A 57,671-nucleotide genomic window follows, 5' to 3' on the forward strand; every position below is an offset into this window, starting at 1 on the left:
AGTACGCCTGACTATATCTGGGGACGCATGATGGCGGCATCGTTAGTCACCGCATTGCCGGTCGTCATTATGTATGCGCTTTCCGAACGTTTTATTAAAAGTGGTTTGACCGCAGGCGGCGTGAAAGGCTAAGCGGCCAGTTTAATTAAGGAGTTGTAAATGAAGAAGTTAGTTGCCACAGAACCGCGTGTTGCGGCGTTGGTGGAATATGAAGACAGAGCTGTATCCGCCAATGAAGTGAAAGTTCGCGTTCGCTTTGGTGCGCCGAAACATGGCACGGAAGTGGTCGATTTTCGCGCTGCCAGTCCGTTTATTGACGAAGATTTTAACGGCGAATGGCAAATGTTCATGCCGCGTCCGGAAGGGGCGCCGCGCGGGATTGAATTCGGCAAGTTCCAGCTTGGCAACATGGTGGTGGGCGATGTTATTGAGTGTGGCAGCGATGTGACCGAATACGCCGTTGGCGATTCAGTTTGCGGCTACGGCCCACTGGCAGAAACGGTTTTCTTTAATGCGGTAAACAACTACAAACTGCGCAAAATGCCGGAAGGTAGTTCGTGGAAAAATGCCGTGTGCTATGACCCGGCACAGTTCGCCATGAGTGGCGTGCGCGACGCCAATGTGCGTGTCGGCGACTTTGTTGTCATCGTCGGCTTAGGGGCGATTGGCCAGATTGCCGTCCAACTGGCTAAGAAAGCGGGAGCCTCGGTGGTCATTGGCGTGGATCCGATTGCCCATCGTTGCGATATCGCGCGTCGTCATGGCGCGGATTTCTGTCTGAATCCTATTGGCACCGATGTCGGCATGGAAATTAAGAAGCTGACCGGCAAGCAGGGCGCGGATGTGATTATCGAAACCAGCGGCTATGCGGATGCGTTGCAATCGGCGTTACGTGGTCTGGCCTATGGTGGAACCATCTCCTATGTCGCTTTCGCGAAACCTTTTGCTGAAGGCTTCAACCTGGGGCGTGAAGCGCACTTCAACAACGCCAAAATTGTCTTCTCCCGTGCCTGCAGTGAGCCAAATCCGGATTATCCGCGCTGGAGCCGCAAGCGTATTGAGGAGACCTGTTGGGAACTGTTGATGAACGGTTACCTGAACTGTGAAGAACTTATTGACCCGGTAGTGACATTTGCCAGCAGCCCGGAAAGCTATATGCAGTATGTCGATCGCCATCCGGAAAAGAGCATCAAAATGGGCGTGACGTTTTAATTAAGGAATGCAGAAGATGAAAATTGGAACACAGAACCAGGCTTTTTTTCCGGAAAATATTCTCGAGAAATTCCGTTACATCAAAGAGATGGGGTTTGACGGTTTTGAAATTGACGGCAAGCTGCTGGTTAACAACCTGGCAGAAGTGAAAGCGGCAATCAAAGAAACAGGCCTGCCCGTCACCACCGCCTGTGGAGGATATGACGGTTGGATCGGTGATTTTATCGAAGAGCGTCGTTTGAATGGCTTACAGCAGATTACCCGCATTCTCGAAGCGCTGGCCGAAGTCGGTGGGCAGGGCATTATTGTACCCGCTGCATGGGGCATGTTTACCTTCCGCTTACCGCCGATGACCTCTCCGCGCAGCCTGGCGGGTGATCGTAAAGCAGTAAGTGATTCATTGATTTATCTCGATAAAGTTGCCGAGCGTACGGGGACGGTGGTGTATCTGGAACCGCTCAATCGCTATCAGGATCATATGATCAACACCCTGGCGGATGCCCGTCGCTATATCGTGGAAAACAACCTGAAGCATGTGCAAATCATTGGTGATTTTTACCATATGAATATCGAAGAAGACGATATGGCTCAGGCGCTGCATGACAATCGCGATCTGCTGGGACACGTCCATATTGCGGATAACCATCGTTATCAGCCGGGGAGCGGTACGCTGGATTTCACTGCGCTGTTTGATCAGTTGCGTGAAGATAATTATCAGGGTTACGTCGTGTACGAAGGGCGTGTACGGGCAGAGAACCTGCCGGAAGCGTACCGTCAGTCACTGGCCTGGCTGCGTACCTGCTAAGAGGATTTCTGTGAAAAGTGCACTGACAAGCTCTCCGCTACGCATCGCCATTATCGGCGCCGGGCAGGTGGCGGATAAAGTTCATGCTTCGTACTACTGCACCCGCAACGATCTGGAACTGGTGGCTGTCTGTGACAGCCGCCTGTCACAGGCGCAGGCGTTGGCAGAGAAATACGGCAATCCGCAGGTTTGGGACGATCCTCAGACGATGCTACGCGAGGCTAAGCCAGATATCGTCAGCATCTGTTCACCCAATCGTTTTCATTATGAACACACCATGTTGGCGCTGAACGCCGGATGCCATGTGATGTGTGAGAAACCTCCGGCGATGACGCCAGCCGAGGCGCTGGAAATGTGTAACACGGCGCGTCGAATGGGGAAAGTTCTGGCTTATGATTTTCATCATCGTTTCGCACTGGATACGCAGCTGCTTCGTGAGCAGGTGATGGCCGGCGTGCTGGGTGAAATCTATGTCACCAATGTCCGCGCTTTGCGCCGCTGCGGCGTGCCCGGCTGGGGGGTATTTACCAACAAAGAACTGCAGGGCGGCGGGCCGCTGATTGATCTCGGCATCCATATGCTTGATGCCGCCATGTATGTGCTGGGGTTTCCGGCAGTAAAGCGCGTTAACGCACACAGTTATCAACGCATTGGCACGCGTAAAAACAGCGGCCAGTTTGGGAAATGGGATCCCGAGACGTATACCGTGGAGGATTCTCTGTTCGGGACGATTGAATTTCATAACGGCGGTATCCTGCGACTGGAAACCTCTTTTGCGCTGAATATCCCGGAACAATCGATTATGAACGTTAATTTCTGCGGCGATCTGGCAGGGGCGACGTTATTCCCGGCCCAGGTTTATACCGATCGTGAGGGTACGCTTGACGTACTGCTTCAGCGCGAAATGGCCGATGACAATCGTCATTATCGCAGCATGGAAGCTTTTGTGAATCATGTCCAGGGCGAGCCTGTCACTATTGCCGACGCAGAGCAAGGCGTCGTTATTCAACAACTGGTTGCCGCACTGTATCAATCGGCTGAAACAGGGACCTACGTAGACTTATGACGAGGCCAGTAATGCTAACTGAACCGGCTTTTTGCCCACACAACCTGAATAAATATGCGTCCCTCATGACGACCGGTAACGGTTATATGGGGATTCGCGCCAGCCACGAGGAAGCCTACACCTTACAAACTCGCGGCATGTACCTTGCTGGACTGTATCACCGGGCAGGGAAAGGCGAGATTAATGAACTGGTTAATCTGCCTGATGTGGTGGGGGTGGAGATTTCACTCAATGGTGAGATTTTCTCGCTCACCAGCGGCGTTATCGAAAGCTGGCAACGTGAACTGGATTTTGCCAGTGGGGAATTACGCCGTGCGCTTACCTGGCGTGCGTCTGGCGGAGCGCGTTTTGCCATTGAGAGCCGGCGATTTGTCTCGGCACAAAAACTGCCGCTGTTTGCGATGGAAGTTGTCGTCACGCCACTGGATGGCGATGCCAGCATTGGTATCTCGACCGGAATTGACGCCACGATGACCAATCATGGTCGTCAGCATTTGGATGAAACGCAGGTCCGGGTCTTTGGCCAGCATCTTATGCAAGGGATTTACACCACCCAGGACAACCGCAATGATATCGCTATCACCACGTATTGCGATGTAGACGGTGCAGCGCAGCGCTGCTTCACCGCGAAAGAACGTCGGCTGTTACAACACAACAGCGTGCAGGCGAAAGCCGGACAGCGCGTCACGCTGACAAAAATTAGCTGGGTAGACTGGGCGAGTGAACGCAGCCTGTCGCTTGAGACCTGGGGACGCCAGTCGCTGCGCAACCTGGAAGTATGCGCGCAGCAAGGCTATGACGTTCTGCTTGCTGAGTCGGCTGCTAACTGGCATGCCTGGTGGCAAAATCGTCGCGTTCAGGTCACCAGCACTGATGCCAGCGATCAGCGAGCGCTGGACTATGCGCTCTATCATCTGCGTGTGATGACTCCTGACCACGATGAGCGCAGCAGTATTGCGGCCAAAGGTCTGACGGGGGAAGGGTATAAAGGCCACATATTCTGGGATACCGAGGTCTTTCTGTTACCGTTTCATCTCTTTACCGAGCCGAAAACCGCGAGAAGTTTGTTGCGTTACCGCTGGCATAATCTGTCGGGGGCGCGTGAGAAAGCTCGCCGTAACGGTTGGCAGGGAGCGCTTTTCCCGTGGGAAAGCGCTCGCAGCGGTGATGAGGAAACGCCTGAATTTGCGGCGATCAACATCCGTACCGGACTGCGTCAGAAAGTGGCCTCTGCGCAGGCTGAACATCACCTCGTGGCGGATATTGCCTGGGCGGTAATCAATTACTGGCATGCCTCAGGGGATCTAAACTTCATGTCCCGTGAGGGAATGACGTTGCTGCTGGAAACGGCGAAGTTCTGGATCAGCAGGGCGGTCATGGTTAATGATCGTTTAGAGATCCACGATGTGATTGGCCCGGATGAATACACTGAGCATGTGAACAACAACGCGTTCACCAACTACATGGCCTGGTACAACGTGGAACAGGCGCTGGGTTTTGCCCGTCGGTTGGGCTGCGGTGATGAGACGTTTATTCACCGCGCAGAGTATTTTTTACAGCATCTCTGGCGACCGGAAGTTCAGCCCGATGGCGTGCTACCTCAGGACGATACCTTCCTGAGCAAACCGGCTATCGATCTGTCGCAGTACAAAGCCAAAGCGGGCAAGCAGACGATTTTGCTCGACTACTCCCGTGCAGAAGTCAATGAGATGCAAATTCTCAAACAGGCCGATGTGGTGATGCTGACCTACATGTTACCGGAGCAATTTTGCCCGCAAACCTGTCTGGCAAACCTGCGCTTTTACGAGCCGCGCACAATTCATGACTCCTCGTTGAGTAAAGCGATCCACGGGATTGTGGCAGCGCGTTGCGGTGATCCGGCTCAGGGCTATCGGTTCTGGCGTGAAGGATCGCTTATCGATCTCGGGGAGGACCCACATAGCTGCGATGACGGCATTCATGCTGCGGCAACGGGCGCCATCTGGCTGGGCGCAATCCAGGGATTTGCTGGCGTGAATATTCGCCGCGGAGAGTTACACCTTGCTCCTGCCTTACCGGCTCATTGGCAAACGCTGTCTTTCCCGCTGCGCTGGCAGGGCATCGATATGCAGGTAATCATTAATGCGGCTGAAATCCGTATTAACAGCACTGAGCAGATTGTCCTTTGGGTCAATGGTGAAAAGGTCTCCGTGCAGGGGGAAACCGTAATCCGCAATGACGCCATTATTTCGCCCACTTATGGGACCGCTACCACAGAAAGGGGCGATGAATGATACTCAAACCACAGGCCATCATTTTTGATTTGGATGGCGTGATTACCGATACCGCGCATCTACATTTTCTGGCCTGGCGGCAGGTAGCCGATGAAATAGAGATTGTGATCGACGAAGCATTTAATGACAGCCTGAAAGGGATTAGTCGCGGCGAATCACTACAGCGTATTTTGCACCATGGTGGGAAGGCGGGGGTGTTTTCTTCCGAGGCCTGCGCACAATTGGCCGAGAGAAAAAACAGACTGTATGTCCATTCTTTGCGCCAGCTGACGGTTAACTCGGTATTACCGGGAATACGTGAGCTGTTGATGACGTTGCGGGAAGAACGGATTCCGGTGGGGTTGGCCTCTGTGTCGCGCAATGCCCCGGCTATTTTACAAGCGCTTAATCTTAGCTCTTGCTTTGATTTTTGTGCGGATGCGGCATTGCTCACCCGCTCGAAACCGGATCCGGAAATTTTCCTGGCAGCCTGCGCGGGTCTTGGCGTTGACCCGCAACAATGTATTGGCATAGAAGATGCACAAGCGGGAATTGATGCAATCAACGCCTGCGGCATGCTTTCTGTCGGCATCGGTAAAGGGCTGAATGGGGCAGACTTGCTGCTTCCGGCAACCGAATTTCTGACGTGGCCGTGCTTATCGGCTTTCTGGCAACACGACAAGTAAAGGATTCAACATGGCACAGCTTTCGTTGCAACACATTCAAAAAATTTACGACAACCAAGTACACGTCGTTAAAGACTTCAATCTGGAAATTGAAGATAAAGAGTTTATTGTTTTTGTTGGACCTTCCGGCTGCGGGAAGTCAACTACGTTACGCATGATCGCCGGTCTGGAGGAGATCAGCGGCGGCGATTTGCTGATTGACGGTAAACGGATGAACGATGTGCCGGCGAAATCACGCAACATTGCGATGGTTTTTCAGAACTACGCGTTGTACCCACACATGACCGTCTATGACAACATGGCGTTTGGCCTGAAAATGCAGAAAATTGCGCCTGCTGTGATTGAGGAGCGCGTCAACTGGGCGGCGCAGATCCTTGGTCTGCGCGATTATCTGCAGCGTAAACCCGGCGCGTTATCCGGTGGTCAGCGTCAGCGTGTGGCGCTGGGGCGTGCGATTGTACGTGAAGCGGGGGTCTTCCTGATGGATGAACCCTTATCGAATCTCGATGCCAAACTTCGCGTTCAGATGCGGGCTGAAATTAGCAAACTGCATCAGAAACTCAATACCACCATGATCTATGTTACCCACGATCAAACCGAAGCCATGACTATGGCGACGCGTATTGTGATTATGAAGGATGGCATTGTTCAGCAGGTTGGTGCGCCGAAAACGGTTTATAACCACCCGGCTAATATGTTTGTCGCCGGATTTATTGGCTCACCGGCCATGAACTTTATTCGTGGCGCGATTGATGGTGATAAGTTTGTTACTGAAACACTGAAATTAACGATTCCACAAAATAAATTAGCACAATTAAAAGCGCAGGGTTATGAACATCAGGCGGTCACTCTGGGAATTCGTCCTGAAGATATACACCCGCAGCTTAATAATGAAAATAGTATATCGGCAAAAATTAGCGTTGCAGAATTAACCGGCGCTGAATTTATGCTTTATACCATTGTTGGGGGGCATGAGTTGGTGGTCCGTGCTGGGGCAGTGAATGATTATCATGCAGGAGAAAATATCACTATTCATTTTGATATGGCGAAATGCCATTTCTTTGATGCTGAAACCGAAGTGGCTATTCAATAAAATTCCGGGGGGATAAATCCCCCCCAAGCCTTGGGGCATTTTTGCGAGTATTTTAACAAGGAATAATAATGAAAACCCTACTGTCCGCTACTGCGCTGATTATGAGCGCAGGAATGGCCTGCGCGCAGGCTGCTGAAAATAATGACTGGCACTTTAATATTGGTGCTATGTACGAAATAGAAAACGTTGAAGGTCAGGGCGAAGATATGGATGGACTGGCTGAGCCGTCCGTCTATTTCAACGCATCTAATGGGCCATGGAAAATATCGCTGGCCTATTATCAGGAAGGACCGGTTGATTACAGCGAAGGTAAGCGTGGTACCTGGTTTGATCGTCCGGAACTGGAAATTCGCTATCAATTTCTGGAAAGTGAGGATGTTAATTTCGGTTTGACCGGTGGCTTCCGTAATTACGGTTATCACTATGTCAATGAACCAGGAAACGACACCGCTAATATGCAGCGCTGGAAAGTTCAGCCGGACTGGGATGTTAAACTGACCGACGACCTGCGCTTTAGCGGTTGGCTGTCGATGTATCAATTCGTTAATGATTTGAATACTACTGGCTACTCCGATAGTCGTGTCGAAAGCGAGACCGGTCTGAATTACAGGTTTAACGAAACGGTGGGCTTAACGGTCAACTATTACCTTGAGCGCGGCTTTAATCTGGCTGATTCGCGCAATAATGGTGAGTTCTCAACCCAGGAAATTCGTGCATATTTACCGTTGTCTTTAGGCAATACCACCCTGACGCCGTATACCCGTCTGGGGCTTGATCGCTGGTCAAACTGGGACTGGCGAGATGATCCGGAACGTGAAGGCCATAATTTCAATCGTCTCGGTTTACTGTATGCATATGATTTCCAGAATGGTTTATCAATGTCACTGGAGTATGCCTATGAGTGGGAAGATCACGACGAAGGCGAAAGCGACAGATTCCATTATGCTGGTATAGGCGTGAACTACGCATTCTAAAATATACTGGGGCATTTATGCCCCAGTTTTTACACCAGTGAGTCGGCCAGCGATATTTGTGTGCTCACCGTGATATTTTGTAATCCTTTCTCGCCCGCAATCAAGTTAAATAATAAATTACAGCTTTGTTCACCCAACTGCTGGGTAGGCACATCAATTCCCCCAGGAACGGGCGTGAGCATAAAAGACAACAGCTCATTACTGTAGCCCACAACGGCAAGTTGTTGTGGGATGGTTATATTTTTCTCAGCCGCCACGCGATATAAGCTCATTAATTTCAAGCTGTCGGTGGCAAATACGGCGTCGGGTAACGGCTGCTGACTCAGTAATTTTCGTGAAGCGAGCAGGGCTGTTTCATGGGTATAGCCCCCGTCAACAATCCATTCATCGCGCATTTTAATATTATGCGCCTGAAGGCTGGCTTTATATCCGTTAACGCGATCGATAGAAACATGAACATCAAGCGGCGCGTGCAAACAGGCTATATTACGGTGTCCACTCTCAATCAGCGCATCAGTTAGCGTAATGCTGTCGCGATAATTATCTGTGTCTACAGAATAGACATTGGCGTAGTCGCCTTCAACCTTTCCAATAACCACGACCGGTACGTTGTATTTATCCAGCCTTGCAAAAAAAGATTCATCGGCGGGAGAACTCAGCATAATGATACCTTTGATCAATTTCTGCTTAATTTTGCTCTCACATTTTTGTAAATCATCTTCAGTGCTTCGCGACGTCTGTAATATGACATCAAAACCGACCTCTTCAGCCTTGGCAGTAATAGCATGCAGCACTTCAGAGAAAAACGGATTACCGGCGGTTGTTTTTGCTGAACGGGTAGATATCACCATTATTGCATCAAACCCGGAAGAGGTGAGTGCGCGAGCAAGTTTATTGGGCTGGTACTGTAACTCATCAATAGCACGCAGCACCTTTTCAAGCGCTTCCGGCGAGATATTGGTTTGCTTATTAAGCACGCGCGATACCGTGGATTTTGATACGCCAGCGGCTCGTGCAATATCATAAATGGTAGGAGACATAGATCCCAAGCTCCGTCCGAGAGTCAATGGCGAACATATTATGGAGTTAATTGGCGAATGACAACAATATCGGAATGCGGGCAGAAAAATCAAAAAACTAACCGCAGTATGCGCAACCAGAGGAAGTCTCGTCCACGGGTGCAGAGGGTGATAATGCGGTCGCAATATTTTCTTAAGAACTGGCGTATAGTGTGTTGGTTAAATCCAACTATCAGTCAGGAAGATATTATGTTGAAAAAAGGCGTATTAGCGTTGGCACTGGTCATCGGCATGCCGGTTTTTGCAGCCGAGCACTGGATTGATGTTCGCGTTCCTGAACAGTATCAACAGCAGCATATTCAGGGGGCGGTCAACATTCCATTAAAAGAGATGAAGGCGCGTATCGCTGCTGAAGTTCCTGATAAGACCGACACTGTGAAGCTGTACTGCAACTCCGGGCGTCAATCGGGGCAGGCGAAGGATATGTTGACGGAAATGGGCTACACGCAGGTGACCAACGAAGGTGGCATCAATCAGATAGCGCTTCCTAAAGTAGAGAATCAATAAACCGCCCGCATTCCTTCTGCTCCAGGCGGTAAGAATAATGCCGCCTGTTACAGCTCAGGTAGTTGATAAGTAAGAATTGACCCCTATCTTTACTTCCTGTTTGTTATAATTTCTTCAGTTCCTTCAGCAAAACGGGATGGCGATGAAGCGACTTAAAAATGAACTCAATTCGCTGGTTAATCGCGGCGTAGACCGTCATTTGCGCCTGGCTGTCACCGGACTTAGCCGTAGCGGTAAGACGGCGTTTATCACCGCGATGGTAAACCAGTTACTCAATATTCATGCCGGTGCGCGTCTGCCGTTGCTCAGTTGCGTGCGCGAAGAGCGTCTGCTCGGCGTTAAACGGGTTCCACAACGCGATTTTGGTATTCCGCGCTTTACCTATGATGAGGGACTGGCGCAGCTGTATGGCTCACCGCCGACCTGGCCGACACCTACGCGCGGCGTGAGTGAAATACGCCTCGCGCTGCGCTACAAATCCAATGATTCATTGCTGCGCCACTTTAAAGACACCTCCACGCTGTACCTGGAAATCGTCGATTATCCGGGGGAGTGGCTGCTCGATTTACCGATGCTGGCCCAGGATTATCTCAGCTGGTCGCGGCAAATGACCGGATTATTACAGGGACAGCGGGGCGAATGGTCGGCAAGATGGCGGCAGTTATGCCAGGGGTTGGATCCGCTGGCGCCTGCTGATGAAAACCGTCTGGCGGAAATCGCTGCCGCCTGGACGGAGTATCTGCACCAGTGCAAGCAGCAGGGACTGCATTTTATTCAGCCGGGCCGTTTTGTTCTGCCCGGAGATATGGCGGGCGCTCCTGCGCTGCAGTTCTTCCCGTGGCCGGACGTTGATGCCTGGGGGGAATCGAAGCTGGCGCAGGCAGACAAACACACCAATGCAGGCATGCTGCGCGACAGGTTTAATTATTACTGTGAAAAAGTCGTGAAGGGATTTTATAAGAATCACTTCCTGCGCTTTGACCGTCAGATTGTGCTGGTCGATTGTCTGCAACCGCTCAACAGCGGGCCACAGGCGTTTAATGACATGCGTCTGGCGCTCACCCAACTGATGCAAAGTTTCCATTATGGACAGCGCACGCTGTTTCGTCGGCTGTTTTCCCCGGTGATCGACAAACTGCTGTTTGCCGCCACCAAAGCCGACCATGTGACGGTCGATCAGCACGCCAATATGGTGTCGTTATTGCAGCAGTTGATCCAGGACGCCTGGCAAAACGCTGCGTTCGAAGGTATCAGCATGGATTGTCTGGGACTGGCATCAGTACAGGCAACCACCAGCGGCCTGATCGATGTGAAAGGCGAAAAGATCCCGGCGCTGCGTGGTCATCGTCTGAGCGATGGTGAACCGCTAACCGTTTATCCGGGGGAAGTGCCCGCGCGTTTACCTGGACAAGCATTCTGGGACAGCCAGGGCTTTCAGTTTGAGGCGTTTCGCCCGCAGGTTATGGATGTTGATAAACCCTTACCGCATATTCGTCTTGATGCCGCGATGGAGTTTTTAATAGGAGATAAATTGCGATGAGCGAGCCGTTAAAACCGCGTATCGATTTCTCAGGTCCGCTGGACGTGGAACAAAACGCGGCGTTTAAAGCGCAGCAGATGTTCAACGAAACAGAGGCGCAGACTTTTTCTCCGGCGACAGTGGATGAACCTCTGCAAGACGAAGGTCAGGCTGAGGCCGTCATTGATGCGGCCCTACGCCCCAAACGCAGTTTGTGGCGCAAAATGGTAATGGGCGGGTTGGCGCTGTTTGGCGCGAGCGTTGTCGCTCAGGGCGTACAATGGACTATGAACGCCTGGCAGACTCAGGACTGGGTCGCGCTGGGAGGATGTGCCGCTGGCGCATTGATTATCGGCGCAGGTGTCGGATCGGTTGCGACCGAGTGGCGTCGGCTATGGCGTTTGCGCCAGCGTGCGCATGAGCGTGATGAAGCGCGAGATCTGCTCCACAGCCATGGAACCGGAAAAGGTCGTGCATTTTGTGAAAAGCTGGCGCAGCAGGCGGGTATCGATCAGTCCCACCCGGCACTACAGCGCTGGTATGCCTCAATTCATGAAACGCAGAACGATCGCGAAGTCGTCAGCCTGTATGCCCATCTTGTGCAGCCGGTGCTGGACGCGCAGGCCCGACGTGAGATTAGCCGTTCAGCGGCGGAGTCCACGCTGATGATTGCCGTCAGTCCGCTGGCATTGGTGGATATGGCGTTTATTGCCTGGCGAAACCTGCGGCTGATTAATCGCATCGCATCGCTGTATGGCATTGAACTCGGTTATTACAGCCGCCTGCGTTTGTTCCGCCTGGTGCTGCTAAATATCGCTTTTGCCGGGGCCAGTGAGCTGGTGCGGGAAGTGGGAATGGACTGGATGTCGCAGGATTTAGCCGCTCGCTTATCGACGCGTGCCGCGCAGGGTATTGGCGCGGGATTATTAACGGCGCGTCTGGGTATTAAAGCCATGGAACTTTGCCGACCGCTGCCGTGGATCGATGACGATAAGCCACGACTGGGCGATTTTCGCCGTCAACTGATTGGTCAGGTGAAAGAAACCTTACAAAAGAACAAATCGCCGCGCGAAAGTTAGCTAAAAATTGGGCGCCAGTCGTTTAACTTTACGTCCTGGCGCCTGATTTTCCAGCGAGCTGTCAATATTTGTTGACAGAGTTCTTCCTGCAAACCCAATACTGTCTTATCATTTAATACATAATCCCTTGTCCAGGTGAAGGTTCCTATGCGTTTGGAAGTCTTTTGTGAAGACCGACTTGGTCTGACCCGCGAATTGCTCGATTTACTGGTGCTGAGAAGCATTGATTTACGCGGTATCGAGATTGACCCCATCGGGCGGATTTACCTCAATTTTGCGGAACTGGAGTTCACCAACTTCAGTAGTCTGATGGCTGAAATCCGCCGTATTTCAGGGGTTACGGATGTGCGTACCGTGCCCTGGATGCCTTCCGAACGAGAACATCTTGCGCTGAGTGCGCTGCTTGAGGCGTTACCAGAACCGGTCCTTTCTCTGGATATGAAAAGCAAAATCGAGATGGCGAACCCTGCGAGCTGCCAGCTTTTCGCGCACACTCAGGATCGGATGCGCAATCATACCGCCGCCCAGTTAATCAATGGGTTTAACTTCCAGCGCTGGCTCGAAAGCAATCCGCAGGATTCTCATAGCGAGCATGTCGTAATTAACGGACAGAACTTCCTGATGGAGATTACGCCTGTCCATTTGCAGGGTGAAAATCAGGAGCAGATGCTGACCGGTGCTGTTGTCATGCTGCGCTCCACCATCCGGATGGGGCGTCAGCTGCAAAATATGACTACGCAGGATCTGAGCGCGTTTAGCCAGATTATTGCCGTCAGCGCCAAAATGAAACACGTAGTGGAACAGGCGCGTAAGCTGGCGACTCTGAGTGCGCCGCTGCTGATTACTGGTAATACCGGCACCGGCAAAGATCTCTTTGCCCATGCCTGCCACCTGGCAAGCCCGCGTGCGTCGAAGCCGTATCTGGCGCTGAACTGCGCGTCAATTCCTGAGGATGCGGTCGAAAGTGAGCTGTTTGGCCATGCTCCAGAAGGCAAAAAAGGCTTCTTTGAGCAGGCGAATGGCGGCTCGGTTCTGTTAGATGAAATTGGTGAAATGTCGCCGCGTATGCAGACCAAATTGCTGCGTTTTCTCAATGACGGCACGTTCCGCCGCGTGGGAGAAGATCACGAAGTTCATGTTGATGTCCGCGTGATTTGCGCGACGCAAAAGAACCTTGTGGAAATGGTGCAGAAAGGGCTTTTCCGTGAAGATCTCTATTATCGTCTGAATGTACTGACGCTAAATCTGCCGCCGCTACGCGATTGCCCGCAGGATATTATGCCGCTTACCGAACTGTTTGTGGCGCGCTTCGCCGACGAGCAGGGCGTGCCGCGTCCGAAGCTGTCTGCCGATCTCAGCACGGTGTTAACCCGCTACGGTTGGCCGGGCAACGTGCGTCAGCTTAAAAATGCCATCTACCGGGCGCTGACCCAGCTTGAAGGCTATGAGCTGCGGCCGCAGGATATTTTACTGCCGGATTACGATGCGGCAACGGTTGCGGTCGGAGAAGAGGTGATGGAAGGATCGCTGGATGAAATTACCAGCCGCTTTGAACGCTCTGTGCTGACGCAGCTTTATATGAATTATCCCAGCACGCGCAAACTGGCCAAGCGCCTTGGCGTTTCGCACACCGCGATTGCCAACAAATTGCGTGAATATGGCCTGAGCCAGCAGAAAAAAAGCGAAGAGTAACGCGGTAAATGAAAATGCCTCCCTGCGGAGGCATTTTTGTATGCAGACGTGGTTTAAGCTTTCAGTACGTCCAGCGCAGCAGTGTAGTCTGGCTCGTTGGTGATTTCATTGACCAGTTGGCTGAAAACGACGTTGTCATTTTCATCAATAACGACCACGGCACGTGCAGCCAGACCTTTCAGTGGGCCTTCAGCGATTTCTACGCCGTAGTTTTTCAGAAATTCTGCGTTGCGCAGGGTGGACAGCGTGATAACGTTGCTCAGACCTTCCGCGCCGCAAAAACGTGAATGGGCGAATGGCAGGTCGGCCGAAATGCACAGTACGACGGTATTGTCGATTTCTGTCGCCAGTTGGTTAAACTTACGTACCGATGCCGCACAAACGCCGGTATCGATGCTTGGGAAAATATTCAGCACTTTGCGCTTGCCTGCGAACTGGCCCAGCGTAACGTCAGACAGGTCTTTAGCCACAAGGGTAAAAGCCTGAGCTTTGCTTCCAGCCTGAGGAATTGAGCCGGCAACTGTAACCGGGTTGCCCTGGAAATGAACGGTTTGTGACATGGTTATCTTCCTGTTTACATATAGTTAACGTCGAGGCTAGTTTATGCCATCAGCAGTTAACACGGCAAACGCTATTTGCGGATATCCGCTTCAGGGACTGCATTAAGGAAAGCAAATGAGAACAGTTAAGGTGTATGAGGAAGCCTGGCCGCTGCGCACTCCCTTTGTTATTGCCCGTGGGAGCAGAACCGAAGCGCATGTGGTAGTGGTTGAAGTGGCAGAAAACGGCGTCACGGGTATCGGCGAGTGCACACCGTATCCGCGCTATGGTGAAAGCGATGCCTCAGTGCTGGCGCAAATTATGAGCATTGCCCCACAACTGGAAAATGGACTGACGCGTGAAGAGCTGCAAAAGCTGCTGCCAGCGGGAGCCGCGCGTAATGCTGTGGACTGCGCGTTGTGGGATCTGAGTGCGCGTCAACAGCAATTGTCACTGGCAGAGTTGGTGGGAAGTGAGCTGGCGGAAGTGGTGACGACGGCGCAAACCGTGGTGATTGGCACGCCGGAACAAATGGCGGTGAGTGCGGCTGCACTGTGGGAAAATGGCGCGAAACTGCTAAAAGTTAAACTGGATGCGCGCTTGATTAGCGAGCGGATGGTTGCTATTCGTGCCGCAGTCCCTGATGCAACGATTATTGTCGACGCCAATGAATCCTGGCGGGCAGAAGGTCTGGCGGCGCGCTGCCAGCTGCTGGCTGATTTAGGGGTGGCGATGCTGGAGCAGCCGCTGCCAGCGCAGGACGATGCCGCATTGGAAAATTTTGTGCATCCGCTGCCGATCTGCGCAGATGAAAGCTGCCACACCCGCAGCAGCCTGAAAGCGCTGCACGGGCGCTATGAAATGGTCAATATCAAACTGGATAAAACAGGCGGCCTGACGGAGGCGCTGGCGCTGGCAACCGAAGCCCGCGAGCAGGGATTTACGCTAATGCTGGGCTGCATGTTGTGTACTTCCCGGGCGATTGGCGCGGCGTTACCCCTTACGCCGCAGGTTAACTTTGCCGATCTTGATGGCCCGACCTGGCTTGCCAGCGACGCGGAGCCGGCCCTGCATTTTACGACCGGACAACTTCATCTCTAGGGTGCCAGCGCAGGAGATTGGACATGGCCAGCAGGTATTTCTCGCTCGCTTCATCTGAAGAGATGGGCGGAAATTCGGCGGTTATACAGTGTAAGTTCAGGTCTGCGCACCAGCTTCCAAATGAGCCGGGCGTTTCATAACCTACGCTGGTGACGAGGGGTAATTCAAACGACTGCGCCAGCCACGCGCCTAATTCGCTGCGTCTGGGATCTTCAATACAGGCCAGCGGATCGTGAAAAGAGACCACCCACGCAGGATGAATTCGGTGAATAAGCTGGCACAGCGCCTGGGTTTCTGGTTCTGAGCCCGGATTTTCGCCGGTCAACAACACCACATCGCGTTCTTCTGCGCTGCTGTTCCAGCGATACACCGTTTCACCCGCTTTCCAGTTGGCAGCGGGAAAGTTACGGTTTAGATCCACTCCGTTCGCATTTGCGCGCAGCCCGAGCTGGCAACCGTCAGGGTTAACCGCCAGCACCACATGGTGACGACGTAAGGAAGGATTAAGCGTACGCAATGCGCAGGAAAGGGTGACAACCGATGCGTTTTCGTCGCCGTGCGTTCCTGCCAGTATCAGACCGCTTTCACGATCGGCCGCCATTGCGGGAAACCAGATTAGCGGCGCGCCTAATAATGAACGTCCGTAATGTTCGGTTCCAGGTGGGAATGCGCCGCGCTCGGCACGGGGTCGGGTAACGGTCATAGTCATCTCTGAATGCGTGGATTGTTACTCGCAGTGTTGTGCAAAATGTATGGATAATCAAATCGTTTTCACACACTTATCTTTTCAGATGTAATATTATTTCCTTGTCGAAAGTTAATTGCATTTCCTGCTGGCGATACAAATAATTACACATTCACTTAGTAGCCGGAATTGAGGGTATTTTATGCAGCATTCTGTTTCAGTAACCTGTTGTGCGCTATTGGTAAGCAGCATTTCATTATCCTGGGCTGCTGATGTTCCCAGCGGAACGGTACTGGCAGAAAAACAAGAACTGGTGCGTCATATCAAAGACGAACCGGCGTCATTGGATCCGGCAAAGGCCGTCGGGCTTCCTGAAATTCAGGTTATTCGTGATTTATTTGAAGGGCTGGTCAACCAGAATGAGAAGGGCGAGATTGTGCCCGGTGTTGCCACTCAGTGGAAAAGCAACGATAACCGTATCTGGACGTTTACGCTGCGCGACAATGCGCAATGGGCAGATGGTACGCCGGTAACGGCGCAGGATTTTGTCTATAGCTGGCAGCGTCTGGTTGACCCGAAAACGCTGTCGCCGTTTGCCTGGTTTGCTGCGCTGGCGGGTATTAACAACGCACAGGCGATAATTGATGGAAAAGCCTCGCCAGATAAGCTCGGCGTTAGCGCGATCGATGCGCGTACATTGAAGGTCCAACTGGATAAACCGCTGCCATGGTTTGCCAATCTGACGGCGAGTTTTGCTTTCTATCCGGTACAAAAAGCTAATGTTGAGAGCGGTAAAGATTGGACCAAACCGGGTAATCTAATTGGTAACGGCGCTTATGTGCTCAAAGATCGCGTGGTGAACGAAAAACTGGACGTTGTGCCGAACACGCATTATTGGGACAACGCCAAAACGGTGCTGCAAAAAGTCACCTTCCTGCCTATTAACCAGGAATCGGCAGCGACCAAGCGCTATCTTGCTGGTGATATCGATATTACCGAGTCGTTCCCGAAAAACATGTATCAGAAACTGTTGAAGGACATCCCGGGCCAGGTTTATACCCCGCCGCAGCTTGGCACTTACTATTATGCCTTTAATACCCAGAAGGGGCCGACTGCCGACTCACGCGTGCGCCTGGCGCTCAGCATGACTATCGATCGTCGCCTGATGGCGGAGAAAGTTCTGGGTACCGGCGAAAAGCCCGCATGGCATTTTACGCCGGATGTAACGGCAGGGTTTGTGCCGGAACCTTCACCGTTTGAGCAAATGAGTCAGGAAGAGCTGAACGCGCAGGCGAAAACGCTGCTGCGTGCGGCGGGCTATGGTCCACAGAAACCACTTAAACTGACGTTGCTGTATAACACCTCTGAAAATCATCAGAAGATCGCTATTGCTGTTGCGTCTATGTGGAAGAAAAATCTCGGCGTTGACGTGAAACTGCAAAACCAGGAGTGGAAAACTTATATCGATAGCCGCAATACCGGTAATTTTGATGTGATCCGCGCCTCGTGGGTGGGCGATTACAATGAGCCATCTACGTTCCTGTCGCTATTAACATCAACCCATACGGGCAATATCTCCCGCTTTAATAATCCGGCGTACGATAAAGTGTTGACCCAGGCAACCCTGGAGAATACGCAGAAAGCACGCAATGCTGATTATAACGCTGCGGAGAACATTCTGATGGAACAGGCCCCCATTGCGCCGATTTATCAGTACACCAACGGGCGTTTAATTAAACCGTGGCTGAAAGGGTATCCGATTACTAACCCTGAAGATGTGGCTTATAGCCGCACAATGTATATTGTGAAGCACTGATATCGCTGGCCTGTTCGGGACGTTGCATTGGCGATTTCCCGAACAGACAAGGCTGTAGGGAAGGTGGGTCATGAAAGCAATGGAAAAGTATCACCCAATAGAATGGGTTACACTGTATAAATACGAATGTCGTGCGCCTGAAACGCCGTGGCATACTCTTTGCTGATATTTTCCTCGACGACAATTACATCGATATTGCTACTTTCGGTAACGACATAACGGGCGACGGCCGGGATCTTTTCAGCCGTCAGCGCGACAATGGTTTCATTACACTGTTTGATCACCGCTTTTTTGAACTCACAATCCGCGTAATCAAATCCGGTTAAGCCGGATTCAGGCGACATCGCGCAGCCGCCAATAAATCCCTGATCGAATAAAATGCCCTGCACCTGCGAGATAGCGGTGGCACCCACGCACCCTCCAGAAGATCGTTGCACCGCGCCGCCCAGCATAATGACGTCAAACAGTGGTTTTTTTAGTAAAACGGCGGCAATCTCCGGGGAATTTGTTACCACGGTTAACGCCAGCTCGGCGGGTAGGGCTTCAGCCATCGCCAGATTAGTACTGCCCGTGTCGATAAAAATGCAGCTTCCGGATTTGACCATCCGGGCGCATCTCTGCGCGATGTTGCTCTTTTTCGCCACATTAATACTCTTGCGCACGGTGATGTCTTCGGATTCAGGGAGTGCAATGACTGCGCCGCCATAGACTTTTTTACACACGCCATCTTTACTCAGTTCATGCAGATCGCGACGGATTGTATGTTCCGAAACGCCTAACCTACTGGCGAGTTCGGAACAGATGACTCTGCCGTTTTCCTGCAAGATCTGATAGATAAGCGCCTGGCGCTGTTCAGGGAATGCTGCGTAATCGAGCATCAATACTCCAGTGAAATAAACATCGAGCAATAACAAGCATAATTGTGCATTATGGTTCACGATGTCAACATCCCTTTAGGGAACCTATTGTTTGGATACAACAAGAAGAGGTTAGCTATGAAGGTTGCGCATGTGGCGTTATGGACACGGGATCTTGAGCAACAAGCTCAATTCTGGGTCACGTTTTTTGACGCAAAGATCAACGAAAAATACTGCAGTAAAACCAATCCTGGATTTGAATCCTATTTTGTCAAAATTGGTGAGGATATCGCGATTGAGTTAATGACTAAGCCTGGACTGACAAAACATGCTCCCGACAATAACACCTCAGGCTGGGTGCATCTCGCCATTTCAGTTGGCGGCAGTGAAAACGTTGATGCCATGGCGATGCGTGCAAAAGAACAGGGGATATTAGTTTCTGGCCCGCGCACCACCGGTGATGGCTATTACGAAGCGGTGATACGCGATCCTGACGGCAACTTGATTGAAATTGTGGCCTAAGGCTTCACGCCATCTCCAGTAGAAATGTTGTACCTGTTACCGACTATTGATGAGCATGATTCATAAGGTTGTCCTTCTTTTCACCTCTAATCACCCGCCTGTCGAGTCTCTATAATTTTTATAGTTTTCAGCATCGGTGGCGCGTGCTGCCACCGTTTTGGAGAGTCGAAATGCAAAATCAACGGAATACCGTCTCCAGCGCCGGCGCGGAGATTATGAGTCAACAATTTGATGGTAACAGCGTCTTTCCTCGCGGAGAGAAAAATGAAGCGTATGCGAAATATTTCACTGGCGACAGCTATCTGACTATGCTCTCCATGGAAGGCGTGGTCATTGGTAACGTAGCATTTGAGCCGGGCTGTCGTAACTTCTGGCATATCCATCATCAAGGGGGACAAATCTTGCTGGTGACCGGCGGCAGAGGCTGGTATCAGGCGTGGAATCAACCGGCGCGCGAACTGAAAACTGGTGATGTCGTACACATCCCGGCGGGAATGAAACACTGGCACGGTGCCGCGCGTGATAGCTGGTTTGCCCATATCGCTGTGGAAATCCCGGCAGCTGGCGCATCGAACGAGTGGCTTGAACCGGTAAGCGACACTGAGTACAACCTGCTCCCCTGAGCTGTGCGGGGCACGCGTTCTGCAGGTAAAGAATCCGATGCCCGAAGTGAATCACTTTGAGCTGATTATTGATACAGTCCCGTATCTACATGACCTGAATCCGTATATTCCAACGCTGGCGCTGGTACTGCTTTGTCATTGATATTGCCTCATTGAAATAAGTGCAGAAAAAAGACGCGGATTTCCGCGCCTTTTCTTTTGTTAGTGTGTCGATGGCGATACTTCAGGATTATCCATATACAGCGTCTGGCTGGGGAACGCAAAGTCGGCGTCGTGTGCCTTGACTATCGAAATAATCTTTAAATAAACGTCCTGCTGTACCGCAAGCCATTCCTGCCACACGGTGGTTTTCGTGAAGCAATACACCATGATATTCAGCGATGAATCGGCGAATTCATTAAAATAAACCAGCAGGGTTTGTTTCTGGTCTATTCCCGGATGGTTTTGCAGCATTTCTCTGACCGACTCGACAACGGCACTGACTTTATCAGCATCTTCATATCGTAACCCGATCACCGTTTTGATGCGGCGATTCGTCATCCTTCCTGGGTTTTCTACGCTGATAGAGGAGAAAATCGAGTTCGGGACATATAACGGACGATGATCGAAGGTGTTTATTTTGGTCATTCGCCAGCCGATTTCCGTAACTGTACCTTCAATATTGCGGTCCGGGGAGCGGATCCAGTCGCCGATGCTAAAGGGTCTGTCGAAGTAGAGCATAATCCCTGAGAAAAAGTTGCTCAGAATGTCTTTGCCTGCCATACCTACAGCGATACCGCCGATGCCGCCGAAGGTTAACAGGCCGGATAAGCTCATACCGAAATGTTCGCCATACAGCAAAATGATGGCAACCACGATGGTAATCTTGATGATTCGCGACAGGATCCTCGCGCTGGTGATATCTCTGCCTTTATTAATCTGCGTCTTTTCAAACTGATTAATTACCAGAAAAAGTTTGATGGTAAGGATCAGCGCAATCAACGAGGTGCAGATAAAGTCGACCACGCTGGAGGAGATAAATTTCAGGCTGTAATTTTCGATAACGTTATTAGCAATACTGCCTAACGTCCCGATGATAATGGCATAGACAAGAAATTGCGCGGCATGAAATATGAATCCTTTGCAGCGACGCTCTCCACGATGATACCAGACGCTCATCAGAACCAGCGCGGCACAGCAGCTGAGAATTACCGTCAAATTAAACGCATTATTTATAAACAGTTCAGCGATCATGATTCTTCCAACAGCTCCGTGGTAGTGGAATATCTTCTGATATCCTAATCCTCGAATATTTTACTCAGTTCTGGCGGTCAGATCATTAATCCATAGGGGAGATATATAATGCAATTAGCGCTATTTTCGGCGAAATAGCGCTGGTATCCACCCTGAAAGCGGTTTATGTAGCAGACAGTCAGTTGATGTCATGGTATTGTTAGCGCAAAGTAACAAGGTTTTCATCAGCAAAAGGACAGTACTATGATCATGGCTAAGCTGAAGACAGCGAAGGGACGGAAGTTTTTGTTGTGCCTGCTTGGGGTGTTTATTATCGCAGCGTCGGTCGTGACGCGAGCGACGATCGGTGGTGTGATTGAACAATATGACATTCCGCTATCCGACTGGACCGCTTCAATGTACGCTATTCAATCGGCAATGATTTGTGTCTACAGCATGGTGTTTACGATTCTGTTGGCTATCCCGCTGGGAATCTATTTCCTCGGCGGCGAAGAGCAACACTAAGCGTTTGTTATGCCGGATGAGATCGCCATCCGGCATTGAGTTGTGTGGTTAATCGTCTTCTTCATCATCCAGTTCAACTGGCGTCTGATATTCATCCGGCTTGATGACCAGCAGGTCGCAGCGTAGGTGATCGATAACCTGTTCAGCGGTGTTACCAAGGAACGCGGCAGAAATACCGGTACGACCGACGGTACCCAGTACTACAATACCCGCCTGCAAGTGCTCGGCTAAATCAGGAATGACCTCTTCAGGCAATCCTTTTTCAACGTGCGTCACTTTCTCATCGATACTGAATTTCTGGCGCAATGCCTTCATGGCCAGCAGATGCTGTCCACGGATCGCGTCGTTATAAACGCTGGGGTCAAACTCAGGTAGTTCAATTGCGATATTGATTGGCGTAACAGGGTAGGCGCCAACCAGATGCACTTCAGTATGGTTAACCTGTTCTGCTAGTTGCAGCGTCTCTTTGACCAGTTTTTCATTGAGCGCGTTGTGATAAGGCTCTTCACTGGCGAGGTTCACCGCAACCAGCGCTTTACCCTCTTCAGGCCATGGCTGATCTTTAACCATCCATACCGGGCTTGGACATTTGCGCAATAAATGCCAGTCGGTAGGGGTGAAAATTACGGCTTCGAGGCGGTCGTGTTGGTGTGCCATTTTGAGGACCAGGTCATGCTGAGCGCTAATGACTTCCTGGATGATGGCTTCAAAGGGACGGTTATGCCATACCACTTTAATTTCAAGAGGGATCCCTGCTTCGATGTAGTATTTTGCTTGTTCACGGATCCATGCTGTTCGCTGGCTGATGACCCCCTGACGCATTGCCGTACGCTCATCGGGCGACAGCAGGGTAGTCATCTCGTAGGAAAAGTCATAGATTGGCAAAAAGGCTTTAATTTTGCCACCAATCCGTTGATGCAAATAAACAGCTCGCCGTAATGCTGGTTGATCGTCCTGGTTTGGATCGATGACGACCAGCATATTTTTATACATAGCCATACAGGGTCTCCTTACAACTGTCATCGCAGTTTGTAATTAAAAGAGTAACCCAATAATGTGGATTGAAACAGGGGAGAACCTCCTGCCAGATCAATAAATCGGGAAAATTTAGCGATTTGACAGAAGGATAACAGAAATGCTTGCGGAAAGATTACGCAACGTTACGCGTGTGGCCAGCAAGAACTGCCAGCGCGTCGCTATTCTCAATAGTAATGTATTTGCCTTTCACTGCCAGCATACCGCTTTTCTGGAAACGACCCAACAGGCGGCTGATGGTTTCAACCGTCAGACCCAGGTAGTTACCGATGTCGCCGCGGGTCATGGTCAGACGGAACTCACGAGGCGAGAATCCGCGCTGGGCAAAGCGGCGAGACAAGTTGTAGATAAAGGCCGCCAGGCGCTCTTCTGCATTTTTCTTCGACAACAGCAGGATCATATCCTGGTCGCCTTTGATTTCGCCACTCATCAGACGCATCATCTGCTGACGCAGATTCGGCATTTTTCCGGACAGGTCATCAAGGGTTTCGAAAGGAATTTCGCAAACCATTGAGGTTTCCAGCGCCTGGGCAAAGCTCGGGTGATGTCCGCTGCCAATCGCGTCAAAACCGACCAGATCACCCGCCAGATGGAAGCCGGTAATTTGCTCATCGCCTTGTTCGGTAATGGTATAGCTTTTAATCGTTCCGGAGCGGATAGCGTAGAGTGATTTAAGTTCATCACCTGCTTTAAAGAGCGTTTGCCCCTTTTGGATAGGCTTTTTGCGCTCGATGATGTTATCGAGCTGGTCAAGCTCATGCTCGTTAAGTGTGAACGGGATGCAAAGCTGGCTGATGCTGCAATCCTGGCAATGGATAGCACAACCGCCAGACTGAATGCGCCGTATAATTCGCTTTTCCGGGATCATAGGTCTGCTCAAGCCGTAATTGATATTTGTCAATTTTAACATCTTTTTGGTGAGCACGTAAGCCTGAGCTACTCCCAATAGAGAATAATTCAGGTATAACCGGAATGAATGTTTGTAACTCCTTGATTAACCGCATTAAATTTGTGGTCACATTATGCGAAAGTGTGACGGATAAGGCATTAATTGCCTGGAATCTAGAGTAGCAAATAACCTTCGTGACGCAATAACCACTCTTTTCGCTGCACGCCGCCAGCATATCCAGTCATGGTGCCGTTACGCCCAATGACGCGATGGCAGGGGACCACAATGCTTACCGGGTTGGCGCCATTGGCCGCACCGACGGCTCTTGCTGCACCGGGGCGCCCTAACTGTTCGGCCAGTTGACCATAGTGCATGACTTGCCCACACGGGATAGTGCGTAATACTTGCCAGACTTCACGCTGGAAAGGCGTGCCAGCCGTTGCCGTTTCCAGCGTGTCAATAATGCTGAGATTCCCGGCAAAATACTCCGACAGTTTATCGCTTAATCCGCCAGGGTTTTTGGCTGTAATACGCTGATAACCTTCTGTGCGGTAATGAATATCCAGCAATTGTTCCATGCGATCGCGGTGCTGATCCCATTCCACTGCGCGCAGGCGAAATTGCTCATCACAAATAACCCACAGCGGGCCCAGCGGCGTGTCGATGGTGTCTTCCAGTAAGTTCAGCATCCGTTTCTCTCATTACAGCGTTCAGGCGAGGTTACACATTATCACGGCAGCAACAGTTGCAGCTATACCCCTAAAAACGGATATCTGTATGTCGTGAGTAGATCTTTTCAGCGGAGCGAGCCAGGTGAATTATTGGAAATAATCGTAAACCGTTGTCGGTATAATAGTGCGCGGTTATGATAATGCTCGTCGTAATTCGCTGGAGGAAGAAACATGAATCTTGATGATGCTTCGCTGTTTCTGGATGCTATGGGGGATGTCCAACCACTGAAGGGCTGCGCCGATGTACACTGGCAGCCAACGCGTAATATCCGCACTCCGGCGCGTATCGATACGCTTCAACTGGATAACTTTCTCACGACGGGGTTTCTCGATATTATCCCGTTGAACGAGCCGCTTGAGTTTCGTCGCGAAGGTTTACAGCACGGCGTGACTGACAAACTGCGAACCGGAAGATATCCGCAGCAGGCGAGCCTTAATCTCATCCGCCAGCCCGTAGAAACATGCCGCCAGATGCTATTCAGTTTTATTCTACAGGCACAGCAAGATGGATTACGTAACGTGCTGGTGATACACGGTAAGGGGCGTGACGATAATGCTCATGCCAATATTGTTCGCAGCTATGTGGCGCGCTGGCTGACAGAATTTGATGACGTCCAGGCCTACTGCGCCGCTTTGCCGCATCACGGCGGCAGCGGGGCATGCTATGTGGCATTACGTAAAACCGCGCAGGCAAAACAGGAAAACTGGGAGCGTCACGCTAAGCGCAGCCGCTGATCAACGTATTCATCAGGCGGCCAGTACTCTGTTCCTGCCTTCGTGCTTGGCTTTGTACAACGCGTCGTCCACGCGTTTGAATAATTCATCAATACTTTCGTTCGTTTCGTGCCGCGCAACGCCAATGCTGACGGTAAAGCGGGGAAGACCAGGGAGAGTAACCTTGGCTACCGTTGCGCGGATCACTTCTGCAAGATTGAGGGCGACATCCAGCGAGGTTCGCGGTAGCAGCAGCACAAATTCTTCACCACCCCAGCGAAAAATAAGATCGTCTTTTCGTGCACAGGATTCCAGCGTGCGGGCCAGAGCGCAAAGCACTTCATCGCCTTTTAAATGACCGAAGAGATCGTTAATGCTTTTAAAACGATCGATGTCGATCAACAACAGACTGTAGTCCTGCGTCAATGATACCGCATGCGTCTGCTCCGGCTCGGTTACCTGATAAAAATGTCGGCGATTAAGTAATCCCGTTAAAGGGTCACGCAGAGCGGCATGCTCAAGCTCCTGTTCCAGCCGTTTTTGTTCGGTAATGTCATGAATAATGCACAACATGAGTTTATTACCGTAAATTTCAATCGGTCCGGCGTAGGTTTGCACATGACGTGAGGTGCCGTCTGCCAGTTTATGGACAAAGTGCAAAGGCTTATGGCCGCCGGGCAGATGGGCGATTTCATGCATCACCGGCAATATATGGCGGCCCAGCATGTTGATCTCCCAGGTATGTTTCTGGCACATCACATCAAGGTTGTAACCATAAAAATTCAGGGCACTGAGGTTTGCATCAACGATCAGGCCATCGCGGGACGGATCAATCAGTAACATTGGCGCGGAGTTGGTCTGGAAAAAACGCGCATAAAAGCCCTGTTTTTTTCGTTGATAAGTTGCTGAACGGCTGGCTTTCAGACCTTGCGCAGTAGGCGTTTCAATGCCTTCGAAAAGGATAACATCCCCCACGCCCGGCAGAGATTTAATGGACAGGCGGCTAGCCAACGCGATTTCCTCACCATCGCGGTAAACCGTGAGGATCTCAACAACGTGATGATGATTGCTCAAGTCACTGAGATACATGGTTAAATCATGTTGAGAATGCGTTGAGAATATGCCCTTGCGCAGTGGGGAAAAACAGAGATCCTGCATTAGCTCACGTGCAACGATATTAGCGAACACCAGTTCTTCAGTTTGTGGCGAAACAATCCACACCGGAAAGGTTAACAAATCCAGTGAATGCAGCTCGGTTGTGCTCATCGATAATCCCGTTATCTTTATCTGCTGTGTTGCCCGTTTAATGGCGAATATTTTAGATATTACAGTCTCACAAAGTTATTGATTGTCGGTGAGACAAGGGTTGTACGACTGGCTTTTGTTTGATGCTGTTTTCTGGTTGTATCAGTTCATGAATCTTATGCGCTGGCAGCGGTTTTGCAAACAGGAAACCTTGCAGCATGCTACATCCCATCTGGGTAAGAAGTAATTCCTGCTCCTGGGTTTCTATTCCTTCAGCCACCACGCGCATATTCATGGAGTGAGCTATGTCAATAATGGTAGACACAATTTTTGTATTTTTACTGTTCTCGCTAATATCTTTGACAAATATCCTGTCGATTTTTAATTCCCGTGCCGGAAGTGACTTCAACATCAGTATATTTGAATAACCAGTGCCGAAATCATCAATAGAAACGGTGATCCCCAAAGCAGAGAAAGCATTCAGGATTTCAATACTGCGTTTTAAATTTTTAAGTGCAGTGCTCTCCGTGAGCTCCAGCGTGAGACAGGCAGGTGAAAGTTGGTATTGCGCCAGGGCGTTGCAAACAACATCAATAATATCATGCTGTTCAAACTGGGCGGGGGAGAGGTTAACGGCGAGCGTCCATTCTGTATTCCCTTGTAATGTCCACTGATGCAACTGCAAACATGCCTGTTGGATAACCCATTTGCCGACGGGAATAATCAGGCCCGTTTCTTCCAGCGCAGGCAGAAATTCAGCCGGTAGCAGCATGCCGCGCTCCGGATGATGCCAGCGTAATAATGCTTCAAAACCAGTCAGGGAATGATCTCCGGCGGTATATTTAGGCTGATACCATAGCTCAAACTGGTTGCGTTCAAGCGCTTGTGAAAGTTCCTGTAGAAATGTCGGCGGCGTATCAGCGATAGCTTCCATCTGGGGACTATAAATAGCCCAGCCGTTTCTGCCCGCCTGTTTGACATGATACATCGCCATATCGGCCTTCACTTTTAGCTCATGCAGTGTCGAGCCATGTTCGGGATAAATACTGCTCCCCGCACTTAACGAAACCCGAATGGTATGACCGAATAAGGTAAAGGGGTCACCGATCGCATCTGAAATTTGCGCAAGCAAGGCGGAGATAGCCTGCGGGTTGCAGTCTGGAACCAGCAGGATAAATTCATCTCCCCCCAGTCTTGCCAGCGTCATTGAGTCATCAAGGCAACTGTAGATACGCTGTGTACTGGCAATCAGCAGTTGATCACCGATGTGATGCCCCCAGGTATCGTTAACGACTTTAAAACGATCGAGGTCGATAAATACCAACGCGAAATGCTGTTGATGCAATTTGGAATGCCGCAGGCAGGCCTGTAAGCAGGTATCAATTTGCGTTCGATTAGCTAGTCCGGTCAGCGCGTCGAAGTGGACCTGATGTTCAAGCTGGCAGTTCAACTGATGCAGGTTGTCAGCCAGTCGGGAAGTGCGCAGTTGTGAATCCACCATCGAGACGACCAGCATGATACCCAAAATAATCAGCGTGACGGCGCAGACCCAGACAGAGAGTTCCAGCGTACTGAGCCCATCGTGCGCAGTGTGTCCAAAATGGGTGAACGTTGCCGCTCCCATACCGGTGTAATGCATAGAAGCAATTGCCAGCGCCATAATAAGGGCAGCAATAAGTCGGTTAATCAGCACGCGACGGGTGTTTTGGCGTAAATGGAAGGCCAGCCATAAACCTACGCCAGACGCAACGACGGCAATAATTACAGAGAGCAAAATCAGCGAGCGATCCCATGAGATGGCCACATGTTCGATAATGGCATACATGCCAACGTAGTGCATCGTGACAACGCCGGCACTCAATATGCTGGTGGCAATGACCAGTCGTTTTGTTGATAACGTATTACCGGAAATAGCGATATTGATGGCGAGGGTTGCAGAAATGAGCGCAATAAAGAACGAAAACGCGGTGAGTGATAGGTGATAATTGATCGGCATAGTCATTTTCATGGCCAGCATACCGATAAAATGCATCGACCAGATCCCCATACCCAGCGTAGCGCCGCCAGATAGCCGCCAGAAGGTAGATTCACGTTTGCTGGAGATTGCTACCTTACCCGCACTGTCGAGGGCAATAAAGGAGGCAATAAATGCGACAACAAAGGAAATCCCAATCAATACAGGGTCCCACGACACGTGCAACATCTTGCTACCTATCGAAAAAAAGCCGTGATGATAAATCTAGCAGGTTTTGTCCAGTTAACCTGATAAAACCAGGAATGTTCTTGTGTTTTTACAATGAGTATTAGAGCGAAGGGCAAGATATTGAAAATGACAAGCCTTTACTTATATAAACATTCATAAAAACTATGTTTCTGTGTGTTTTATGCTCGTCACGTGCTCGCCATCACAATAATCTGATGGTGGGGAACATTACCGCCATTGGTGGGATAAAGTGCTGAACTATTATGAATGGCCAGTGTAATTTATTGACTTAAGTAAAAGGTCTGTTGGCTCTCATTGAAAGTTCAGCTTTCGTCACAGAGCAATGGAAATCTGTATTGCAGATGCTATAAAAATAACATCCACGTTATTTCTTGGTGCACAGGGTTAAAATGTTAAATGATATTAGCGTCAGAACCTTTATTATTTTATTTCTGCTCATTACGGCGGTTGTGCTCAATGTTGTTGAAATGATTTTTTCGGCTACCCCAGAAATTATTATTGGCACTAATGCGGTAAGCATTATTTCTATATTATGTTTGTGGTGGTACATGACGAAATATCTGGTCATGCCGATTAATACGGTTAAAAGAAGCATTGAAGAAGTAACATCCGGGAATCTGGCAATCAGTATTCCCGAATTTGGTAATAACTGTGCGGGTAGACTAATTCCTGGCATCAATAGTTTATCAAGTAATATTTCAGCACTCGTTAATGAGATCAGAACATCCTCGCAAACGGCGATGGCGCTTTCTGAACAGCTGGCGGAACGCAGCGCCGAGCTTTCAGTGAAAACAGAACAGCAATCCGGAGCATTAATGCAGACGGCTGCCAACATGGATGAAATAGCGGTTAATACGCGGAATAATGCTGATAACACGCAAATAGCCAGCGCCCAGGCAACAATTGCCACGCAATGCGCACGTCAGGGTGGCGAATTAATGGTGCAGGTTGCGACAAATATGCGTTCAATTACCGAATGCGCACAGCAAATGACAGAAATTATTACGCTGATAGATGGTATTGCATTCCAGACCAATATTCTGGCATTGAATGCTGCTGTGGAAGCTGCAAGGGCCGGTGAACATGGCAAAGGTTTTTCTGTGGTGGCCGGTGAGGTAAGAATGCTTGCACACCGCAGTGCAGATGCAGCTAAGAATATTAAGGAAGGTGCGAATAAGTCACCAAACGCAAAAAACGCCTATGTAAGTGATTGAATTTAATTGACTAAAAGTTTCATTTTCGTTGCGGAGGGTACTTATTCGCACCCTCCTTAAGCAACTGATTGCCCAAACCCATCAAAATGTTCAGCAAGGCGCTGCTATTGTGCGTGAAGCTGAGAAAAACATGCATGATATTGTCGGGGGGGCCGGGCAATTAAACCAACTGATGGGCGAGATATTAACCACTACGCAGGAGCAGGAGAAAGGAATAATCAGAATTACCCATGCTCTGGCCGAACTGGAGAACGTCACCCAAAGTAATGCCATTATGGTTGATGAGCTTTCTGACTCCTCAGGTATCCTGAAAAACCAGGTGATTGACCTTCAATCGCGAACGCATAAATTTCGCTTAAGTCATGCGCTTGAATCAGAGAGACGCCAGCGGGCCTGAGAGGGGCATCTCGTAACCAGCGCCGCATTCGTCGGCGCTTTTCTTATTATCAGATACTTTTTATGAATCATTTCAGCACAATGGGACAATGAGATATTGCTTAACATATTCTGACAGCTAAATAGATGCGCGGAATAGTAGATCACTGAAAGGGAACTCAGCCCGGATTGTGCGATCTGATCAATCGCCAAACCAACCAAAACCACCAACCGGACTGAGCGATGCCGATCATAGCACCAATACCCCGTGGCGAACGACGCCTGATGCAGAAAGCTATTCATAAAACGCGCGATAAAAATCATGCCCGCAGACTCACGGCCATGCTGATGCTTCATCGGGGTGAACGGGTCAGCGATGTTGCCAGAACTCTCTGTTGTGCTCGTTCATCCGTTGGTCGCTGGATTAACTGGTTTACGCACTCAGGTATTGAAGGCCTGAAATCCTTACCCGCAGGGCGCTCCCGACGCTGGCCTTTTGAACATATCTGCACCCTGTTACGTGAGCTGATAAAGCATTCTCCCGGCGATTTTGGTTATCAACGTTCACGCTGGAGCACCGAATTACTGGCATTAAAAATCAATGAGATAACCGGTTGCCAGTTACATGCAGGAACCGTTCGCCGCTGGTTGCCATCTGCGGGGCTTGTATGGCGCAGGGCCGCGCCAACTCTGCGTATCCGTGACCCACATAAAGATGAAAAGATGGCGGTAATCCACAAAGCGCTGGATGAATGCAGCGCAGAGCATCCGGTATTTTATGAAGATGAAGTGGATATCCACCTTAATCCTAAAATCGGTGCGGACTGGCAGTTGCGCGGACAGCAGAAACGGGTAGTGACGCCGGGGCAGAACGAAAAATACTATCTGGCCGGCGCACTGCACAGTGGCACGGGTAAAGTCAGCTACGTGGGCGGCAACAGCAAAAGTTCAGCGCTGTTTATCGCTCTGCTGAAGCACCTGAAAGCCACTTACCGGCGGGCGAAAACAATCACGCTGATCGTTGATAACTACATTATCCATAAAAGCCGCGAAACACAGCGCTGGTTGAAAGCAAATCCCAAGTTCAGGGTAATTTACCAGCCGGTTTACTCGCCGTGGGTGAATCATGTGGAACGGCTATGGCAGGCACTTCATGACACGATAACCCGTAATCATCAGTGCCGCTCAATGTGGCAGTTACTGAAAAAGGTCCGCCATTTTATGGAAACCGCCAGCCCATTCCCCGGAGGAAAACATGGTCAGGCAAAAGTGTAGCGGTATTAGGCGCAGCTATTTAGACTAACGAAAAAAGCTGAATGTTTGTGGAGGCGCTGTGGAAGCCATTAAGGGAACGGATGTTAATGTGCCGGATGCCGTGTTTGCCTGGCTGTTGGATGGCCGTGGTGGGGTGAAGCCACTGGAAGATAACGATGTTATCGACAGTCAACACCCCTGCTGGCTGCATCTTAATTATACCCATCCTGAAAGCGCGCAATGGCTGGCGACAACGCCTTTACTTCCCAATAACGTGCGTGATGCGCTGGCGGGTGAAAGCACGCGCCCACGCGTAAGCCGGGTAGGGGAAGGTACGTTGATTACGCTGCGCTGTATTAACGGCAGCACCGACGAGCGACCTGACCAACTGGTTGCGATGCGCTTATATATGGATGAACGTCTGATTGTCTCAACGCGTCAGCGTAAAGTATTGGCGCTGGATGATGTGGTCAGCGATCTCCAGGAAGGCACGGGAGCGGCTGATTGTGGTAGTTGGCTGGTGGATGTTTGCGATGCACTAACCGATCATGCCAGTGAGTTTATCGAACAACTGCACGATAAGATTATCGATCTGGAAGATAACCTGCTTGATCAGCAGATTCCGCCGCGTGGTTTCCTGGCATTGCTGCGTAAGCAGTTAATTGTGATGCGCCGCTATATGGCGCCTCAACGCGATGTCTATTCCCGGCTGGCGAGCGAACGTTTTTCCTGGATGACCGACGACCATCGGCGGCGGATGCAGGATATCGCTGACAGGCTAGGGAGAGGGCTGGATGAAATAGATGCCTGTATTGCCAGGACCGGTATTATGGCGGATGAAATTGCGCAGGTTATGCAGGAGTCTCTGGCTCGCCGAACGTATACAATGTCATTGATGGCAATGGTTTTTCTTCCCAGCACATTTTTAACCGGGCTGTTTGGCGTTAACCTCGGCGGTATCCCTGGCGGTGGCTGGCAGTTTGGCTTCTCACTTTTTTGTATTCTGTTAGTGGTCCTGATTGGTGGTGTTACTTTATGGTTGCATCGTAGTAAATGGTTGTAACAACAACGTTTTTTAGTGACTTTTGCGCATGAAAACGTCCTGGTTTTTGAGCGAAGTCAATAAACCATCTACCTATTCGGGGCAATATCTCTCTCGCAGGTGAATGCAACGTCAAGCGATGGGCGTTGCGCTCCATATTGTCTTACTTCCTTTTTTGAATTACTGCATAGCACAATTGATTCGTACGACGCCGACTTAGATTAGTCGGCTTTTTTTTGCCTGCAGGAAATCAGCGTCTACCCTAAAAGAGCCAACCTGAATAACTGGAGGGGTATATGAACTGTCTGATTGCAACGCCGCACACTGATTCGCTACCGACCGACCCGGTTCCCATTCCCGATCCCATACCTCGTCCGCAGCCAATGCCGGATCCCCCACCGGATGAAGAGCCGATTAAATTGTCGCATCGCGGGCGCAGATCTGCGAGGATACGCGCCTGCTGATTGTGAGTTTTTACCGCGAGATTAAATTGTGACCGCTTTTTCAACCCTGAATGTTTTACCTGCTGCCCAACTCGAGAATCTTAACGAGCTGGGTTATCTTGAAATGACGCCTGTTCAGGCTGCTGCGTTACCGGCAATTCTGGCGGGGAAAGATGTTCGCGTGCAGGCTAAAACCGGCAGTGGCAAAACGGCGGCTTTTGGTCTTGGATTATTACAGCATGTTGATGTCGCGCTGTTTCAGACGCAGTCCCTGGTGCTGTGCCCAACGCGCGAGCTTGCTGACCAGGTGGCGGGTGAGCTGCGTCGCTTAGCGCGCTTTCTGCCTAACACCAAGATCTTAACGTTGTGCGGTGGGCAGCCCTTTGGCGCACAGCGTGACTCCCTGCAGCATGCGCCACATATTATTGTCGCAACGCCGGGGCGTTTACTCGACCATCTGCAAAAAGGCACTGTTTCTCTGGATGCCCTGAATACGCTGGTGATGGATGAAGCCGATCGCATGCTGGATATGGGCTTTAGCGATGCGATTGATGATGTCATTCGCTTTGCGCCGGCTTCGCGTCAGACCTTACTGTTTTCTGCGACCTGGCCGGAAGCCATTGCCGCCATTAGTGGCCGGGTGCAACAAAATCCATTAACGATCGAAATTGATACCGTTGACGCGCTGCCGGCGATTGAGCAGCAGTTTTTCGAAACTTCCAGCCACGGCAAAATTGCGCTGCTGCAAAAATTGCTCAGTCAGCATCAACCTGCATCATGCGTAGTTTTTTGTAATACCAAAAAAGATTGTCAGGCCGTGTGTGACGCACTGAATGCGGCGGGGCAAAGCGCTCTCTCACTGCATGGCGATCTTGAGCAGCGCGATCGCGATCAGACGCTGGTGCGTTTTGCCAACGGCAGCGCGCGCGTTCTGGTTGCTACCGATGTGGCCGCGCGTGGTCTGGATATTAAATCACTTGAGCTGGTGGTTAACTTCGAACTGGCGTGGGATCCGGAAGTCCACGTCCATCGTATCGGACGTACCGCGCGTGCCGGCAACAGTGGTCTGGCGATTAGCTTCTGTGCACCGGAAGAAGCGCAGCGGGCCAATATTCTTTCTGAAATGCTGCAACTGAAGCTGAACTGGCTGCCAGCTCCAGCTAACGGCCCAATCCTGCCGCTGGAAGCTGAGATGGCGACGTTATGCATTGATGGCGGTAAAAAGGCTAAAATGCGTCCCGGCGATGTTCTCGGTGCGCTGACCGGTGATATTGGTCTGGAAGGCGCCGATATCGGCAAAATTGCCGTTCATCCGGCGCATGTCTATGTCGCTGTTCGCCAGACTGTAGCGCATAAGGCATGGAAGCAATTGCAAAACGGTAAGATAAAAGGCAAGACTTGCCGGGTTCGGTTATTGAAATAACCACTCGTCGGAGCGCCTGATGGCGCTCCGCTTATCCGGCACTATCGACTTACTTCACTTCCACGACGTTCAGGCGCAGCTCATCCAGTTGAGCATCATCTTCTTCTGGCTGCCACCCCGCAGGCTGCAACGGGATCTCTTCACGATCGAACGCTAAATCACCGCCGTCCACAACCTCTGAACCGTGCCTGATGCCTTTAAAATCGAACAGATTGATATCGCTCAGATGTGAAGGTACAACGTTCTGCATTGCGCTGAACATGGTTTCAATACGCCCTGGATAGCGTTTGTCCCAGTCGCGCAGCATATCGGCAATGACCTGACGCTGCAGGTTAGGCTGTGAGCCGCACAGATTACATGGAATAATCGGGAAACCTTTCGCTTCGGAGAAACGCTCGATATCTTTCTCACGGCAGTAAGCCAGCGGACGGATAACGATATGTTTACCGTCATCGCTCATCAACTTCGGCGGCATACCTTTCATCTTCCCGCCGTAGAACATGTTTAAAAACAGCGTTTGCAGGATGTCGTCGCGATGGTGACCGAGCGCAATCTTGGTGGCGCCTAACTCAGTTGCCGTGCGGTACAGAATGCCGCGACGCAGGCGAGAACAGAGCGAGCAGGTCGTTTTGCCTTCAGGGATTTTATCTTTGACGATCCCGTAGGTGTTTTCTTCGACAATCTTATACTCCACGCCCAGTTGTTCCAGATATTCCGGCAGAATATGCTCCGGGAAGCCAGGTTGTTTCTGATCGAGGTTAACCGCAACTAAGGAAAAACTGATCGGGGCGCTTTGCTGCAAATTACGCAAGATCTCCAGCATGGTATAGCTGTCTTTCCCCCCGGAAAGGCACACCATAATGCGATCGCCGTCTTCGATCATATTGAAGTCGGCAATGGCTTCGCCCACGTTACGGCGCAGACGTTTTTGCAATTTGTTCAGGTTGTATTGTTCTTTCTTGCTAATATCTTGATTTTGCGACATTTAATAGAGGCTCAATTCATAGTGTGGCATCAGAAGAGTATGCATCACGCCGGATAGTCCGGCAAAAGAAGTCTGATATAAAAACTGTGGCGTGTATGGTACGGATAAGCGGGAAAAATGTCAGCACATTTAGGACAGGAATCGTGGGGTATAAGAGGTAGAAACAAAAAGCCCGCAGCGATGTGCGGGCCAGACAGCTTAGCGGACTACCAGTACCGAACACTCCGCATGACGCACCACGGCTGCGGCGTTAGACCCCAGCAGGTAGGTAGTGATGTCAGGTCGATGTGAGGCAATAATGACCATATCAGCCGGTAATTTTTTGGCCATCTCCAGAATCTTATCTTTTGGCGCACCTTCTGTGACATGAACGTGCACTCTGTCCGTTGGGATATTGAACTTCTTGATAATCTCTTCCAGTTGAGATTTTGCTTCGGCTTTCAGATCTTCCATGGCCGGTAACTCTGCCGAGTAGGCCAATCCCAGGGAAGCATAATAGGGCAGTGACGGAATTACGGTCAAAAAATGAACCTGTGCATCGTCAATTTTTGCCTCTGCTTCAACATGGGCAATAACACGTTGAGTTAATTCTGAGTCTGAAATATCGATGGGTACAAGAATCGTTCTGTTCATAAAACCTCCTGTTTAAGTATCCACCCAAAGCTTACCGCGTAATGGCACTTTATGTACAATGACAAAGATCACATTTTGGCATCACTTTATTTTTATTTCAGGAAACTTCCCTTTTATTACTCCATCGTAAAATCGACCTTTAGAAACGACGCTCAGGAAATCACGAAAAATACGAGCAGGGACATGCTGATATTGCAGAGTAGACAACTGGTGAAAGCGAATTTCTAGCGTGCGGGAGGATTCGTCATAGCCGACGGATGCAATACGGGATGATTTTACAGGATGATGATTCATTGCAGGTATCCTCTACTACAGGTCTTAATGCAAGATATCATCTATCAAAGATGTGTTTTAGCGCAACAGATATAATGTTTTGATCTGGATAAAACAGAATTGTTAGAACATAAAGAGAGCCCGCTGTTGCCAGCGGGCTGACGGATTAGAACTGGTAAACCATACCCAGTGCTACTACGTCATCGGTAGAGATGTCGTTTTGGCTGTAGAAGTTTTTATCTTCATCCAGCAGGTTGATTTTGTAATCAACATAGGTGGAGAAGTTTTTGTTGAAGTAGTAAGTAGCGCCAACGGATGCATATTTCACCAGATCCTGGTCGCCATCAGATCCGTTTACACCCAGATCCTTACCTTTAGACATCAGGAAAGAAACTTCCGGACGCAGACCGAAGTCGAACTGGTATTGCGCAGTCACTTCAAAGTTCTGAGTTTTGTTGGCAATCGTATTATCACTACCGTTTGAGCCACCATAAGGGGTCATGTTGCGGGTTTCGGAGTACATGGTTGCCAGGTAGATGTTGTTCGCGTCGTATTTCAGACCGACTGTCCACGCGTCAGCTTTATCACCGCCCGCGGTAGAATTGTTAACCTGCTCGTTAGTACGGTCAGAAGAAGTGTATGCTGCACCGAAGCTTACACCCATACCCAAATCGTAGGTCGAGGAGATACCGAAGCCGTCACCGTTGGAGTTCTTCATGTTACGATCGTCGCCACCGTTATTGGTACCTTCCTGCTCTGGTGACTGATTTTCGTTCGCGCCCTGGTACTGCAACGCCACGTTCAGACCGTCAACCAGACCAAAGAAGTCGGTATTACGGTAGGTCGCCACGCCGTTCGCACGACCGGTCATGAAGTTGTCTGCTTTGGTGTAAGAGTCGCCACCGAATTCCGGCAGCATATCAGTCCAGCCTTCAACGTCGTACATTACGCCGTAGTTACGGCCGTAGTCGAATGAGCCGTAGTCGCCGACTTTAATACCTGCGAATGCCAGACGAGTCCAGGAGTCGCCTTTATCACCTTCGGTGCCGTTAGCTTGAACCTGATATTCCCACTGGCCATAACCGGTGATCATATCGTTAACCTGAGTTTCGCCTTTGAAGCCCATACGCATATAAGTCTGATCGCCATCACTGTTAGCGTCATCAGAGAAATAATGCAGGCCGTCTACTTTGCCATAGAGATCTAATTTGTTGCCGTCTTTATTATAAACTTCAGCAGCGTGAGCAGCGCCTGCAGCCAGCAGGGCAGGAATTACGAGAGCCAGTACCTTTCTGTTCATTGAAATAATCCTTTAGTTTTTTTATTAACCTGTGACTACCCATGTAGGGAGTAAAAGCATGCTAAAGGAGAAGTTCCGTAAAGGGATAAATATGAATTGTTACGCCTTAAGTAAAACCTTAAAGAAATAATTCTACGGAAATGATGATAATTATGGTGAATGTATTGGTGGTAAATATATGAAATAAAAATTATACAAGTGAATTGTGTTGGGCTATTCTGCGCGTGTTATATGCCTTTATTGTCACGTTTTATTTTTCGTTGACGTATTGATAGCTATTATTAATTAGCCAGCGAATAAATTGACAAGCCCGAACAACCGTTCGGGCTTTTTTTTTTGAGTTCCAGGTTAATACTGAGATAAACGCATTACTCGGTACCGCTCTTTTCCGCTTTTCCAGCCAACTGCGCAAGGAAGTCGTAGCGTTTTTGCAGATCGGCTGCGGCGTCTTTCCAGAGCTGTTCTGCGACTTCTGGCTGTTGGGCATTCAGGCGACGGAAGCGCTGCTCGTTAAGCAATGTTTCGGCCAGGGCGTCTGACGGTGGGCGAGAGTCCAGCGCCAGCGGCAGCTTACCTTCATCTGCTCGACGTGGATCAAAGCGGTACAGCGGCCAGAACCCGGTTGCCGTGAGCTGACGCATCTGATCATGGCTTAGTGCGAGATCGTAACCATGCTCTTCACATGGGCTATAGGCGATAATCAGCGACGGACCTGGATAGGCCTCCGCTTCCTGGATAGCTTTCACCGTCTGGTTCAACTGCGCGCCCAGAGAGATTTGTGCAACATACACGTGCCCGTACATCATCATACTGACGCCAAGATCTTTGCGAGCTTTGCGCTTGCCATGCTCACCAAATTTAGTGACGGCCCCGAGCGGCGTAGCTTTCGACGCTTGTCCGCCTGTATTGGAGTAACACTGGGTATCCAGAACCAGAATATTGACGTTCTCGGTCAGGCTCAGGACGTGATCCAGGCCACCAAAACCAATATCGTAAGCCCAGCCATCACCGCCAATCAGCCAGATAGATTTCTCGACCAGCGCATCGGCATCGGTTAACAACTGCTGTGCGCCGTCGACATCTTTCAGGTGCTGGCGCAGTGCTGCAACTTGCTCACGGCGCACCTCTGGCGTAGCTTCAGCGTGCAGGGCGTCATTCAGTTCAGCCGGAATGTTATCGGCAAACTGTTCCACTAAACGCATGACGCGTACACGGTGCTGATCCACCGTCAGGCGGAAGCCCAGCCCAAACTCGGCGTTATCCTCAAACAGGGAGTTTGCCCACGCAGGCCCGCGACCATTGGCGTCGGTAGTATAAGGCGTTGAGGGCAGGTTACCGCCATAAATTGATGAACAACCGGTCGCATTGGCGATCAGCATGCGGTCGCCGTACAACTGCGTAAGCAATTTGATATACGGCGTTTCACCACAGCCAGAGCAGGCCCCAGAGTACTCAAACAGCGGTGTTATCAACTGCGAGGTACGAATATCAATGCGTTCCAGTTTAGTGCGATCGATTTCCGGCAGATTGAGGAAGTAGTCATAGTTAACTTTTTCTTCTTCCACGTGCTCAAGGCGCGACATCATATTGATGGCCTTGATCTCCGGGTTCTGGCGATCTTTCGCCGGGCATACTTCGACGCACAGATTACACCCGGTGCAATCCTCTGGCGCAACCTGCAGGACATATTTCTGACCGCGCATATCGCGTGATTTCACATCCAGAGAATGCAGGCTGGCAGGGGCATTTTCCATCGCTTCTGGTGAAACCACTTTGGCGCGGATAGCCGAGTGCGGGCAAGCGGCTACGCAGTGGTTACACTGGGTACACAGCTCTTCTTTCCAGATGGGGATCTCTTCGGCGATATTGCGTTTTTCCCAACGCGTGGTGCCCATCGGCCAGGTGCCGTCTGGCGGCAGCGCTGAAACGGGGAGAGCATCGCCCAGACCGGCGAGCATTGCCGCGGTGACGGTTTTCACGAAATCAGGTGCGGCATCAGAAACCACCGGTGGGCGATTAGCGCTATGTGAGTCAACCGGCTGAAGCGCCACTTCGGCGACGGATTCACGCGCCAGGGCCAGCGCCTGCCAGTTACGTTCAACCAGATCCTGTCCTTTACTGCTATAGCTTTTCGCAATCGCACCCTGCAATTCAGCCAGAGCGCTGTCGCCTGGTAAGATTTGCGTCAGATGGAAGAACGCCATCTGCATAACGGTGTTAATACGTGCAGCCAGACCGCATTCGCGGGCAATTTTGGCCGCATTAATCACGTAGAAACGCGCTTTCTTCTGATTCAGAACAGCCTGAACTTCCTGCGGCAGACGTGTCCAGACTTCATCCACACTGTACGGGGTATTAAGCAGGAATATACCGCCAGGTTTCAGGCGCTCAGCCATCTGATACTTATCGATAAATTGCAACTGGTGACAACCAACAAAATCGGCTTGCGACACCAGATACGCTGAGCGAATAGGTTGTTCACTAACGCGCAGGTGAGAAACCGTCAGACCGCCTGCTTTTTTCGAGTCATAGACGAAATAACCCTGCGCATACCACGGCGTAGAGTTACCGATAATCTTGATGTTGTTTTTGGTGGCCGACACGCTACCGTCACTGCCCAGCCCGTAAAACAGTGCCTCGAGCTTCGCGGTACCGGGCAGAGTGTTTTCCGGTAACGGTAGCGACAGGTTGGTGACATCATCATAGATACCGACCGTAAAGCGAGATTTCGGCTTCGCGCTACTCAGCTCATTAAAGACCGCCATGACGCAGTCCGGGCCAAACTCTTTGGAAGAAAGGCCATAACGCCCGCCAATCACGCGCGGTAGCGTTTCTCGTTCGCCGCAGTTAAAGGCTTCCGCCAGCGCGGTCATTACATCCAGATACAACGGTTCAGCTTGCGCGCCGGGCTCTTTGGTGCGATCCAGGACGGCGATGCTCCGTACCGTTTCCGGCAGGGCGCGCAGTAAATGTCTGGCAGAGAATGGGCGGAACAGACGCACTTTCAGAACGCCTACTTTCTCGCCGCGTGCCAGCAGCTCTTCGACGACTTCTTCACTGGTTCCAATCGCCGAGCCCATCAAAATAATGACGCGTTCTGCCTGCGGATGACCGTAGTATTCAAATGGCTGGTACTGACGGCCCGTCGCAGCAGCGAAATCGTTCATCGCCTGTTCTACGTGATCGTAAACCGCGTTGTACCACGGGTTTGTTGCTTCGCGTGACTGGAAGTAGGTGTCCGGGTTCGCAGACGTACCGCGAATAACCGGATGCTCCGGGTTGAGCGCGCGCGCGCGATGAGCATCGATTTCCGCCTGCGGCATCAGCCCGAGGATTGTGTCATCGGCCAGCGGCACTATTTTATTGATTTCATGCGATGTGCGGAAACCATCAAAGAAATGAATAAACGGGACCCGGCTTTTCAGGGTGGCCATTTGCGAAATTAGCGCAAAGTCTTGTGCTTCCTGAACGCTGCTGGCGCACAGCATTGCGCATCCCGTCTGGCGCACCGCCATCACGTCGGAATGATCGCCAAAGATGGATAATGCGTGAGTGGCAATCGTACGCGCCGCAACGTGCAGCACAAACGGAGTCAACTGACCGGCCAGTTTGTACAGCGTCGGGATCATCAGCAACAGGCCCTGCGATGAAGTAAACGACGTAGAGAGCGCACCGGTCTGCAACGCGCCGTGAACGGTCGCTATCGCACCGCCTTCCGACTGCATTTCTACGACACGAGGGGTATCCCCCCACACGTTTTTAAGCCCGTTCCCGGCCCAGGCATCCGCCTGTTCAGCCATCGTCGAACTGGGCGTAATCGGGTAGATGGCGATAACCTCGCTGGTACGAAATGCGACCGAAGCAACCGCACCATTACCGTCAATTGTGATCATACTGACACCCTTACATTGCGCAAAAAAAGGGACACGCGTAACAGCGGCGAATCCTGTAGTTATCCTTTTAGTTTAGCAAAAGCGCTAAAGACAGATTTTCGCTTTTGTGTCCCTCGAATAAACAGAATGAATGGTTTGATCAAAGGAGCAGCCAAAAAATTGCCAGAAAATGTAAACAGTGCGCATAAATGCGCATATTGCCTCTCGACGGCGGTGTTTCCGCTGCCTATTATTTATGGCTGTGTCGTTTGGTTAATATTCAGAGGGGAGTAAGATGCGCGCAGCGTTTTGGGTAGGGTGTGCCGCGTTATTATTATCGGCTTGTAGTAGTGAACCTGTTCAGCAGGCAACCGCCGCGCATGTCGCACCGGGGATGAAGGCCGCAATGTCCAGTTCTGGAGAAGCTAATTGCGCCATGATTGGTGGTTCGCTCTCCGTTGCCCGTCAGCTGGATGGTTCAGCTATCGGAATGTGTGCGTTACCCAACGGCAAACGCTGTAGTGAGCAGTCGCTTGCCGCCGGAAGCTGTGGCAACTATTAAGCCACCGCGTTTCCTACATTAAATCCGCGAGTTTATACGTCAGCGTTTGTTCTGCTGTCGCCAGTGTTAACTGGTCAGCAGTCAGATCGACCTGTGCGCCTTGCTTAAACATGTCGCTGACGATCCCGTCGAGCGCGTTAAGCTGCGGATCGGCGCACATCATGCGGGTCATCGCCATATCTTTAACCTTCAACTCGCCGTCGGACAGTTTGCCCTGACCGTGGAATTGATTACACATCTTTCCCGATACCGTCATGTTTTCGCCAAAACTCAATTCGGGTGGGTTATTAGCGACGGTGACGGCTTTACCATTCACGCTCTGCAAAACGAAGCGGTGATGCTGCAACTGTTCGCGATTGACGGAAACTTTTCCATTGCTCACACAGCCAGCCATCAGCATGCTGAGCGTAATCAACGTGACAACTTTTTTCATTCAATTTCTCTACGTTTGTGACGGGAATACATTCAATATAATAATGATACTGAAGATTTTAGCATCGGTGATTATCTGAAAATGCCCCCCTGAATCCAGGGGAGCACAGGGATTAGAAGAGGGCGTTTGGACAGGTTTCGCCTTTGGAGATCTGTGCCAGATTCTGCAGCGTGGTCTCAGAAATGCTGGTCAATGCTTCGGCAGTCAGGAACGCCTGGTGACCGGTGAACAGCACGTTATGACAGGCCGACAGACGGCGGAACACATCATCCTGAATCACGTCATTGGATTTATCTTCAAAGAACAGGTCGCGTTCGTTTTCATACACGTCCATACCCAGAGAACCAATTTTCTGGTTTTTCAGCGCATCGATAGCGGCTTGCGAATCGATCAATGCCCCGCGACTGGTGTTAATAACCATCACGCCATTTTTCATTTGCTCAAAGGCTTCGTGATTGAGCAGGTGATAATTCTCCGGCGTTAACGGACAGTGCAGGGAGATGACATCGGACTCCGCGAACAGCGTTTTAAGATCGACATATTCAACGCCTAACTCTAGTGCGGCAGCGCTTGGGTAGGGATCAAACGCCAGCAGGCGCATCCCAAAACCTTTCAGGATCCGCAGTGCCGCAATCCCAATCTTACCGGTACCGATCACCCCAGCCGTTTTGCCATACATGGTAAAGCCGGTCAGCCCCTCAAGAGAGAAGTTGGCATCACGAGTACGCTGATAGGCGCGGTGAATACGGCGATTCAACGTCATCATCATGCCAATCGCATGTTCAGCGACGGCTTCCGGTGAATAGGCTGGCACACGGACGACCTGCAGGCCGAGCTCTTTTGCCGCGTCGAGATCGACGTTATTGAAGCCGGCACAACGCAGCGCAATATATTTCACGCCATGCTTTTTCAGCTCTTCCAGAACAGGGCGGCTGCCATCGTCGTTGACGAAGATACAGACAGCTTCACAGCCATGGGCTGTTTTGGCTGTTTTCTCCGTCAGCAGAAAGTCAAAGAATTCAAGTTCAAAACCAAAAGCCTCGTTAACCTGCTGCAGATACTTCTTGTCGTACTGTTTTGTACTATAGATGGCGAGTTTCATAAGACTTTCTCCAGTGATTTTGACGTCACATTAATCCAATTCAAATTATTTTACAAAATCTAAAAAGTTATTGATAGTCATAGGCGTAATGAATAATTTCAGCGCATCTGTTGTTAGTGTGGGCAGGTTACTCAATTTCAACAACTGGATATTTTTCCGTCCAACTCAATACCCGTAATCGATGCAGGTAAAAAGCCAGCCGAATCACATCCAGACAGCTACGCTTATACAGGTAGCAAATATCGGGAGGGGTCATGTTAACTCACTCTGAAGCAAAGCGATGGGCCACCTTAATGCTTAAGGCGGCATTATGTGATGGTATGAAACCTGAGGAGATTTCCCGGCAGGTACATCTGGTCTGCGATCATCATGGTAGGGAGTGCCTCGAAGAGCTCATTGAGGAAATTCTGATAGAAGCTGGTCGTTTAGGACCTAAACATAGCGATGGAGAACTGAGGCCTCATTGAGTCTGAGTTCTTTATATTCCCGACGGCACGTGTAACAGCGTGCCATATAAAGTAATGCGCTATCTTATTGAATTAATTATTGTTTTATTGATTCTCGTTGATTGATAAATAGTGCATATACTTCATGGGAATTTATTCTTAATGTGGGCATATCCTGTTAAACATGCCACAATACTGGCCTAAACCGGCTTAAATTTTCGCTAAATCAGGATATTAACTACCCATGAAGGGTAAATATAAAGCCGCTCTGGCACTTCTCTTATTATTGATTCTCGTGCCGCTGACGTTGGTCATGACGCTTGGCCTGTGGGTTCCTACGCTGGTGGGCGTCTGGTTACCTGTTGGCACGCGCATCGCGCTGGATGAGAGCCCACGGCTGACACGGCATGGGCTGCATATCCCGGAACTCCGCTATCTGGTCGATGATTGCCCGCTAGCGCGCATTACTCAGGCCGATCTTTCCCATCCCAGCCGCTGGTTGCTTAATGTCGGGACAATTGAGCTGGATTCCGCTTGCCTGGCTAAATTACCGCAGACAGAAGCGTCTCCGGCAGCGCCCAAAACGCTGGCTGAATGGCAATCGATGCTGCCCAATACCTGGATTAACATCGACAAAGTTATTCTCTCCCCCTGGCAGGAGTGGCAGGGAAAACTGTCTCTTTCGCTAACGCCATCGACCCAGCAACTGCGCTACCAGGGTGAAAAAGTGAAATTCCAGGGGCGTCTGCACGGGCAAAATCTCACGGTAAATGAGCTGGATATAGCCGCGTTTGAAGGGCAACCGCCGGTAAAACTGGTTGGTGAATTTACCATGCCGCTGGTTCCTGATGGACTACCGGTGAGCGGTCATGCGGTTGCTACTCTGAGCTTGCCGCAGGAGCCCTCACTGGTGGACGCCGAACTGGAGTGGCAAGAAAACAGCGGACAACTGATCGTTATGGCGCGGGACAATGCCGATCCGTTGCTCGATCTTCCGTGGGAAATAACCCGCCAGCAATTAACCATCAGCGACGGTCGCTGGAACTGGCCTTATCAGGGATTCCCGCTCAGCGGGCGGTTGGGTATGAAAGTTGAAAACTGGCAGGCCGGGCTGGAAAATGCGGTGGTGAGCGGGCGTCTGAACATACTGACCCAAGGCGATGCAGGTAAAGGAAACGCCGTATTAACGCTGGGGCCGGGTAAGCTGGGTGTGGATAGTAGTGATATGCCGTTACAGTTGATAGGCGAGGCGAAACAGGGTGACCTGATCTTCTACGCCAAATTACCCGCCAGACTCACCGGAAGCCTGAACGACCCGCAGCTGGCTTTCGAGCCAGGAGCGCTGCTGCGTTCGCGTGGACGGGTGATTGACTCGCTGGATATTGACGAAATTCGCTGGCCGCTGGCGGGCGTAAAAGTAACGCAGCGCGGCGTAGATGGCCGTCTGCAGGCTATATTGCGCGCGCATGAAAACCAGATGGGCGGTTTTGAATTGCATCTGGATGGTCTGGCAAATGATTTTCTCCCTGACGCGGGTCGCTGGCAGTGGCGGTACTGGGGCAAAGGCAGCTTTACGCCAATGCATGCGCGTTGAGACGTGGCGGGTAAGGGCGAATGGCATGACAACACCCTGAAGCTTTTTGATCTCTCCACCGGATTTGACCACCTGCAATACGGCACCATGAAGGTGGAAAGCCCGCGCCTGGTGATGGACGAGCCGATCGTCTGGGTACGGGATGCCAACAAACCGACTTTTAGCGGCGCGCTGTCGCTGGACGCAGGGAACACCACCTTTACCGGGGGGAGCGTGTTACCGCCGTCAACCTTGAAGTTCAGCGTGGAAGGCACCGACCCGACGATTTTCCAGTTTAAAGGCCAGCTTCACGCGGGCGCGATAGGTCCAGTACAGGTAAATGGCCGTTGGGACGGGATCCGCCTGCGCGGACAGGCCTGGTGGCCAAAACAATCGCTCACCGTATTCCAACCGCTCATCCCACCAGACTGGAAAATGAAGCTACGTGAAGGTGAACTGTATGCGCAGGTTGCGTTTTCCGCTGCCCCGGAACAGGGCTTTGAAGCGGGCGGCCATGGGGTATTAAAAGGCGGTAGCGCCTGGATGCCCGATAACCAAATTAATGGCGTCGATTTTGTGTTGCCTTTCCGGTTTAGTGAAGGCGCATGGCAACTGGGTACGCGTGGACCTATTTCACTGCGTATTGCGGAAGTGGTGAATCAGGTGACGGTGAAAAATATCGCCGCCGATCTACAGGGGGCGTATCCCTGGAGTGAAGACAATCCGTTACTGTTAAGCGATGTCAGCGCCGAACTGCTGGGGGGCAAAGTCATCATGCAACAACTGCGGATGCCGCAGCACGATCCGGCATTATTACGGGTGCAGAATATCTCTTCCAGCGAGCTTATCAGCGCGGTTAATCCCAAGCAATTCGCCATGTCTGGCCCGGTCAGCGGTGCGTTGCCGTTATGGCTGGATAACGAAAAGTGGATCATTAAAGACGGCTGGCTGACCAACCCGGGGCCTATGACGCTGCGTATTGATAAAGACACGGCGGATGCCGTCGTCAAAGATAATATGGCAGCCGGTGCAGCCATTAACTGGCTGCGTTATATGGAAATAAGCCATTCCTGGACGAAAATAAATTTGGATAATCTCGGTGTCTTAACCATGCAGGCAACCGTAACTGGCAATAGCCGGGTGGATGGCAAAGTGGGGACGGTTAATTTGAATTACACCCATGAGGAAAACGTCTTTACGCTATGGCGTAGTTTGCGTTTTGGCGACAATTTACAGGCATGGCTTGAACAAAATGCAGCGCTGCCGGAATCCCATTGCCCGGAAGGCAAGGAATGTGAGGAACAACAATGAAAACGATAGCTGCCATGCTGGGTCTGCTGGCTTCATCTCTGCTGATCGGGTGCACACCCAGAATCGAAGTGGCTGCGCCTAAAGAGCCGATCACTATTAATATGAACGTCAAAATCGAGCATGAGATCCATATCAAAGTCGATAAAGACGTTGAGAGCTTATTAAAATCGCGCAGCGATTTGTTCTGAGGTCACGATGAAAAAACAGCTTGCAGTGATCCTGGTGGCATTGAGTTTATTCAGTGGCAATGGGTGGGCATTGACCTTGAATGAAGCCAGATCCCAGGGGCGGGTGGGCGAAACGCTTAATGGTTATCTGGTGGCATTGCAAACCGACGCCGAAACGCAGGCGCTGGTGAGTGAGATTAATAAAGCACGCAGCGCCAGCTATCAGCAACTGGCTGAGAGCAATAACATTCCTCCAGATGAAGTGGCGAAAATGGCCGGACAAAAGCTGGTCGCTCGGGCTAAACCAGGGGAGTACGTCCAGGGCATCAATGGTAAGTGGTTGAGAAAATAATGACGAAGTTGTAGATAGAATCCGATTTGTTTTTACACCAAAGGAAAGTATTAGGCGGGTATTGATAATTAATTCACTATAGTCAAGACCGTAAATTATCAAGGAGTGATGATGACGCTTTATCAGATCAAGCCCGCCTTTCAGACACTTTTACGCCCATTGATGTTTTGGCTACATAAGAATGGCGTCACGGCGAATCACGTAACTCTCGCCGCAATGGCGCTTTCTTTTGTGACCGGTGGCGTACTGGTGATTTTCCCCCAACCCGAATATTTTGTTCTTCTGCCCATCGTGCTGTTTATCCGAATGGTGCTTAATGCGCTCGACGGCATGCTGGCGCGTGAATGTCACCAACAATCGCGCCTTGGGGCTATTCTAAACGAAAGCGGGGATATTCTTTCTGATATAGCGCTTTATCTGCCGTTTATGCTTCTCCCTGACAGTAACGTAATACTGGTTATGGTGATGCTGTTTTGTGCGGTAATGACGGAGTTTTGCGGCGTTCTGGCGCAAACGATTAATGGTGTTCGCTGCTATGCCGGACCGCTGGGCAAAAGTGACCGGGCGCTGGTATTTGGCGCATGGGGCCTGGCACTGACTCTGTGGCCGCAGCTTGTACAGTGGAACAACGTGTTGTGGGGTATTGCTACCCTCCTGCTGCTATGGACGGTGGTTAATCGCTGTAAGAGCGCATTATGCGAAGAGGGGACGAAATGATGCTGCTGGAGCAGTCACTTGCGGTCATTTTTGCACTGCTGCTGGTTGCAACGGTGGTGAATGGCTTACTGGTGTGGCGACGGCCGGATAAAGACTGGCGGGAACTGACGTTACGTATTCGCACCTGGTGGCTAATCATCATCCTGTTTTCTCTGGCGATTTTAAGCCCACACTGGTTGGCACTGATCTTTTTCGCGCTGGTCAGCTTCATGGCGTTAAAGGAGTTTTTAACGCTGGTGCCGTCGCGTCAGACCGATCGCATGCCGTTGCTGTGGATGTTCATTGCTATTCCGATTAACTACTGGCTGATTGGCATTAACTGGTACGGTATGTTTGTGGTGTTTATCCCGGTCTACGCTTTTTTATTCTTACCCGTGCGGATGGTCATTGCGGGCGATACTCATGGCTTCTTGCGCTACGCCTCGCAGCATCACTGGAGCCTGATGACTACCGTGTTTGCCTTCAGCCATGTCGCTTTTTTGCTGGTTTTGCCTGATGACGGCAAACAAACCGGTGCATTGCTGGTACTGTTCCTGGTTGGCTTAACGGAATTCAACGATATTGCGCAGTACCTTTGGGGTAAATCAATTGGGCGCATCAAAGTCATGCCCAAAGTCAGTCCTAATAAGACGCTGGGGGGACTGGTCGGCGGCGTAGCGACCACCACGCTGATGGCGGCGCTGCTTGGGCCACTGATGACGCCGTTAAGCATTCCATTGTCATTGTTGGCGGGTTTTATTATCGGCATCAGTGGCTTTTGTGGGGATGTGGTGATGTCAGCAATCAAACGCGATATCGGCGTGAAGGACAGCGGAACATTGCTGCCGGGTCATGGTGGGATCCTTGACCGGCTGGATTCTCTGATCTTCACCGCGCCGGTATTTTTCCATTTCATTCGTTACTTTTGCTACTAACTTATGCTGAGTTCAATTCTGCGAACGCTGTTTACGCTGTGTATTGTCTGGCCGGTGATTTGGCTGTGGCTGGGGTTACGTATCAAGCACCGGGAACGTTTACCTGCATGCGGTCCGGCAATTATCGTTGCCAATCACAACAGCCATATGGATGTTTTTGCGCTGCTTTCGCTCTTTCCGCTGCGCCGCCAGTCGTCGGTCCATCCGGTGGCTGCCGCTGACTATTTCCTGCGTAATAAAGCAATGGCCTGGTTTGCGCTAAATATTATCAACATTATTCCCATTTCGCGAAAAGGCGGAGAAACTAATCCGTTAGCGCAGTGTGAACAGGCATTACGCGACGGAAAGATTCTGATCCTCTTTCCGGAAGGTACGCGGGGTGAACCTGGAAAATTGTCATCGTTGAAATCTGGATTGTGGCATCTGAGCCAGCATGTACCGGAGGTACCGATCATTCCCGTCTGGCTACGTGGCACAGAATCTGTGATGGCGAAAGGGAACCGTATACCGCTGCCGCTGTTTATTGACGTCAATATTGGCAGAACGTTGCATTTTCATGGGGATAAACACCTCTTTATGAACGGACTCAGACAGCAACTGTTGCTGTTGGAGCAACAAACTAAAGGATTACATTCGCATGAGTAATACACGAATACCTGACGAACGACATTTTGTGACCAGCGACAACACTGAACTGTTTTTCCGCCACTGGCCGGCTACGGCGCCGGGTGCGACGACGAAAGTGATCGTCATGTTCCATCGCGGTCACGAACATTCCGGACGGTTGCAGCATATTGTGGATGAGCTGGCGATGCCGGACACCGCATTCTATGCCTGGGATGCTCGTGGTCACGGCCACTCTCCAGGCCAGCGCGGTTATAGCCCTTCTCTGGCGCGTTCGGTACAGGATGTTGAAGAGTTTGTGCGTTTCGCCGCTGCTGACAGTCATGCCGCAATGGAAGATGTGGTGATCGTGGCTCAGAGCGTTGGCGCGGTATTGGCCGCAACCTGGGCTCATGACTATGCCCCCGCTATTCGTGGATTAGTACTGGCATCACCGGCTTTCAAAGTAAAATTGTATGTGCCGTTTGCCCGTCCTGGACTGGCGCTGATGCAACGACTGCGCGGTCTGTTTTTCGTTAACTCTTATGTTAAAGGAAAATACCTGACGCACGATGTCGATCGTGTAGCGAGCTTTAACCTTGATACCCAGATCACCCGTGCCATTGCGGTGAACATTCTGCTGGATCTCTACAAAACGGCAGAACGCATTGTCAGCGATGCTGCCGCCATTACGATGCCTGTGCAATTGCTGGTGTCCGGGGATGATTTTGTCGTGCATCGCCAGCCGCAAATTGATTTTTATCAGCGCCTGAGAAATCCTCTCAAGGAGCTGCACGTGTTGCCGGGGTTTTATCACGATACGCTGGGGGAGAAAGACCGGCATCTGGCGTTCGACAAAATGCGTAATTTCATTACCACCTTATATGCTATGCCACTGCAGCGTTTTGATTACAGCAACGAAGATCGCTGGAGCCCTGGCGCTGATACCTGGCGGATGCTCAGCGGGGGACCCGCGCCATATTCTCTCGACGACATTGCGTATCGTGGCCTGCGCTATGGCATGAAGCTTCTCGGGACACAATCGACAGGCGTTCGTCTGGGATTTGAAACCGGCTTCGATTCGGGGAGTACGCTGGATTACGTCTATCGTAATCAGCCGCAGGGCAGCAGCGCGCTGGGGCGTTTGATTGACAAAAACTACCTCAACAGCGTGGGCTGGAAAGGGATCCGTCAACGTAAGATTCATCTGCAGATGTTGATTAGCCAGGCGGTTGCACAACTGGCGGAGCAGGGCACGCCGGTACATGTGGTGGATATTGCTGCCGGACACGGGCGTTATGTGTTCGATGCGTTGGCTGGCGAATCGGCGGTACGCTCAATTTTACTGCGCGATTACAGTAAATTGAATGTGAATATAGGGCGGGAAATGATCGCCAGCAGAGGTCTGACTGACATTGCACGCTTTGAACAAGGCGATGCCTTCAACCGTGAAGAACTGGCGGCATTGGAACCTCGTCCTACTCTGGGGATTGTCTCTGGTTTGTACGAGCTTTTTCCAGATAATTTGCTGGTTAAAAACTCTCTGGCCGGGCTTGCAGATGCGATAGCGCCAGGGGGCCTATTGATATACACCGGGCAGCCGTGGCATCCGCAGCTTAAAACAATAGCCTGGTCGCTGACCAGTCATAAAGACGGCAAAGCATGGGTTATGCGCGTGCGTACGCAGGGTGAAATGGATGCGTTGATTCGCGAGGCAGGCTTTGAGAAGTGCACCCAACTGATTGATGAATGGGGGATTTTCACCGTTTCTATGGCGGTACGCCGTGCTTCCTGAACAGCGTAAAGTTATGGTGCAGGCGGTGGGCTGGTTACTGCTGCTGGCACCATTTTTTTTCCTTACGTACGGCAAGGTGAATCAGTTTACCGCCTGGCAAGATGCTCAGTATCAGAACGTAGGTAGCATCGTCTTTGGTTGGGAATCTGCTATTCCTTTTATTCCGTGGACCATCATCCCGTACTGGAGTCTGGATCTGTTTTACGGGTTATCCCTGTTTGTTTGCACCACGCGTTTCGAGCAGCGTCGATTGGTGCTCAGACTGGTACTGGCATCGTTGATTGCCTGCGGCGGTTTTTTACTGTTCCCGTTACAGTTTAGCTTTACCCGCCCCGAAGTGACGGGCGCGGCGGGTTGGCTGTTTGCACAGCTCGAACAGTTCGATCTGCCCTATAACCAGTCGCCGTCGCTGCATATCATTCTCTGCTGGCTGCTGTGGCGGCATTTCAGTCGCCATCTGTCCGGCGGCTGGCGCAGACTGTGCGATGGCTGGTCTTTACTGATCGCGCTATCGGTGTTGACCACCTGGCAGCATCACTTTATCGATATTATTACCGGGCTGGTGGCTGGCATGCTGATTGACTGGATGGTACCGGAACAATGCCGCTGGCGCTGGTGCAAACCGGATGTAGCCTGTCTGAGGCTGATGCGCCGCTACCTTCTGGGCTCGGCATTATGTTTTTTTACCGCAGCGTTGCTGACGCCATGGTTGTTATGGCCAGCGCTGGCCTTGTTGATGGTCGGCTGCGGTTACGCTGGATTCGGCGCGGTGGTGACGGCGAAAGATTTACAGGGTCGACTGCCTCCCTCTGTTTACTGGCTATCATTACCGTGGCGTTCAGGAATGTGGCTGTCGATGCTCTGGTTCACCCGCCGTATACCGGCAGTAAGTCCGATTGTGGCTGGCGTATATCTCGGCAGTTTTCCGCGCTGCGCGCCGGCGCAAAAGGCGGTGCTCGACTTAACCTTTGAGTTTTCGCGTGGACGGGCGACAGCCTCGCACACTTATCATTGTGTACCGATGCTGGATTTAGTGATCCCACATGAAGCCGAGCTACAGCAGGCGGTGGACAGTCTGGAAACTCTGCGTGTGGGGCAGGGAACTGTGCTGGTGCACTGTGCCTTAGGATTGTCGCGCAGTGCAATGGTGGTCGCAGCGTGGCTGTTGCGTTATGGCCATGCGCCGACGGTAGAGCACGCCGTGGTGCAAATTCGAGCAAGTCGACCACATGTGGTGCTGACTGATAAACATCTGGAGATGCTGCAACAATGGCAACGGAAAGTGACAATGTAACAGATGCTGAGGTGCTTCAGCACGCTTTGCTACGGCACACGCTGGCAAGCTGGCGCTTCATTCTGCTTTTTTCCCTCCCGCCGATGGTGTGGGCGCTGTTTGTTGCTTCACCTGGTGTCGTGCGCGCCGTCATTGCATTGCTGTGCGCTGTGGTCTGGTTTGGTTGTTGGCGACTGTGGCTCGACCAGCGCTATTTTTCGCTGATTAATAAGCAAAACAACAAGCAGGCCGGAAACGCGTTGTACTTTATCTGGCGACGCGAACGGCTGAAAGCCCTGACGCTGGCTGAACGCCAGTCAGGTGCATTGCGACAATGTCGAAAAACGCTCTGTCTTGTTACAGTTCTGTGGGCTTTCTGGTTGGTGCTGCTACTGTAGTATTCATCTGACTTATTCATCGACATCGCAATAGTTGCCACACGGCATCAAACTGAGGCTGATATAGTTCAACACCGGTCGCGTTGCGGAGTGAAATCATGTGGCTTTTCAAGTGGTATGTCTGGAATCGTTGGATATTCAAGCTGTTAAGCCGGGATGTTGCCGAGCCAGAACAATTTTTGCTGCATTGCTGGGAAGAGAATCTGGCGAAGTGCAGAGATTATGCAACCATCTGGCGTGATATTAACCGCATTCACGGCAAACAGGTGCAGGTAAAGAAGTAAATGCTGGAGAAACCCTCCCACCGGATGGTGAGAGGGTGAATTATCAGGCAGCGACGACGCTGTCGATAGCGGCTTTCGCATCGGACTGCGCTTTGGACGCCACTTCCGGGCCGTACGCAATGCCTTCAGCAAAGACGACGTTCACGTCGGTGATGCCAATAAAGCCCAGGAATACGTTCAGATACGGCGTGATCAGGTCGGTCGGCGTATCTTTATGGATACCACCACGGCTGGTCAACACGACTGCGCGTTTACCCGTCACCAGACCTTCCGGACCTTTCTCGGTATAACGGAAAGTCACACCTGCACGGGCAATCAGATCGAAATAGTTTTTCAGCTGGGTTGGGATGTTGAAGTTATACATCGGCGCGGCGATAACAATCACATCATGCGCTTTCAGCTCAGCAATCAGCTCATCGGACAACGCCAGCGCTTCCTGCTGACGCGGTGTCAGCGGTGCATCGCTCGGGCGCAGCGCACCCACCAGTTCGCCATCCAGTACCGGAACAGGATTTGCAGCCAGGTCACGGACGGTGATTTCATCAGCGGAGTGCTTTTCACGCCACTGTTCAACAAAATAATCAGACAACTGACCAGACTGAGAGTACCCTGCCAGAATACTGGATTTAAGAACTAATACCTTGCTCATGGGTGTTTCCTTTTATGTGTTTGAAGGGGGAGTGCCCCGTTGCTTGTTGACACTTTATTCACAATCCTGTCGCAGTGATAGCGCAATATATCGAATCCTATGTTCGAAATTATTGAACAACACATGAAAAGCGCTGATGTGGTACTCTATACCTATCATCTAAAAGAGATTTAACCCGGCAGAGCACTGCCTTTTAACGCTATGACAGAACAACAAAAATTAACCTTCAACATGTTGCAGCAACAGCTGGATTCACTGATGCTGCGTGACAGACAGCGTTTTGCCCGCCGCCTGCAGGGCGTGAAGAAGGTTAAAAATCCTGATGCACAACAGGCCATTTACCAGGAGATGGCAAAAGAGATTGATCACGCTGCAGGTAAAGTTGTGCTGCGTGAAGCCGCGCGTCCGGTCATCAGCTACCCGGAAAACCTGCCCGTCAGTCAGAAAAAACAGGATATTCTGGAAGCGATCCGCGATAACCAGGTGGTGATTGTCGCTGGGGAAACGGGATCAGGGAAAACCACTCAGTTACCCAAAATCTGTATGGAGCTCGGGCGCGGGGTAAAAGGGCTGATCGGCCATACCCAGCCGCGTCGTCTGGCGGCGCGTACCGTGGCGAACCGTATTGCAGAAGAGCTGCAAACCGAGCCGGGCGGTTGTATCGGTTATAAAGTCCGTTTTAGCGATCATGTCAGCGACAACACCATGGTTAAGCTGATGACGGACGGTATCTTGCTGGCGGAAATCCAGCAGGATCGGCTGCTGATGCAGTACGACACCATCATCATCGATGAAGCGCATGAGCGCAGCCTGAATATCGATTTTCTGCTCGGTTATCTGAAAGAGCTCCTGCCGCGCCGTCCGGATCTAAAAATTATCATCACTTCGGCGACCATCGATCCGGAGCGTTTTTCAAAGCATTTCAATAATGCACCGATTATCGAAGTCTCTGGTCGAACCTATCCGGTGGAAGTTCGCTATCGTCCAATTGTTGAAGACGCAGATGACACCGAGCGTGACCAATTGCAGGCAATTTTTGATGCCGTAGATGAGTTAGGCCGTGAAAGTCAGGGCGACATTTTGATCTTCATGAGCGGCGAGCGCGAAATCCGCGATACCGCCGATGCGCTGAATAAGCTGGATTTGCGCCATACCGAAGTGCTACCGCTTTATGCGCGTCTTTCCAACAGCGAGCAGAACCGTGTGTTCCAGTCGCACAGCGGTCGCCGTATCGTGCTGGCGACCAACGTGGCGGAAACCTCGCTGACCGTTCCGGGGATCAAGTATGTGATTGATCCGGGTACTGCGCGTATCAGCCGTTACAGTTACCGCACCAAAGTTCAGCGCTTGCCGATTGAACCGGTGTCGCAGGCCTCTGCCAACCAGCGTAAAGGCCGTTGCGGTCGTGTTTCGGAGGGGATCTGTATTCGTCTGTATTCTGAAGACGATTTCCTGTCGCGCCCGGAGTTTACCGACCCGGAGATCCTGCGTACCAACCTGGCGTCCGTTATTTTGCAGATGACCGCCTTGGGGCTGGGCGATATCGCGGCGTTTCCGTTTGTTGAAGCGCCGGATAAACGTAACATTCAGGACGGTGTACGCCTGCTCGAAGAACTGGGGGCGATAACCACCGACGAACAGGCAACCGCTTACAAACTGACGCCATTGGGCCGTCAGCTCTCGCAACTGCCGGTGGATCCACGCCTGGCTCGCATGGTGCTGGAAGCGCAAAAACATGGCTGCGTACGTGAGGCGATGATTATCACCTCGGCGCTGTCTATTCAGGATCCGCGCGAGCGCCCGATGGACAAGCAGCAGGCCTCCGACGAGAAGCATCGCCGTTTCCACGACAAAGAGTCTGATTTCCTCGCATTTGTGAATCTGTGGAACTATCTCGGCGAGCAGCAGAAAGCGCTGTCGTCAAACCAGTTCCGTCGTCAGTGCAAACTTGATTTTCTGAACTACCTGCGCGTGCGTGAATGGCAGGATATCTACACGCAACTGCGTCAGGTGGTGAAAGAGTTAGGGATTCCTGTTAACAGCGAACCCGCTGAATACAGAGAGATCCACGTCGCGTTGCTGACCGGTTTACTGTCACATATTGGGATGAAAGATGCCGATAAACAGGAATTTACCGGGGCGCGTAACGCTCGCTTCTCGATCTTCCCGGGCTCTGGTCTATTTAAAAAACCGCCGAAGTGGACGATGGTAGCGGAGCTGGTGGAAACCAGCCGCCTGTGGGGACGTATTGCTGCACGCATCGATCCTGAGTGGGTCGAACCGGTTGCCCAGCATCTGATCAAACGTTCATACAGTGAACCGCACTGGGAACGTGCGCAGGGCGCGGTGATGGCAACAGAAAAGGTTACCGTTTACGGTTTACCGATTGTTGCAGCCCGTAAGGTGAACTACAGCCAGATCGATCCCGCGTTGTCGCGTGAACTGTTCATCCGCCATGCGCTGGTGGAAGGCGACTGGCAAACGCGCCATGCGTTTTTCCGTGACAATTTGAAGTTACGCGCTGAGGTAGAAGAGTTAGAGCACAAATCGCGCCGTCGCGACATTCTGGTTGATGATGAGACGCTATTTGAGTTTTACGACCAACGCATCAGCCATGATGTAGTCTCCGCGCGTCACTTTGACAGTTGGTGGAAAAAGATCAGCCGTGAAACGCCGGATCTGCTCAACTTTGAAAAGAGCATGCTCATCAAAGAGGGCGCGGAAAAAATCAGTAAGCTGGATTACCCGAACTTCTGGCATCAGGGCAATCTCAAACTACGGTTAAGTTACCAGTTCGAACCCGGGGCCGATGCGGACGGTGTGACCGTGCATATTCCGCTCCCGCTACTCAATCAGATCGAAGAGAGCGGTTTTGAATGGCAAATTCCGGGGCTGCGCCGTGAACTGGTTATCGCCCTGATTAAGTCTCTGCCGAAACCGGTACGACGCAACTTTGTGCCCGCGCCGAACTATGCGGAAGCGTTTTTAGGCCGCGTCACGCCGCTGGAACTGCCGCTGCTGGACTCGCTGGAGCGTGAACTGCGCCGCATGACCGGCGTGACCGTTGACCGTGAAGACTGGCATTGGGATCAGGTGCCCGATCACCTAAAAATCACCTTCCGGGTAGTGGATGATAAGAACAAAAAGCTGCAGGAAGGACGTTCGCTACAGGATCTGAAAGACGCACTGAAGGGTAAAGTGCAGGAAACATTGTCTGCGGTGGCGGATGACGGTATCGAACAGAGCGGGTTGCACATCTGGAGTTTCGGTCAGCTTCCGGAGAGTTACGAGCAAAAACGCGGTAACTATAAGGTAAAAGCCTGGCCAGCGCTGGTGGATGAGCGTGACAGCGTTGCCATCAAACTGTTTGATAACCCGCTGGAGCAACAGCAGGCGATGTGGTGCGGTTTACGCCGCCTGTTGTTGCTGAATATTCCTTCACCAATCAAATATTTGCATGAAAAACTGCCCAACAAAGCCAAGCTGGGGCTGTATTTTAACCCGTACGGTAAAGTGCTGGATTTGATTGACGACTGTATATCCTGTGGTGTGGATCAACTGATCGACGCCAACGGTGGTCCGGTGTGGACCGAAG

Annotated in this window: 51 protein-coding genes and 3 pseudogenes (2 of these 54 only partly in view); 36 read left to right on the forward strand and 18 right to left on the reverse strand. The window is 51.1% G+C overall.

Translation table 11 applies throughout. The annotated features are described in order from the left end of the window. The 8 genes from HV037_RS11690 to HV037_RS11725 form a co-directional block, all read left to right on the forward strand. A protein-coding gene (locus HV037_RS11690) for a carbohydrate ABC transporter permease (RefSeq protein ID WP_003020474.1) crosses the window boundary here: on the forward strand, positions 1 to 132 show its final stretch. The gene continues 711 nt to the left of window position 1, outside the view; the window shows 132 of its 843 coding nt (coding positions 712-843); the start codon falls outside the window, past its left edge; the stop codon is at positions 130 to 132. 27 nt (positions 133 to 159) lie between these two features. Then, a complete protein-coding gene (locus tag HV037_RS11695; RefSeq protein WP_016153224.1) occupies positions 160 to 1,212 on the forward strand; it encodes a zinc-binding alcohol dehydrogenase in 1,053 nt (350 codons plus the stop codon). Positions 1,213 to 1,228: 16 nt separating this feature from the next. Further along, positions 1,229 to 2,017, forward strand: a complete 789-nt coding sequence (locus tag HV037_RS11700; RefSeq protein ID WP_016156634.1) for a TIM barrel protein — start codon at positions 1,229 to 1,231, stop codon at positions 2,015 to 2,017. A gap of 10 nt (positions 2,018 to 2,027) precedes the next feature. Beyond that, positions 2,028 to 3,083, forward strand: coding sequence for a Gfo/Idh/MocA family oxidoreductase (locus HV037_RS11705; RefSeq protein WP_016156633.1), 1,056 nt, complete (start codon positions 2,028 to 2,030; stop codon positions 3,081 to 3,083). After that, the gene (locus HV037_RS11710) at positions 3,080 to 5,356 is read left to right on the forward strand and encodes a glycoside hydrolase family 65 protein (RefSeq protein ID WP_149381899.1); all 2,277 of its coding nucleotides are present in this window, start codon (positions 3,080 to 3,082) and stop codon (positions 5,354 to 5,356) included. Before HV037_RS11705 ends, HV037_RS11710 begins: the two co-directional genes overlap by 4 nt. After that, on the forward strand, positions 5,353 to 6,021 hold the full coding sequence (pgmB, locus tag HV037_RS11715) for a beta-phosphoglucomutase (protein ID WP_181500349.1): 669 nt from the start codon (positions 5,353 to 5,355) through the stop codon (positions 6,019 to 6,021). The genes HV037_RS11710 and pgmB overlap by 4 nt, the downstream gene beginning before the upstream one ends. Before the next feature lie 10 nt (positions 6,022 to 6,031). Then, positions 6,032 to 7,114, forward strand: coding sequence for an ABC transporter ATP-binding protein (locus HV037_RS11720; RefSeq protein ID WP_016153219.1), 1,083 nt, complete (start codon positions 6,032 to 6,034; stop codon positions 7,112 to 7,114). Positions 7,115 to 7,182: 68 nt separating this feature from the next. Next, positions 7,183 to 8,088 (forward strand): OmpG family monomeric porin, encoded by a 906-nt coding sequence (locus HV037_RS11725; protein WP_016156630.1) that lies wholly within the window; start codon positions 7,183 to 7,185, stop codon positions 8,086 to 8,088. Positions 8,089 to 8,117: 29 nt separating this feature from the next. On the opposite strand, the gene HV037_RS11730 is transcribed toward HV037_RS11725, so the two are convergent. Then, positions 8,118 to 9,128 (reverse strand): LacI family DNA-binding transcriptional regulator, encoded by a 1,011-nt coding sequence (locus HV037_RS11730; protein ID WP_016153217.1) that lies wholly within the window; start codon positions 9,126 to 9,128, stop codon positions 8,118 to 8,120. A gap of 228 nt (positions 9,129 to 9,356) precedes the next feature. Between HV037_RS11730 and pspE the strand changes: the two genes are divergently transcribed. The 4 genes from pspE (at position 9,357) to tyrR (ending at position 13,964) form a co-directional block, all read left to right on the forward strand. Continuing rightward, on the forward strand, positions 9,357 to 9,674 hold the full coding sequence (gene pspE / locus HV037_RS11735; RefSeq protein ID WP_016153216.1) for a thiosulfate sulfurtransferase PspE: 318 nt from the start codon (positions 9,357 to 9,359) through the stop codon (positions 9,672 to 9,674). A 142-nt stretch (positions 9,675 to 9,816) separates the two neighbouring features. After that, complete coding sequence (locus HV037_RS11740; RefSeq protein ID WP_016153215.1) at positions 9,817 to 11,214, forward strand: YcjX family protein; 1,398 nt, start codon at positions 9,817 to 9,819, stop codon at positions 11,212 to 11,214. Continuing rightward, complete coding sequence (locus HV037_RS11745) at positions 11,211 to 12,272, forward strand: YcjF family protein (RefSeq protein WP_016153214.1); 1,062 nt, start codon at positions 11,211 to 11,213, stop codon at positions 12,270 to 12,272. The genes HV037_RS11740 and HV037_RS11745 overlap by 4 nt, the downstream gene beginning before the upstream one ends. 147 nt (positions 12,273 to 12,419) lie before the next feature. Next, positions 12,420 to 13,964, forward strand: a complete 1,545-nt coding sequence (gene tyrR, locus HV037_RS11750; protein ID WP_016153213.1) for a transcriptional regulator TyrR — start codon at positions 12,420 to 12,422, stop codon at positions 13,962 to 13,964. A gap of 53 nt (positions 13,965 to 14,017) precedes the next feature. On the opposite strand, the gene tpx is transcribed toward tyrR, so the two are convergent. Then, on the reverse strand, positions 14,018 to 14,524 hold the full coding sequence (gene tpx / locus HV037_RS11755) for a thiol peroxidase (protein ID WP_016153212.1): 507 nt from the start codon (positions 14,522 to 14,524) through the stop codon (positions 14,018 to 14,020). A gap of 115 nt (positions 14,525 to 14,639) precedes the next feature. Here tpx and ycjG point away from each other — a divergent pair, with 115 nt between their 5' ends. Continuing rightward, the gene (gene ycjG / locus HV037_RS11760) at positions 14,640 to 15,605 is read left to right on the forward strand and encodes an L-Ala-D/L-Glu epimerase (protein ID WP_181500350.1); all 966 of its coding nucleotides are present in this window, start codon (positions 14,640 to 14,642) and stop codon (positions 15,603 to 15,605) included. Here ycjG and mpaA read toward each other — a convergent pair. Then, a complete protein-coding gene (gene mpaA, locus HV037_RS11765; protein ID WP_016153210.1) occupies positions 15,580 to 16,308 on the reverse strand; it encodes a murein tripeptide amidase MpaA in 729 nt (242 codons plus the stop codon). The two genes, ycjG and mpaA, sit on opposite strands and share 26 nt — an antisense overlap. 184 nt (positions 16,309 to 16,492) lie before the next feature. Between mpaA and mppA the strand changes: the two genes are divergently transcribed. Further along, positions 16,493 to 18,106, forward strand: a complete 1,614-nt coding sequence (gene mppA, locus HV037_RS11770) for a murein tripeptide ABC transporter substrate-binding protein MppA (RefSeq protein ID WP_016153209.1) — start codon at positions 16,493 to 16,495, stop codon at positions 18,104 to 18,106. Positions 18,107 to 18,213: 107 nt separating this feature from the next. Here the strand turns inward: mppA and HV037_RS11775 are convergent, their stop codons facing one another. Further along, on the reverse strand, positions 18,214 to 18,984 hold the full coding sequence (locus tag HV037_RS11775; RefSeq protein ID WP_065554831.1) for a DeoR/GlpR family DNA-binding transcription regulator: 771 nt from the start codon (positions 18,982 to 18,984) through the stop codon (positions 18,214 to 18,216). A gap of 117 nt (positions 18,985 to 19,101) precedes the next feature. On the opposite strand from HV037_RS11775, the gene HV037_RS11780 reads away from it, so the two are divergent. Further along, positions 19,102 to 19,485 carry a VOC family protein gene (locus HV037_RS11780; RefSeq protein ID WP_047358107.1) on the forward strand — a complete coding sequence of 128 codons (384 nt, stop codon included), beginning with the start codon at positions 19,102 to 19,104 and terminating at the stop codon, positions 19,483 to 19,485. 215 nt (positions 19,486 to 19,700) lie between these two features. Further along, positions 19,701 to 20,108, forward strand: coding sequence for a cupin domain-containing protein (locus tag HV037_RS11785; RefSeq protein WP_029139554.1), 408 nt, complete (start codon positions 19,701 to 19,703; stop codon positions 20,106 to 20,108). Between the two features lie 201 nt (positions 20,109 to 20,309). Here the strand turns inward: HV037_RS11785 and HV037_RS11795 are convergent, their stop codons facing one another. Further along, on the reverse strand, positions 20,310 to 21,341 hold the full coding sequence (locus tag HV037_RS11795; protein ID WP_016153205.1) for a mechanosensitive ion channel family protein: 1,032 nt from the start codon (positions 21,339 to 21,341) through the stop codon (positions 20,310 to 20,312). A 243-nt stretch (positions 21,342 to 21,584) separates the two neighbouring features. On the opposite strand from HV037_RS11795, the gene HV037_RS11800 reads away from it, so the two are divergent. Then, entirely contained in the window at positions 21,585 to 21,845 is a 261-nt protein-coding gene (locus tag HV037_RS11800; protein ID WP_003020403.1) for a DUF2534 family protein, read from the forward strand. Positions 21,846 to 21,893: 48 nt separating this feature from the next. Here HV037_RS11800 and uspE read toward each other — a convergent pair whose 3' ends face one another. The 3 genes from uspE to ogt all read right to left on the reverse strand — a co-directional run bounded on the left by uspE (position 21,894) and on the right by ogt (position 24,458). Continuing rightward, positions 21,894 to 22,844 (reverse strand): universal stress protein UspE, encoded by a 951-nt coding sequence (gene uspE / locus HV037_RS11805; RefSeq protein WP_016153204.1) that lies wholly within the window; start codon positions 22,842 to 22,844, stop codon positions 21,894 to 21,896. 151 nt (positions 22,845 to 22,995) lie between these two features. After that, the gene (gene fnr / locus HV037_RS11810; RefSeq protein ID WP_003020397.1) at positions 22,996 to 23,748 is read right to left on the reverse strand and encodes a fumarate/nitrate reduction transcriptional regulator Fnr; all 753 of its coding nucleotides are present in this window, start codon (positions 23,746 to 23,748) and stop codon (positions 22,996 to 22,998) included. A gap of 194 nt (positions 23,749 to 23,942) precedes the next feature. Beyond that, a complete protein-coding gene (gene ogt, locus HV037_RS11815; protein ID WP_103928244.1) occupies positions 23,943 to 24,458 on the reverse strand; it encodes a methylated-DNA--[protein]-cysteine S-methyltransferase in 516 nt (171 codons plus the stop codon). A gap of 213 nt (positions 24,459 to 24,671) precedes the next feature. Between ogt and smrA the strand changes: the two genes are divergently transcribed. After that, complete coding sequence (gene smrA / locus HV037_RS11820) at positions 24,672 to 25,235, forward strand: DNA endonuclease SmrA (RefSeq protein ID WP_053388543.1); 564 nt, start codon at positions 24,672 to 24,674, stop codon at positions 25,233 to 25,235. Between the two features lie 12 nt (positions 25,236 to 25,247). On the opposite strand, the gene HV037_RS11825 is transcribed toward smrA, so the two are convergent. After that, complete coding sequence (locus HV037_RS11825) at positions 25,248 to 26,480, reverse strand: sensor domain-containing diguanylate cyclase (RefSeq protein WP_181500351.1); 1,233 nt, start codon at positions 26,478 to 26,480, stop codon at positions 25,248 to 25,250. 67 nt (positions 26,481 to 26,547) lie between these two features. Further along, the gene (locus HV037_RS11830; protein WP_181500352.1) at positions 26,548 to 28,662 is read right to left on the reverse strand and encodes an EAL domain-containing protein; all 2,115 of its coding nucleotides are present in this window, start codon (positions 28,660 to 28,662) and stop codon (positions 26,548 to 26,550) included. A gap of 410 nt (positions 28,663 to 29,072) precedes the next feature. On the opposite strand from HV037_RS11830, the pseudogene HV037_RS11835 reads away from it, so the two are divergent. The 6 genes and pseudogenes from HV037_RS11835 to dbpA form a co-directional block, all read left to right on the forward strand. Next, positions 29,073 to 29,846: pseudogene (locus HV037_RS11835) on the forward strand (methyl-accepting chemotaxis protein); the annotation flags it as partial. Between the two features lie 106 nt (positions 29,847 to 29,952). Next, positions 29,953 to 30,294 (forward strand): annotated as a pseudogene (locus HV037_RS24760) (methyl-accepting chemotaxis protein); the annotation flags it as partial. Between the two features lie 221 nt (positions 30,295 to 30,515). Further along, positions 30,516 to 31,547 (forward strand): IS630-like element ISEc33 family transposase, encoded by a 1,032-nt coding sequence (locus HV037_RS11845; protein ID WP_032425611.1) that lies wholly within the window; start codon positions 30,516 to 30,518, stop codon positions 31,545 to 31,547. 58 nt (positions 31,548 to 31,605) lie between these two features. Continuing rightward, positions 31,606 to 32,589, forward strand: a complete 984-nt coding sequence (gene zntB / locus HV037_RS11850; RefSeq protein ID WP_016153198.1) for a zinc transporter ZntB — start codon at positions 31,606 to 31,608, stop codon at positions 32,587 to 32,589. Positions 32,590 to 32,864: 275 nt separating this feature from the next. Next, positions 32,865 to 33,032 carry a hypothetical protein gene (locus tag HV037_RS11855; RefSeq protein ID WP_016153197.1) on the forward strand — a complete coding sequence of 56 codons (168 nt, stop codon included), beginning with the start codon at positions 32,865 to 32,867 and terminating at the stop codon, positions 33,030 to 33,032. Positions 33,033 to 33,060: 28 nt separating this feature from the next. After that, positions 33,061 to 34,434, forward strand: coding sequence for an ATP-dependent RNA helicase DbpA (gene dbpA / locus HV037_RS11860; RefSeq protein WP_016156618.1), 1,374 nt, complete (start codon positions 33,061 to 33,063; stop codon positions 34,432 to 34,434). Between the two features lie 49 nt (positions 34,435 to 34,483). Here the strand turns inward: dbpA and ttcA are convergent, their stop codons facing one another. The 5 genes from ttcA to nifJ all read right to left on the reverse strand — a co-directional run bounded on the left by ttcA (position 34,484) and on the right by nifJ (position 41,518). Next, positions 34,484 to 35,419, reverse strand: a complete 936-nt coding sequence (gene ttcA / locus HV037_RS11865) for a tRNA 2-thiocytidine(32) synthetase TtcA (protein ID WP_016156617.1) — start codon at positions 35,417 to 35,419, stop codon at positions 34,484 to 34,486. Positions 35,420 to 35,617: 198 nt separating this feature from the next. Beyond that, complete coding sequence (gene uspF, locus HV037_RS11870; RefSeq protein WP_016153190.1) at positions 35,618 to 36,052, reverse strand: universal stress protein UspF; 435 nt, start codon at positions 36,050 to 36,052, stop codon at positions 35,618 to 35,620. 81 nt (positions 36,053 to 36,133) lie between these two features. Then, positions 36,134 to 36,346 carry a KTSC domain-containing protein gene (locus tag HV037_RS11875; RefSeq protein WP_016153189.1) on the reverse strand — a complete coding sequence of 71 codons (213 nt, stop codon included), beginning with the start codon at positions 36,344 to 36,346 and terminating at the stop codon, positions 36,134 to 36,136. Between the two features lie 145 nt (positions 36,347 to 36,491). Then, positions 36,492 to 37,625, reverse strand: coding sequence for a porin OmpC (gene ompC / locus HV037_RS11880; protein ID WP_065554417.1), 1,134 nt, complete (start codon positions 37,623 to 37,625; stop codon positions 36,492 to 36,494). A 368-nt stretch (positions 37,626 to 37,993) separates the two neighbouring features. After that, positions 37,994 to 41,518, reverse strand: coding sequence for a pyruvate:ferredoxin (flavodoxin) oxidoreductase (gene nifJ, locus HV037_RS11885; RefSeq protein WP_137379715.1), 3,525 nt, complete (start codon positions 41,516 to 41,518; stop codon positions 37,994 to 37,996). 274 nt (positions 41,519 to 41,792) lie between these two features. Between nifJ and HV037_RS11890 the strand changes: the two genes are divergently transcribed. Continuing rightward, complete coding sequence (locus HV037_RS11890; protein ID WP_003020360.1) at positions 41,793 to 42,059, forward strand: DUF333 domain-containing protein; 267 nt, start codon at positions 41,793 to 41,795, stop codon at positions 42,057 to 42,059. Between the two features lie 13 nt (positions 42,060 to 42,072). Here HV037_RS11890 and hslJ read toward each other — a convergent pair whose 3' ends face one another. Together hslJ and HV037_RS11900 are read right to left on the reverse strand one after the other, a co-directional pair. After that, positions 42,073 to 42,492 (reverse strand): heat shock protein HslJ, encoded by a 420-nt coding sequence (gene hslJ / locus HV037_RS11895; RefSeq protein ID WP_016156614.1) that lies wholly within the window; start codon positions 42,490 to 42,492, stop codon positions 42,073 to 42,075. A 112-nt stretch (positions 42,493 to 42,604) separates the two neighbouring features. Beyond that, entirely contained in the window at positions 42,605 to 43,594 is a 990-nt protein-coding gene (locus HV037_RS11900; protein WP_003833196.1) for a 2-hydroxyacid dehydrogenase, read from the reverse strand. Between the two features lie 690 nt (positions 43,595 to 44,284). Between HV037_RS11900 and HV037_RS11905 the strand changes: the two are divergent. The 10 genes and pseudogenes from HV037_RS11905 to HV037_RS11950 all read left to right on the forward strand — a co-directional run bounded on the left by HV037_RS11905 (position 44,285) and on the right by HV037_RS11950 (position 53,427). Next, a pseudogene (locus HV037_RS11905) lies at positions 44,285 to 46,924 on the forward strand (YdbH family protein). Further along, positions 46,921 to 47,112, forward strand: coding sequence for a YnbE family lipoprotein (locus HV037_RS11910; protein WP_016156612.1), 192 nt, complete (start codon positions 46,921 to 46,923; stop codon positions 47,110 to 47,112). Before HV037_RS11905 ends, HV037_RS11910 begins: the two are co-directional and overlap by 4 nt. Positions 47,113 to 47,119: 7 nt before the next feature. Continuing rightward, positions 47,120 to 47,443 (forward strand): YdbL family protein, encoded by a 324-nt coding sequence (locus HV037_RS11915; RefSeq protein WP_016156611.1) that lies wholly within the window; start codon positions 47,120 to 47,122, stop codon positions 47,441 to 47,443. Positions 47,444 to 47,554: 111 nt separating this feature from the next. Further along, complete coding sequence (locus tag HV037_RS11920) at positions 47,555 to 48,160, forward strand: CDP-alcohol phosphatidyltransferase family protein (RefSeq protein WP_016156610.1); 606 nt, start codon at positions 47,555 to 47,557, stop codon at positions 48,158 to 48,160. Beyond that, positions 48,157 to 49,074, forward strand: coding sequence for a phosphatidate cytidylyltransferase (locus HV037_RS11925; protein WP_016156609.1), 918 nt, complete (start codon positions 48,157 to 48,159; stop codon positions 49,072 to 49,074). The genes HV037_RS11920 and HV037_RS11925 overlap by 4 nt, the downstream gene beginning before the upstream one ends. Positions 49,075 to 49,077: 3 nt before the next feature. Next, a complete protein-coding gene (locus HV037_RS11930) occupies positions 49,078 to 49,719 on the forward strand; it encodes a lysophospholipid acyltransferase family protein (RefSeq protein WP_016156608.1) in 642 nt (213 codons plus the stop codon). Continuing rightward, a complete protein-coding gene (locus HV037_RS11935; RefSeq protein ID WP_016156607.1) occupies positions 49,712 to 51,472 on the forward strand; it encodes a bifunctional alpha/beta hydrolase/class I SAM-dependent methyltransferase in 1,761 nt (586 codons plus the stop codon). Before HV037_RS11930 ends, HV037_RS11935 begins: the two co-directional genes overlap by 8 nt. Beyond that, positions 51,462 to 52,766 carry a phosphatase PAP2/dual specificity phosphatase family protein gene (locus HV037_RS11940; RefSeq protein WP_016156606.1) on the forward strand — a complete coding sequence of 435 codons (1,305 nt, stop codon included), beginning with the start codon at positions 51,462 to 51,464 and terminating at the stop codon, positions 52,764 to 52,766. The genes HV037_RS11935 and HV037_RS11940 overlap by 11 nt, the downstream gene beginning before the upstream one ends. After that, positions 52,742 to 53,143, forward strand: a complete 402-nt coding sequence (locus HV037_RS11945; protein ID WP_016156605.1) for a hypothetical protein — start codon at positions 52,742 to 52,744, stop codon at positions 53,141 to 53,143. The genes HV037_RS11940 and HV037_RS11945 overlap by 25 nt, the downstream gene beginning before the upstream one ends. A gap of 98 nt (positions 53,144 to 53,241) precedes the next feature. Continuing rightward, a complete protein-coding gene (locus HV037_RS11950) occupies positions 53,242 to 53,427 on the forward strand; it encodes a hypothetical protein (protein WP_016153181.1) in 186 nt (61 codons plus the stop codon). Between the two features lie 43 nt (positions 53,428 to 53,470). Here the strand turns inward: HV037_RS11950 and azoR are convergent, their stop codons facing one another. Then, complete coding sequence (gene azoR, locus HV037_RS11955) at positions 53,471 to 54,076, reverse strand: FMN-dependent NADH-azoreductase (RefSeq protein ID WP_006684422.1); 606 nt, start codon at positions 54,074 to 54,076, stop codon at positions 53,471 to 53,473. 201 nt (positions 54,077 to 54,277) lie between these two features. On the opposite strand from azoR, the gene hrpA reads away from it, so the two are divergent. Further along, positions 54,278 to 57,671, forward strand: partial view of an ATP-dependent RNA helicase HrpA gene (gene hrpA, locus HV037_RS11960; protein WP_047498566.1) — the 5' portion only. Its footprint extends 509 nt past the window's final position; the window shows 3,394 of its 3,903 coding nt (coding positions 1-3,394); its start codon is at positions 54,278 to 54,280; its stop codon lies off the right edge, out of view.

The sequence above is a fragment of the Citrobacter sp. RHBSTW-00017 genome, assembly GCF_013797615.1.
In the GTDB taxonomy this organism is placed as follows: Bacteria; Pseudomonadota; Gammaproteobacteria; order Enterobacterales; family Enterobacteriaceae; genus Citrobacter; species Citrobacter braakii.

Excerpts from the sequence above, each read along its gene's own strand:
- HV037_RS11695 (WP_016153224.1), top strand. The coding sequence starts at position 160 with ATGAAGAAGTTAGTTGCCACAGAACCGCGTGTTGCGGCGTTGGTGGAA.
- HV037_RS11700 (WP_016156634.1), top strand. The coding sequence starts at position 1,229 with ATGAAAATTGGAACACAGAACCAGGCTTTTTTTCCGGAAAATATTCTC.
- HV037_RS11710 (WP_149381899.1), top strand. The coding sequence starts at position 3,080 with ATGACGAGGCCAGTAATGCTAACTGAACCGGCTTTTTGCCCACACAAC.
- pgmB (WP_181500349.1), top strand. The coding sequence starts at position 5,353 with ATGATACTCAAACCACAGGCCATCATTTTTGATTTGGATGGCGTGATT.
- HV037_RS11720 (WP_016153219.1), top strand. The coding sequence starts at position 6,032 with ATGGCACAGCTTTCGTTGCAACACATTCAAAAAATTTACGACAACCAA.
- HV037_RS11725 (WP_016156630.1), top strand. The coding sequence starts at position 7,183 with ATGAAAACCCTACTGTCCGCTACTGCGCTGATTATGAGCGCAGGAATG.
- HV037_RS11730 (WP_016153217.1), bottom strand. The coding sequence starts at position 9,128 with ATGTCTCCTACCATTTATGATATTGCACGAGCCGCTGGCGTATCAAAA.
- pspE (WP_016153216.1), top strand. The coding sequence starts at position 9,357 with ATGTTGAAAAAAGGCGTATTAGCGTTGGCACTGGTCATCGGCATGCCG.
- HV037_RS11740 (WP_016153215.1), top strand. The coding sequence starts at position 9,817 with ATGAAGCGACTTAAAAATGAACTCAATTCGCTGGTTAATCGCGGCGTA.
- HV037_RS11745 (WP_016153214.1), top strand. The coding sequence starts at position 11,211 with ATGAGCGAGCCGTTAAAACCGCGTATCGATTTCTCAGGTCCGCTGGAC.
- tyrR (WP_016153213.1), top strand. The coding sequence starts at position 12,420 with ATGCGTTTGGAAGTCTTTTGTGAAGACCGACTTGGTCTGACCCGCGAA.
- tpx (WP_016153212.1), bottom strand. The coding sequence starts at position 14,524 with ATGTCACAAACCGTTCATTTCCAGGGCAACCCGGTTACAGTTGCCGGC.
- ycjG (WP_181500350.1), top strand. The coding sequence starts at position 14,640 with ATGAGAACAGTTAAGGTGTATGAGGAAGCCTGGCCGCTGCGCACTCCC.
- mpaA (WP_016153210.1), bottom strand. The coding sequence starts at position 16,308 with ATGACCGTTACCCGACCCCGTGCCGAGCGCGGCGCATTCCCACCTGGA.
- mppA (WP_016153209.1), top strand. The coding sequence starts at position 16,493 with ATGCAGCATTCTGTTTCAGTAACCTGTTGTGCGCTATTGGTAAGCAGC.
- HV037_RS11775 (WP_065554831.1), bottom strand. The coding sequence starts at position 18,984 with ATGCTCGATTACGCAGCATTCCCTGAACAGCGCCAGGCGCTTATCTAT.
- HV037_RS11780 (WP_047358107.1), top strand. The coding sequence starts at position 19,102 with ATGAAGGTTGCGCATGTGGCGTTATGGACACGGGATCTTGAGCAACAA.
- HV037_RS11785 (WP_029139554.1), top strand. The coding sequence starts at position 19,701 with ATGAGTCAACAATTTGATGGTAACAGCGTCTTTCCTCGCGGAGAGAAA.
- HV037_RS11795 (WP_016153205.1), bottom strand. The coding sequence starts at position 21,341 with ATGATCGCTGAACTGTTTATAAATAATGCGTTTAATTTGACGGTAATT.
- HV037_RS11800 (WP_003020403.1), top strand. The coding sequence starts at position 21,585 with ATGATCATGGCTAAGCTGAAGACAGCGAAGGGACGGAAGTTTTTGTTG.
- uspE (WP_016153204.1), bottom strand. The coding sequence starts at position 22,844 with ATGGCTATGTATAAAAATATGCTGGTCGTCATCGATCCAAACCAGGAC.
- fnr (WP_003020397.1), bottom strand. The coding sequence starts at position 23,748 with ATGATCCCGGAAAAGCGAATTATACGGCGCATTCAGTCTGGCGGTTGT.
- ogt (WP_103928244.1), bottom strand. The coding sequence starts at position 24,458 with ATGCTGAACTTACTGGAAGACACCATCGACACGCCGCTGGGCCCGCTG.
- smrA (WP_053388543.1), top strand. The coding sequence starts at position 24,672 with ATGAATCTTGATGATGCTTCGCTGTTTCTGGATGCTATGGGGGATGTC.
- HV037_RS11825 (WP_181500351.1), bottom strand. The coding sequence starts at position 26,480 with ATGAGCACAACCGAGCTGCATTCACTGGATTTGTTAACCTTTCCGGTG.
- HV037_RS11830 (WP_181500352.1), bottom strand. The coding sequence starts at position 28,662 with ATGTTGCACGTGTCGTGGGACCCTGTATTGATTGGGATTTCCTTTGTT.
- HV037_RS11845 (WP_032425611.1), top strand. The coding sequence starts at position 30,516 with ATGCCGATCATAGCACCAATACCCCGTGGCGAACGACGCCTGATGCAG.
- HV037_RS11855 (WP_016153197.1), top strand. The coding sequence starts at position 32,865 with ATGAACTGTCTGATTGCAACGCCGCACACTGATTCGCTACCGACCGAC.
- ttcA (WP_016156617.1), bottom strand. The coding sequence starts at position 35,419 with ATGTCGCAAAATCAAGATATTAGCAAGAAAGAACAATACAACCTGAAC.
- uspF (WP_016153190.1), bottom strand. The coding sequence starts at position 36,052 with ATGAACAGAACGATTCTTGTACCCATCGATATTTCAGACTCAGAATTA.
- HV037_RS11875 (WP_016153189.1), bottom strand. The coding sequence starts at position 36,346 with ATGAATCATCATCCTGTAAAATCATCCCGTATTGCATCCGTCGGCTAT.
- ompC (WP_065554417.1), bottom strand. The coding sequence starts at position 37,625 with ATGAACAGAAAGGTACTGGCTCTCGTAATTCCTGCCCTGCTGGCTGCA.
- nifJ (WP_137379715.1), bottom strand. The coding sequence starts at position 41,518 with ATGATCACAATTGACGGTAATGGTGCGGTTGCTTCGGTCGCATTTCGT.
- HV037_RS11890 (WP_003020360.1), top strand. The coding sequence starts at position 41,793 with ATGCGCGCAGCGTTTTGGGTAGGGTGTGCCGCGTTATTATTATCGGCT.
- hslJ (WP_016156614.1), bottom strand. The coding sequence starts at position 42,492 with ATGAAAAAAGTTGTCACGTTGATTACGCTCAGCATGCTGATGGCTGGC.
- HV037_RS11900 (WP_003833196.1), bottom strand. The coding sequence starts at position 43,594 with ATGAAACTCGCCATCTATAGTACAAAACAGTACGACAAGAAGTATCTG.
- HV037_RS11910 (WP_016156612.1), top strand. The coding sequence starts at position 46,921 with ATGAAAACGATAGCTGCCATGCTGGGTCTGCTGGCTTCATCTCTGCTG.
- HV037_RS11915 (WP_016156611.1), top strand. The coding sequence starts at position 47,120 with ATGAAAAAACAGCTTGCAGTGATCCTGGTGGCATTGAGTTTATTCAGT.
- HV037_RS11920 (WP_016156610.1), top strand. The coding sequence starts at position 47,555 with ATGACGCTTTATCAGATCAAGCCCGCCTTTCAGACACTTTTACGCCCA.
- HV037_RS11925 (WP_016156609.1), top strand. The coding sequence starts at position 48,157 with ATGATGCTGCTGGAGCAGTCACTTGCGGTCATTTTTGCACTGCTGCTG.
- HV037_RS11930 (WP_016156608.1), top strand. The coding sequence starts at position 49,078 with ATGCTGAGTTCAATTCTGCGAACGCTGTTTACGCTGTGTATTGTCTGG.
- HV037_RS11935 (WP_016156607.1), top strand. The coding sequence starts at position 49,712 with ATGAGTAATACACGAATACCTGACGAACGACATTTTGTGACCAGCGAC.
- HV037_RS11945 (WP_016156605.1), top strand. The coding sequence starts at position 52,742 with ATGGCAACGGAAAGTGACAATGTAACAGATGCTGAGGTGCTTCAGCAC.
- HV037_RS11950 (WP_016153181.1), top strand. The coding sequence starts at position 53,242 with ATGTGGCTTTTCAAGTGGTATGTCTGGAATCGTTGGATATTCAAGCTG.
- azoR (WP_006684422.1), bottom strand. The coding sequence starts at position 54,076 with ATGAGCAAGGTATTAGTTCTTAAATCCAGTATTCTGGCAGGGTACTCT.